The sequence below is a fragment of the Vibrio sp. 10N.222.54.E6 genome, assembly GCF_041473955.1.
In the GTDB taxonomy this organism is placed as follows: Bacteria; Pseudomonadota; Gammaproteobacteria; order Enterobacterales; family Vibrionaceae; genus Vibrio; species Vibrio tasmaniensis_A.
Map to the genome: position 1 here is coordinate 1 of NZ_JBFRTD010000042.1, position 57671 is coordinate 57671.

The 57671-nt window shown below is 43.0% G+C and carries 53 protein-coding genes and 1 pseudogene (1 of these 54 running past the window's edge); 21 read left to right on the top strand and 33 right to left on the bottom strand.

Annotated elements, in window-relative coordinates; translation table 11 throughout:
• Positions 1-62: 62 nt before the first annotated feature.
• A pseudogene (locus tag AB4513_RS21905) lies at positions 63-896 on the bottom strand (transposase).
• Positions 897-1044: 148 nt separating this feature from the next.
• On the opposite strand from AB4513_RS21905, the gene AB4513_RS21910 reads away from it, so the two are divergent.
• From AB4513_RS21910 to AB4513_RS21965, 12 genes are all read left to right on the top strand, one after another.
• Positions 1045-1824, top strand: a complete 780-nt coding sequence (locus tag AB4513_RS21910; protein ID WP_133151991.1) for a potassium channel family protein — start codon at positions 1045-1047, stop codon at positions 1822-1824.
• A gap of 125 nt (positions 1825-1949) precedes the next feature.
• On the top strand, positions 1950-2384 hold the full coding sequence (locus AB4513_RS21915; protein WP_102257377.1) for a GNAT family N-acetyltransferase: 435 nt from the start codon (positions 1950-1952) through the stop codon (positions 2382-2384).
• Positions 2385-2588: 204 nt separating this feature from the next.
• Positions 2589-2846, top strand: a complete 258-nt coding sequence (locus AB4513_RS21920) for a hypothetical protein (RefSeq protein WP_017093519.1) — start codon at positions 2589-2591, stop codon at positions 2844-2846.
• A 306-nt stretch (positions 2847-3152) separates the two neighbouring features.
• Positions 3153-3962 (top strand): class I SAM-dependent methyltransferase, encoded by an 810-nt coding sequence (locus tag AB4513_RS21925; protein WP_009846786.1) that lies wholly within the window; start codon positions 3153-3155, stop codon positions 3960-3962.
• 103 nt (positions 3963-4065) lie between these two features.
• A complete protein-coding gene (locus AB4513_RS21930; RefSeq protein WP_102257378.1) occupies positions 4066-4404 on the top strand; it encodes a hypothetical protein in 339 nt (112 codons plus the stop codon).
• Positions 4405-4552: 148 nt separating this feature from the next.
• Positions 4553-5227: an HAD family phosphatase gene (locus AB4513_RS21935; RefSeq protein WP_017103061.1), complete on the top strand. Its 675-nt coding sequence runs from the start codon at positions 4553-4555 to the stop codon at positions 5225-5227.
• A 214-nt stretch (positions 5228-5441) separates the two neighbouring features.
• Positions 5442-5939, top strand: coding sequence for a DUF2867 domain-containing protein (locus AB4513_RS21940; RefSeq protein ID WP_170962730.1), 498 nt, complete (start codon positions 5442-5444; stop codon positions 5937-5939).
• Between the two features lie 201 nt (positions 5940-6140).
• Positions 6141-6677 (top strand): GNAT family N-acetyltransferase, encoded by a 537-nt coding sequence (locus tag AB4513_RS21945; protein ID WP_102257380.1) that lies wholly within the window; start codon positions 6141-6143, stop codon positions 6675-6677.
• A 196-nt stretch (positions 6678-6873) separates the two neighbouring features.
• The gene (locus AB4513_RS21950) at positions 6874-7326 is read left to right on the top strand and encodes a hypothetical protein (RefSeq protein WP_102257381.1); all 453 of its coding nucleotides are present in this window, start codon (positions 6874-6876) and stop codon (positions 7324-7326) included.
• A 109-nt stretch (positions 7327-7435) separates the two neighbouring features.
• Positions 7436-7768, top strand: a complete 333-nt coding sequence (locus AB4513_RS21955; RefSeq protein ID WP_009846781.1) for a hypothetical protein — start codon at positions 7436-7438, stop codon at positions 7766-7768.
• A gap of 60 nt (positions 7769-7828) precedes the next feature.
• Positions 7829-8110 (top strand): hypothetical protein, encoded by a 282-nt coding sequence (locus AB4513_RS21960; RefSeq protein WP_102257382.1) that lies wholly within the window; start codon positions 7829-7831, stop codon positions 8108-8110.
• A 452-nt stretch (positions 8111-8562) separates the two neighbouring features.
• On the top strand, positions 8563-8859 hold the full coding sequence (locus AB4513_RS21965) for a hypothetical protein (protein WP_017093512.1): 297 nt from the start codon (positions 8563-8565) through the stop codon (positions 8857-8859).
• 149 nt (positions 8860-9008) lie between these two features.
• Here the strand turns inward: AB4513_RS21965 and AB4513_RS21970 are convergent, their stop codons facing one another.
• The 4 genes from AB4513_RS21970 to AB4513_RS21985 form a co-directional block, all read right to left on the bottom strand.
• Complete coding sequence (locus AB4513_RS21970; protein ID WP_102257383.1) at positions 9009-10517, bottom strand: efflux transporter outer membrane subunit; 1509 nt, start codon at positions 10515-10517, stop codon at positions 9009-9011.
• 2 nt (positions 10518-10519) lie between these two features.
• Entirely contained in the window at positions 10520-13639 is a 3120-nt protein-coding gene (locus AB4513_RS21975) for an efflux RND transporter permease subunit (RefSeq protein WP_170962731.1), read from the bottom strand.
• A gap of 10 nt (positions 13640-13649) precedes the next feature.
• Positions 13650-14783 (bottom strand): efflux RND transporter periplasmic adaptor subunit, encoded by a 1134-nt coding sequence (locus AB4513_RS21980; RefSeq protein ID WP_102257385.1) that lies wholly within the window; start codon positions 14781-14783, stop codon positions 13650-13652.
• Positions 14784-14883: 100 nt separating this feature from the next.
• The gene (locus AB4513_RS21985) at positions 14884-15762 is read right to left on the bottom strand and encodes a LysR family transcriptional regulator (RefSeq protein ID WP_017097827.1); all 879 of its coding nucleotides are present in this window, start codon (positions 15760-15762) and stop codon (positions 14884-14886) included.
• Positions 15763-15995: 233 nt separating this feature from the next.
• On the opposite strand from AB4513_RS21985, the gene AB4513_RS21990 reads away from it, so the two are divergent.
• Complete coding sequence (locus AB4513_RS21990) at positions 15996-17678, top strand: methyl-accepting chemotaxis protein (protein WP_009846773.1); 1683 nt, start codon at positions 15996-15998, stop codon at positions 17676-17678.
• Positions 17679-17825: 147 nt separating this feature from the next.
• Here AB4513_RS21990 and AB4513_RS21995 read toward each other — a convergent pair whose 3' ends face one another.
• From AB4513_RS21995 to AB4513_RS22075, 17 genes are all read right to left on the bottom strand, one after another.
• Entirely contained in the window at positions 17826-18485 is a 660-nt protein-coding gene (locus AB4513_RS21995) for a sugar transferase (protein WP_017097829.1), read from the bottom strand.
• Between the two features lie 9 nt (positions 18486-18494).
• The gene (locus AB4513_RS22000) at positions 18495-19682 is read right to left on the bottom strand and encodes a glycosyltransferase family 2 protein (protein WP_009846771.1); all 1188 of its coding nucleotides are present in this window, start codon (positions 19680-19682) and stop codon (positions 18495-18497) included.
• On the bottom strand, positions 19679-20779 hold the full coding sequence (locus AB4513_RS22005) for a glycosyltransferase (RefSeq protein WP_009846770.1): 1101 nt from the start codon (positions 20777-20779) through the stop codon (positions 19679-19681). Before AB4513_RS22005 ends, AB4513_RS22000 begins: the two co-directional genes overlap by 4 nt.
• A 363-nt stretch (positions 20780-21142) precedes the next feature.
• Entirely contained in the window at positions 21143-22567 is a 1425-nt protein-coding gene (locus AB4513_RS22010) for a Wzz/FepE/Etk N-terminal domain-containing protein (RefSeq protein WP_102257386.1), read from the bottom strand.
• Positions 22564-23682 carry a glycosyltransferase gene (locus tag AB4513_RS22015; protein WP_009846768.1) on the bottom strand — a complete coding sequence of 373 codons (1119 nt, stop codon included), beginning with the start codon at positions 23680-23682 and terminating at the stop codon, positions 22564-22566. The genes AB4513_RS22010 and AB4513_RS22015 overlap by 4 nt, the downstream gene beginning before the upstream one ends.
• Positions 23675-24460: a DapH/DapD/GlmU-related protein gene (locus AB4513_RS22020; protein ID WP_009846767.1), complete on the bottom strand. Its 786-nt coding sequence runs from the start codon at positions 24458-24460 to the stop codon at positions 23675-23677. Before AB4513_RS22020 ends, AB4513_RS22015 begins: the two co-directional genes overlap by 8 nt.
• 92 nt (positions 24461-24552) lie before the next feature.
• A complete protein-coding gene (locus AB4513_RS22025) occupies positions 24553-25929 on the bottom strand; it encodes an O-antigen ligase (RefSeq protein ID WP_009846766.1) in 1377 nt (458 codons plus the stop codon).
• A gap of 259 nt (positions 25930-26188) precedes the next feature.
• Entirely contained in the window at positions 26189-27295 is a 1107-nt protein-coding gene (locus tag AB4513_RS22030; protein ID WP_009846765.1) for a glycosyltransferase family 4 protein, read from the bottom strand.
• Positions 27276-28787: a sigma-54 dependent transcriptional regulator gene (locus AB4513_RS22035; protein ID WP_009846764.1), complete on the bottom strand. Its 1512-nt coding sequence runs from the start codon at positions 28785-28787 to the stop codon at positions 27276-27278. Before AB4513_RS22035 ends, AB4513_RS22030 begins: the two co-directional genes overlap by 20 nt.
• A 211-nt stretch (positions 28788-28998) precedes the next feature.
• Positions 28999-29403: an Hpt domain-containing protein gene (locus tag AB4513_RS22040; RefSeq protein WP_009846763.1), complete on the bottom strand. Its 405-nt coding sequence runs from the start codon at positions 29401-29403 to the stop codon at positions 28999-29001.
• 404 nt (positions 29404-29807) lie between these two features.
• A complete protein-coding gene (locus AB4513_RS22045; RefSeq protein ID WP_009846762.1) occupies positions 29808-31040 on the bottom strand; it encodes a glycine betaine/L-proline ABC transporter ATP-binding protein in 1233 nt (410 codons plus the stop codon).
• Positions 31033-31932, bottom strand: a complete 900-nt coding sequence (locus tag AB4513_RS22050) for a proline/glycine betaine ABC transporter permease (protein WP_009846761.1) — start codon at positions 31930-31932, stop codon at positions 31033-31035. Before AB4513_RS22050 ends, AB4513_RS22045 begins: the two co-directional genes overlap by 8 nt.
• 147 nt (positions 31933-32079) lie before the next feature.
• Entirely contained in the window at positions 32080-33072 is a 993-nt protein-coding gene (locus AB4513_RS22055; protein ID WP_009846760.1) for an ABC transporter substrate-binding protein, read from the bottom strand.
• 580 nt (positions 33073-33652) lie between these two features.
• Positions 33653-34342: a tyrosine-protein kinase family protein gene (locus AB4513_RS22060; protein ID WP_009846759.1), complete on the bottom strand. Its 690-nt coding sequence runs from the start codon at positions 34340-34342 to the stop codon at positions 33653-33655.
• Positions 34342-36441, bottom strand: a complete 2100-nt coding sequence (locus AB4513_RS22065) for an SLBB domain-containing protein (protein WP_009846758.1) — start codon at positions 36439-36441, stop codon at positions 34342-34344. The genes AB4513_RS22060 and AB4513_RS22065 overlap by 1 nt, the downstream gene beginning before the upstream one ends.
• Positions 36438-37274: an OmpA family protein gene (locus AB4513_RS22070; protein ID WP_009846757.1), complete on the bottom strand. Its 837-nt coding sequence runs from the start codon at positions 37272-37274 to the stop codon at positions 36438-36440. The genes AB4513_RS22065 and AB4513_RS22070 overlap by 4 nt, the downstream gene beginning before the upstream one ends.
• Before the next feature lie 62 nt (positions 37275-37336).
• Positions 37337-37666: an STAS domain-containing protein gene (locus AB4513_RS22075; protein WP_004733793.1), complete on the bottom strand. Its 330-nt coding sequence runs from the start codon at positions 37664-37666 to the stop codon at positions 37337-37339.
• A 311-nt stretch (positions 37667-37977) separates the two neighbouring features.
• Between AB4513_RS22075 and AB4513_RS22080 the strand changes: the two genes are divergently transcribed.
• Complete coding sequence (locus tag AB4513_RS22080) at positions 37978-38820, top strand: DNA ligase (RefSeq protein ID WP_009846756.1); 843 nt, start codon at positions 37978-37980, stop codon at positions 38818-38820.
• A gap of 118 nt (positions 38821-38938) precedes the next feature.
• Here the strand turns inward: AB4513_RS22080 and AB4513_RS22085 are convergent, their stop codons facing one another.
• On the bottom strand, positions 38939-40309 hold the full coding sequence (locus AB4513_RS22085; RefSeq protein ID WP_009846755.1) for an MATE family efflux transporter: 1371 nt from the start codon (positions 40307-40309) through the stop codon (positions 38939-38941).
• 161 nt (positions 40310-40470) lie between these two features.
• Between AB4513_RS22085 and AB4513_RS22090 the strand changes: the two genes are divergently transcribed.
• Positions 40471-41082 (top strand): riboflavin synthase, encoded by a 612-nt coding sequence (locus AB4513_RS22090; RefSeq protein WP_009846754.1) that lies wholly within the window; start codon positions 40471-40473, stop codon positions 41080-41082.
• A 175-nt stretch (positions 41083-41257) separates the two neighbouring features.
• Here the strand turns inward: AB4513_RS22090 and AB4513_RS22095 are convergent, their stop codons facing one another.
• Together AB4513_RS22095 and AB4513_RS22100 are read right to left on the bottom strand one after the other, a co-directional pair.
• Positions 41258-41461, bottom strand: coding sequence for a CPXCG motif-containing cysteine-rich protein (locus tag AB4513_RS22095; RefSeq protein ID WP_012603956.1), 204 nt, complete (start codon positions 41459-41461; stop codon positions 41258-41260).
• 56 nt (positions 41462-41517) lie between these two features.
• Complete coding sequence (locus AB4513_RS22100) at positions 41518-42384, bottom strand: fructosamine kinase family protein (RefSeq protein WP_009846753.1); 867 nt, start codon at positions 42382-42384, stop codon at positions 41518-41520.
• A gap of 454 nt (positions 42385-42838) precedes the next feature.
• Here AB4513_RS22100 and AB4513_RS22105 point away from each other — a divergent pair, with 454 nt between their 5' ends.
• Positions 42839-43183: a DUF3802 family protein gene (locus tag AB4513_RS22105; protein WP_009846752.1), complete on the top strand. Its 345-nt coding sequence runs from the start codon at positions 42839-42841 to the stop codon at positions 43181-43183.
• A gap of 91 nt (positions 43184-43274) precedes the next feature.
• On the opposite strand, the gene AB4513_RS22110 is transcribed toward AB4513_RS22105, so the two are convergent.
• Positions 43275-43760 carry a C40 family peptidase gene (locus AB4513_RS22110; protein WP_009846751.1) on the bottom strand — a complete coding sequence of 162 codons (486 nt, stop codon included), beginning with the start codon at positions 43758-43760 and terminating at the stop codon, positions 43275-43277.
• 104 nt (positions 43761-43864) lie between these two features.
• Between AB4513_RS22110 and AB4513_RS22115 the strand changes: the two genes are divergently transcribed.
• A complete protein-coding gene (locus AB4513_RS22115) occupies positions 43865-45910 on the top strand; it encodes a methyl-accepting chemotaxis protein (RefSeq protein WP_009846750.1) in 2046 nt (681 codons plus the stop codon).
• A 240-nt stretch (positions 45911-46150) separates the two neighbouring features.
• Here the strand turns inward: AB4513_RS22115 and AB4513_RS22120 are convergent, their stop codons facing one another.
• Positions 46151-46954, bottom strand: a complete 804-nt coding sequence (locus AB4513_RS22120) for a sterol desaturase family protein (protein WP_009846749.1) — start codon at positions 46952-46954, stop codon at positions 46151-46153.
• A 68-nt stretch (positions 46955-47022) separates the two neighbouring features.
• Here AB4513_RS22120 and AB4513_RS22125 point away from each other — a divergent pair, with 68 nt between their 5' ends.
• The gene (locus tag AB4513_RS22125) at positions 47023-47769 is read left to right on the top strand and encodes a tRNA-uridine aminocarboxypropyltransferase (RefSeq protein ID WP_083784059.1); all 747 of its coding nucleotides are present in this window, start codon (positions 47023-47025) and stop codon (positions 47767-47769) included.
• A 163-nt stretch (positions 47770-47932) separates the two neighbouring features.
• The gene (gene nagK / locus AB4513_RS22130; protein WP_009846747.1) at positions 47933-48841 is read left to right on the top strand and encodes an N-acetylglucosamine kinase; all 909 of its coding nucleotides are present in this window, start codon (positions 47933-47935) and stop codon (positions 48839-48841) included.
• 179 nt (positions 48842-49020) lie between these two features.
• On the opposite strand, the gene AB4513_RS22135 is transcribed toward nagK, so the two are convergent.
• On the bottom strand, positions 49021-49287 hold the full coding sequence (locus AB4513_RS22135; RefSeq protein WP_004733780.1) for a DUF2960 family protein: 267 nt from the start codon (positions 49285-49287) through the stop codon (positions 49021-49023).
• A gap of 171 nt (positions 49288-49458) precedes the next feature.
• Here AB4513_RS22135 and AB4513_RS22140 point away from each other — a divergent pair, with 171 nt between their 5' ends.
• Positions 49459-51606: a GGDEF domain-containing protein gene (locus AB4513_RS22140; RefSeq protein WP_009846746.1), complete on the top strand. Its 2148-nt coding sequence runs from the start codon at positions 49459-49461 to the stop codon at positions 51604-51606.
• Between the two features lie 122 nt (positions 51607-51728).
• Here AB4513_RS22140 and AB4513_RS22145 read toward each other — a convergent pair whose 3' ends face one another.
• From AB4513_RS22145 to AB4513_RS22165, 5 genes are all read right to left on the bottom strand, one after another.
• Complete coding sequence (locus AB4513_RS22145) at positions 51729-53546, bottom strand: bifunctional molybdopterin-guanine dinucleotide biosynthesis adaptor protein MobB/molybdopterin molybdotransferase MoeA (protein ID WP_009846745.1); 1818 nt, start codon at positions 53544-53546, stop codon at positions 51729-51731.
• Complete coding sequence (gene mobA / locus AB4513_RS22150; protein WP_009846744.1) at positions 53546-54130, bottom strand: molybdenum cofactor guanylyltransferase MobA; 585 nt, start codon at positions 54128-54130, stop codon at positions 53546-53548. The genes AB4513_RS22145 and mobA overlap by 1 nt, the downstream gene beginning before the upstream one ends.
• Positions 54108-54827: an energy-coupling factor ABC transporter ATP-binding protein gene (locus tag AB4513_RS22155; protein ID WP_009846743.1), complete on the bottom strand. Its 720-nt coding sequence runs from the start codon at positions 54825-54827 to the stop codon at positions 54108-54110. The genes mobA and AB4513_RS22155 overlap by 23 nt, the downstream gene beginning before the upstream one ends.
• A 10-nt stretch (positions 54828-54837) precedes the next feature.
• A complete protein-coding gene (locus tag AB4513_RS22160) occupies positions 54838-55536 on the bottom strand; it encodes an ABC transporter permease (protein ID WP_009846742.1) in 699 nt (232 codons plus the stop codon).
• Positions 55537-55813: 277 nt separating this feature from the next.
• Positions 55814-56620 (bottom strand): substrate-binding domain-containing protein, encoded by an 807-nt coding sequence (locus tag AB4513_RS22165; protein WP_009846741.1) that lies wholly within the window; start codon positions 56618-56620, stop codon positions 55814-55816.
• Between the two features lie 303 nt (positions 56621-56923).
• Here AB4513_RS22165 and AB4513_RS22170 point away from each other — a divergent pair, with 303 nt between their 5' ends.
• Positions 56924-57671, top strand: the 5' portion of a protein-coding gene (locus AB4513_RS22170; protein WP_009846740.1) for a sigma-54 dependent transcriptional regulator. The gene runs 716 nt beyond the window's last position; 748 of the gene's 1464 nt are visible here — the first part of the coding sequence; the start codon lies at positions 56924-56926; its stop codon lies off the right edge, out of view.

The window sequence follows — 57671 nt, forward strand, 5'->3', positions numbered from 1 at the left end:
TCGTCGTCACATCTCCTCTGATTTCGTCAATGCCATTCTCCTTATTATCCAATGCCTTTCGGCTAGGTGGGTCGGCTTACTCCAACACATGCCATTTCATGTGCACAGCAAGGGCATACTCGTATCGCTTTGCTCCTTACCGGTGCTGGCACTGGCGGCATCATATAGACCAAGTTCAACAGCAACAGCTGAATACGAACTCTTAAGGCGTGTGCTTGACCACGTAAAAATCCGTAGTCTCGAACTCGCTGCAACCCTTTGGGGAGTACGTGCTGCAAAATGAGCAAGGTGCGCGTTCGCCATCCATTGGTCTGGCTCTCTTTATAGCGGAACGTGACCGTATCATCGGTGATATGGATGATGTCTTCATCAGGCAACACGCCGCGATAGAGGTAGCGAGACAAATAGCTCAATGCAACCTGACCGTATCCCACTTGCCTGCAATCGACCACCCACTGTTTGGGAATGCCACTCGGCAGCCACAACGTTGGGTGTTGATTAATAGCTTCATCTTCTGCTTCCGGTACATAGATGGGTGTGAGCTCTTCGGCTTTTAACAGCTTGGCGAGCTTTGCAGCGTCTTGTTTGTCGGTTTTAACTCTATCACCTGGCTTTTTAGGTATAAGTTATGGAGCGACGACATAGCAGCAGTGTCCAACGCTCGTCATTAAGCGATAAGTCCAGTAACCACATGGCCCTGCTTCATAGACAAAGTGCAGAGTGGCTTTTGGATACTTGGATTGCAGCTGTTTGGCCAATTTAATCAACGCGGACTTATTCGATTTAATACGACCAAGGTGTTGTGGATTTGCCCCACGATGTTCTTGTCATACAGTGACTTGAATAAATGACTTATGCGTATCTAAGCCAATAAAAATTATGCTATCTTTATTCATGCTAGCCTCCAAATTTAGTTGTTTGACGCACTAATTATGGCTCTGGCTTTAAGCTAACCCACGATATTGGAGGCTAGCACCTTTCGTGGGGGTCATTATGTCTATGTACATTACCTAGTTTTTAGATTTATATTTATTGGAGTTTGGATTGAGAAAATTTATTTGTGCAATGACTGTGTTGTTGACTTTTGTCTTACTTATAATGTACTTCCTATCTTTTATATTTAATGGTTACCTATACGAGATGGTTAAGTTAAATAAAGAACTCACGGTTGTAAGCGCGATTAGAGTGATGGTTCCTGTAGCTATATTTATATTCTATATTTGGGCGCATTTTATTTATCATAAAGATACTTACTACGAAAATAAAATAATAGATGATAGCTATAAGAAGCCAAAGATTCTTGGTATGATGATTATTATACCACTCTCTTTGATTTTCGGAGGGTTCATTGGTGAGCTAAACTCGAAAGAAAATGATTCGAGTAGTTTTTTGATGTTTATAGAGATATTGAAAGGGATGGATGTTAGATATGTTTTATTATTTGTACCTTTATTAATATTCTCAATTGCCCTACCAAAGCGTTTGTCAAAAAGTTACAATTTACCAACACTAGACTTAATTATATACACTAGTGTTTCTCTTATCGTGCCATTTTTACTTATTGGTATGTTTTTTTCGGGGGTGTACGCATTTCTTCAAATCTCTGGATATGGGTTTAGTGGAATAATATATAGTTATGATTTTATATACTTTAGTTTTGTTACCCAGACAACTCTGGGATATGGTGAAATGACGCCGACTAGTGTTTTTTCAAAGTATGTAGTCATTGCTCAATCTATTATTGGAATATTTTATATGGGTGTAGCTGTTTCTGTTACGCTGGGAGTTATCTTAGAAAATGGAAACAATCGAAAAATGGGCTAACGGTAAAGTTGGCATTAGTGCTTGAATCTGTATACATAACTAATAAGGATTAAGGTGTTGCNNTGGGGGTCATTATGTCTATGCGGTTTGGGAAAAATTGTACTTAATCTCAGGGAGGAGTTTGAGTGAAAGGCTTTAGAATTAGCACCAATAATGATGAACTTGATCTTAATGTCATTCATCAATTTGTTTCAACAAGCTATTGGGCTCAAGGTATCCCTAAGAGCGCATTGGAAAAAGCTGTACTAAATTCATTCTGTTTTGGGGTGTTTGAAAGTTCAGGCTCTCAAGTCGGCTTTGCCCGCTTGATTACTGATAAGGCAACATTTGCGTACTTAGCCGATGTATTCATTCTTGAATCTCACCGAGGGATAGGGTTGAGTAAATGGCTAGTCAAAACAGTCGTTGAACATCCTGATCTGCAAGGCTTAAGACGAATGGTTCTAGCCACGAGAGATGCTCATGGCTTGTATTCACAGTACGGTTTTAAGCCTATTGAGAACCCAGAAATACTTATGCAAATCTGGCATCCGAACATTTATAACAAATCAACCGCATAACAAACTGTTTAAGGGGGATTCGCAACGCGTGGCATTTTTACTGTGTGTTGGTTTTAGTGATTAAGGTGTTTGCAGTAGCTTCGGTATTGCGTTGTTCACGCTTTAACTTTTCGTTATAAGCTATTGCATTTGTTAAGTATTTCAAAGTATGCGTAAAAGGTTCTAAGTATTATTCTTTCTTTAGTTATGTAAAGCGGGTTACTTATGGGCTCATCATCTCGCAGTAAATCGGTTGCACTTATATCGAGTGTGTTTTTTGTTATAGGTCTTTTATCAATGAACATTGATGGGTTCGGTTTAGCGCCCATATTTGTTGTGTTGATATCCTTCTTTATGCTTATTATTCATAGTTTTCTGCACTTTAGCGGTCGTAAAAATAGCGATGTATTTAATGCTTATGAAGAGTCAGCTAAAACTAAGGCAGCAGCACTAGAGTCTGGGCTGAATAATAAAAATAAGTAATACGGTCAAGCTAGTTCGCTTATAACAAGCGATGCAATTTTATAGACCAGTTAGCTATTTTTGCTACTCGCTTCAACGCCTATACGTATGAGTTGGATATTTGCTATTGTAGTCAGTAGTTTATAGCGAGTTACTAACTTCTGAAGTATAACTTTACCATCTGGGTCTACGGCATGAAGATTAAAGCGGTTTTTAGTTAGGGCGATACCTTTAAGTATCGTTCTAATAACAAATTTAAGTCGACTGTGTAGTGGTAGCGTTGTCAGCTACTTAATTGGGTGCTCACTGGCAAAGGGGATGTGAACAATGGAAGAATTGATAGCCCAATATACGGGTGCAAACGAAGATGAAAGGCTAACTCGGCAATATATTGCTCAGTTAGAGTTTGATACTACGATACATAAACTCACACCTTATTTACTTAAAGGAAAATCAGTATGTGAGTTAGGAGCAGCAACGGGGCGCTATTCCTTACATTTTGCAAAATTAGGTTGTGATGTTACAGCAGTAGAACTTGCGCCTGACCAAGTGAAGATTTTAAATACTAAAGTAAAATCTGAAGGTCTTGAGTTAAAAGTGTTTGAGGGTAATGCTTGTGATGTGTCATTTATCGAAAGTAGCTCTCAAGACGTTTGTGTAATTCTTGGGCCTTTGTACCACCTAAAAACTCTGCATGAAAGAGAGCTTGCGGTTAATGAAGCACTAAGGATTTTAAAGCCAAATGGTGTACTAGCCATAGCCTATATTTCACGTTTCTTTGTCGCTGGTATGTTTGCCCAACAATTTCCAGAGCTAGTCACTCCGGAGGTGCTTTTAGAGTTAAATAAACATGGCACGGTATCAAACGCTAAAGCCGATAGTTTTTTCAAGGTCGGGTATTTCGCAACGCCTAGTGAAATTGAAAATCTTGTAAACAAAAATGGGTTTAATGTAATTGGACACGCAGCAACAGATGGATTTGGACGTTACATATCTAACGGTGTTAATAACTTTACGCCATCCCAATATCAGACATGGTTAGATTATCATTTGGCAAATTGCGACGAAGCAAGCCTTTTGGGATCAAGTAATCATGGTTTAGTGATCGCTAGAAAAGCCAGTTCACAAAGCAGTTAAGTCGGATTCATAAACGTGTGCCGATTCCGTTTCGCTTCATTATGGCACTCGTACACTCACCGTTTATTGGGACGTTAGCTGTTCTATTGGTATCAGAGGGAATATGTTTAAATTCGTAAGGTTGATAGTGCTATCAAATTTATTAGCACTGCTAATTGTAGTTACTTTCGAGTATTTCACAGGCTATTTGAAACTAGCATTTTCTAGTGATTATGCGTTCTATTCAATGCTAATTCTTCTTGCTCTGGGTTCACTTTTGTCTTTTTCCGGTCTTAAGGTCGGATATAGTGACCCTAGTAACATGGCTGGCGTTTCTGCTAGTTCGTTAATTGAAAACGAGTCTGCTAAATCAACCATTGTGACAAAATTAGAGAGTACGTCTGTTGGGCACAGCTTATTGCTCGCTAGTTTGTTGCCACTACTTTATTGCCTACTATCGTAGCCATCACCTAATAGATTGTTTAACTGGATTCCAAAACGCTCGGCACTTTTGTAATGGTCGGCTTTTGTGGGTAAGGTAGTCATATTAGTTTGGTTGCATTGTTTTTTTCACTGGTTAACTAGGCTTATACGAGATTGAAAAATCTAACATGGAGAGTGAATTGAAAGATTACGAAGTTTATCTGTTCGATATGGACGGAACATTAGTAAATTCAGAGCCTTTAAAGGGCAAAGCGTTAGCATTAGCTTGTTTAGATTATGGCGCACACGTAGACCACAACATTTACAAAGATGTTATGGGGGAAAGTTGGCAGGTTGTAACGGGTCACTTTTTTGAAAATGCTAATATTGCTCCTGACTTAGAAGAGTTTAATTACCACTTTCGAGCTCATTACGAACAGATGCTCAATGATGGTCTTGAGCTAAATGTTGGGGCTAAGGCTTACATAGAACAGTTAAAACTAGCAGGGAAAAAGTGTGGAGTTGTTAGTTCAGCAGCAACATGGATGGTTGATAATATTTTAACCTCGTTGCAGCTAGAGAATGCTTTTGACCTTGTTATCACACAGGAGCATGTAACTAAGCATAAACCGGATCCTGAAGCCTATACTTTAGCTCTTGGTAGATTAGCGGCTTCACCTGGCCAAACAATTGTGTTTGAAGATTCCACAGCGGGTATTCGTGCTGGTAAATCTAGTGGCTGTGATGTCATTGCTGTTAAGCATAGCTTTAATGGTAAAAATGATCTAAGCGGTGCAGTTAAAGCAATCAGTACATATGAGGAATTGCCCCGTATAAAAAACGAGTATGAGATTAGTAATTAAGATCGAGTAACTGACTTTTAAGTATTGCCTTGCCATGTTGGTCTGCGGCATGAAGGCTAAAGTGTTTTTTAGTTAGAGTGATACCGCTGAAGTAAGAATCATCAGACATGTTACCTCCGGTGTAATCCCACTTAAGTGTGGCAGTTCCTCAGGAGGGGGAGTCCATATTAGTCGCTATGGCGCATTGTCGACTTTTCATCATCAAGGAGAGTTTATGTCTATACCCAAGAAGTCACTATTGAGCGAGTATTCCAAAAATTCATATTTCTGTGATAGCTTTTCAAAAAAAATAAAATACAACAACCAAACTGCTATTGAAGTATTTCTTGAAATAGCAACTCAAACACCGACTTGGATTGCATTTCTGATGTCTACGAGAAACTGGGTTGTATCGAAACTCGGTTTAAAAAATTTGGGTGGTCTACAAGATGTATCCCGAGATAAATTAGGTTCAGAATATGTAGTAGGCGAACGAGTCGGTATTTTTACACTGGTCAGTTCAACTGAGAATGAAGTTGTATTAGAAGACTGTGATAAACATCTTAATGTCCGAGTTTCTTTTCTTATTGAGCCTGAAGGAGAAACCGTGATTGTTCACGCAAATACCGTGGTTCATGTGAATAATGTGTTTGGTAAGATCTATATGTTCTTCGTTACGCCATTTCATAAAATAATAGTACCAAGCACCCTGAAAGGGTTAGAACAGGCATAACAAATAGGGATTGAGTATGAATACGATACTTTAATTGACTAGGTGAAAGCTATAAATCAAGAAATATAGCGAGTAATTTAAGCCGACAGTTAACACTTGGCAGTTTCAGTTCGGCTTTGCTTTAGTGATTTAGATGGTAGATTTGAGTGTATTTGGTTACGTTATTGGGCGTTAGCTTACAACGATGAAAAGGAACTTTCGATGTTTAAAATTGAGACAAAGCGGCTGATTATTAGGGATATGAATCCTGGCGATGAAAATGCTTTCGTGGCGATGTCTCAAGATGCCAAATATCAGCGTTTCTATGATGAAAGTGACTGTGATCCTATTAAATATAAAGAGTTAACCAACTTGTTTATAGCCCAGGCTTCTGAAGAACCAAGGAAATCATATCAACTCGCAGTTGAATATAAGAGCACAGGGCAGTTCATTGGTACTGTTTGTTTGCGTTTAGAAGACAATCAGCAAGCTTCAATGGGGTGTGCGTTTTCAAGACAATATCAAGGCCATAAGTTAAGCAATGAAGCGGCTCTCGCTTTGGCTGATTTTGGTTTTTCAACATTGGGTGTACACCGCATTTATGCGGAGACAATCAGTAAGAATTTACCTGCCATTAAGCTTTGTAAGTCTTTAGGTATGCGTCAAGAAGCGCACTTTAGAGAGCATCGTTTTTTCAAAGGGCGGTGGTGGGATACCGTAGTTTTGGCTGTCCTGCGATCCGAATGGGTCAAGGCATAGCCAAGTGGCTAATGTAGATTCGATGTGCTTTATAAACAAGGTTTAGATCCGGAACGAGGTTATTCTGGTTTGATACTTTGGTTCGGTAGTATCAAGGTGAAGCTACTTGGTTTTGGGGAATCTACTTTCATTACTTGCCACTATTATTTAGAAAGGCCGCAGTAAGATAGCTGTTGGCTAGGTAATTGGTTGTTCGTTGTCTATAGGAGATATAACTGTGTTTTATAGTAAGGAATACAACAAGGGGTTGTTGCTCATCCTTGTTTCGATAAGTGCTTTCATTGTCATTACGTCTGATAATAACTCCGGAACATTCATCGCTCACGCCATCAACGGGTTAATTGCTTTGCTCTTTTTCTCCATGACAATTGAGGTCAAAGGCAATGCATTGAGCTGGTATTTCGGTTTTGGTTTTTGGCGTAAGAATGTAGAAGTGTCAGACATAACGGAGACATCGTTTTATCAAAGCAAGTGGTATCAAGGTATTGGCATCCGCATGTTGAGCGATGGTTGGTTATATAATGTATCGATAGGTTCAGCGCTGAAGTTAAGCCTAAGCAATGGAAAGCATGTTTACATTGGTTGTAAGGATACAGACGGTTTAAATACGGCCTTGAAAGCTGCTAACGAACAGATAACTCAAAAGTGATTTACGAGGCTTGGCACTTTTCGTTTAAAGTTTGACTAATGTTTAAGGTCATATGGTTTTGGGCAGTAGCGTTGCTCGGACCGTAAACGTGATGTTGACAGGGAGAGTTATGAATCAACAAGAAGCCTTTATAGGTTTTGCGGTTTATGGGCTTATCAGTAGCTCAATTGGCTTTTTTACGTTTTTTATTATCAAAGGTGCGAAGTACAAACAAACATTGTGGACTTTGCAGTCTGTTGTTTTTGGTATCTTCTCGATTGGTTTTATCTATAGCTCAGGTGGTAATGGGTCAGAATTATTGGTCTGGGTTCCGCTGGTTATCTTGACGTCTATTTACAATATCCACTCATTGAAATTTTGTGTTTCTTGTGGAAAAACTAACGTAAGAAAAAGAGGATTATCATCCATAAAATCATGTAGTGGATGTGGTAATGCTTTATAGTAAAACTACGATATACCAGACGTTTGTTCATTTTTAGTTTCAGCCTTAAAAGGAAGTTGTATGAATTTAGATAAAGCTAAAAAACGCATCGCAAAGCAGGTTAAAAAAGGCGACAACGGATACCCAAAAATCACGCTAGCGTATTACGGAACGACAAAAGATCTCGCAACGGAAGTTTCGGTTCAATTTATGTTGGGTGAGAGCGATGGTGTTCAAGAGGAGCGTTTCTCTTGCGAAACAGAAATTCGAGATAATGAGTTAATCCAGACAACGTTACTCAAGATAATCGAGCGAGCGAATGTTAACTCAGTGATTGAAGGTGAAGGCGTGACGGTTCTTTAGTTTGCTTTGAGTCTAAGCGTTTGTTTATTAATGTCGGTTTGGAACCTAATTCAGTCAGCGAACTTAGGTTATAACGAAATTGTCTATATACGTGCTTAAAGGAATAGGGAAATGCAAGAAAATGACACTGTATTACGATGTGGAAACTGTAATAAGAAAACGTCACACATCAGGTTAAGCGCGTCCGAAGTGAAGTTAAAACAGCAGGAGAAAAACACCCTCAAGTCACGAATTCTAAATATTGCATTCGGCGTGTTATTGGGTTCACATAAATCAAAATCAAAAATTAGCTACTTCAAGTGCTCGGTTTGTCATGCTGAGTACGATGATAGCGAAAGCGCTCCCCATGGTTGGGGCTAATTGGCCTTGTTGCTATGAACTCACTTCTCAACGTTTATCGTGAAGGTTTGCCGATTATTGGTATGATGCCTCTATAGTCTTCAAGAGGTTTTATGATGTTGAAAATGAAAAGTAGTGTACTTGCGGTGTGTTTATTCGGTTTTAGCATGGGTGCTACCGCTTCAACACTAGAAGAGTGTGCCAAACTCCTTCCTGATGGTCACACGTATAAAGTAGAGATCATTTTAGACGTAGATAAGACTGATAAGGAGCCAACGGTTACTGGTAGTTTTGGGGTGACGGGTGGAGCCGATGCGCCAGAGACTTTCGATATCGGTGATTTTGTCGAGTGTGCTGGCCCTTTGATCAAAACCGTAGATACAGGCAGCAACGAAGCGTCTAATTCCTAGTCAGTGGTTATCTTGTTGGTCAGCTCATTAGCCAGTTAACGAATTCATAAAAATACCGCCTTAATCAACGGCGGTATTTTTTATTACGCTTATTACATCATTCAGCACAGAACCAGAGAACATTCAGCAGAGAACATAGAGCAGAAATACTAGTTAACGTGAGCTAATTCGACACTCTGCGTTTCGTTCGCCACCTTCCAATCTCCTCCTAAGGCTTTATATACTGCAATCGTAGTATTGGCGGTTTGAAGCTTGGCGGCTACTTGGCGATCTTGCATCGCTTTTTGTTGTCTTTGTGCGTCTAACACCGACAAGTAATCGACTAGCCCCGCTTTGTATAGCGACTTTGCCTTGCTCACCGCGTTATCAACGGCAAGGGTAGCTTCATTGATGCGCTTTTGGTTCTCTTGGCTACGGCCATAGGCAAACAAGCTTGAATCGACTTCTGCAAAGGCGCTGTCGACAGAGTGTTGGTAGTTAAGCGCTGCAGAACGGAACCTTGCTTCGTTCATTTCTACCATGGCTTCGCCTCGGCCACCATCGAATACATTCCAACTGATACCGGCAGAAGCAGCCCAACCGAATGAGTCGCTACTGAACAGATCATCAAAGCTTCCTGCCGTCACACCTGGCGTACCCGTTAGGAAGAACTTTGGATAGCGATTAGCAATGCTTGCACCAAGTTCTTCGTTAATGGCTGCCATTTCGCGTTCTGCGATTCGGATATCTGGGCGTCGTTCTAATAAGTCAGAAGGTAAGCCTGTCGGAATTACATCGTTCATTCGCGGAAGGGTGAATTCACCGACTAAACGTTGGTTTACGCTCGTGAGTGATTCGCCTAACAACACCGCCATACGTTGTTTGTGAACTTGCTCTGCTATTTCAAGTTGAGGAACAATAGATTCAGTCGCCGCAAGCATGGCTTTGGCTTGAGCAAGATCTAACTCAGACCCGTAGCCGCTGCGAACCACTTTGGTGACCAATTCTAAAGTCTGCTTTTGGTCGGCTATGTTCTCTAGTGCGATCATTTTTCGCTCTTGCGCGCCACGATATTGCAGGTAGTTGTGAATGACATCGGCAGTGATCAAGGTGTTCAAGCCTGATTGGAATATCTCGGCTTGTTCAACTCGAATCGTCGCTGCGTTGGATTGTTTGTCGATACGTCCAAACAAGTCCATTTCCCACGCGATGCTCGCACCTAAGAACCCACCATCGTGTTGGGCTTCAAGTAACGACATGCCCGTTGCTGACTCAACCGCATCAGAGGCACCAAATACCGGGCCGAGTAGGGAGTCGTTCTCACTCAGTTGGTAGTTGTAATAACCGCCGCCGACATTGATGGTTGGGACTTTGAATGATTCAACAACGCTTTTGTATGAGTTCGCCATGTTGATTCGCTCGGCGGCCAGTTTAAGTGGGATGTTCTGGTTTTGAACATCGGCCACTAACTGATTGAGCGTTGGATCATTGAACTGTGTCCACCAATGATTGTGATGTTCGTTTTGGCTCACGCCGTCTTGGTTCACATCACCTTGGCTATATAAGAATGTCTCTGCCATGGTCGTTTGCGGTTCTTCGTAATTTGGGCCAACCGCGCAACCTGTCAGCAACAAGGCGAGCGCTATAGGAGCGACTTTAAACTTAGTTAATGGATGCATGTTTATTGCTCCTTGTTGAATGAAGTTGTATTGCCGCTGTTTGAAGGCTGAGGTGTTGCATCAAGCACAATCACGGCGTCTTTGATTGCTTCTGCTACTGTCTTTTTTTCTTCAGTTCGATAGAAAAGCTTGTACAGCGCAGGCATCACAAACAGAGACAACACGGTTGCTGCAGCTAAGCCACCGATAATGGTTGCCGCCATCTGGTCAAACAGTAGGTCGCTTAACAACGGGATCATGCCAAGTGCTGTAGTCAGTGCCCCCATTGAAATCGCCATTGTGCGGTTCACGGTTGCTTCTTTGATGGCGTCAGATAGTGATCGCCCGTTTTTACGTTCAAGTTCTATTTGGTCCATCAATACAATGCCGTTTTTGATGATCATACCTGTTAAGGTTACGGCGCCAATCAATGCCATAAATCCGAATGGTTTATCCAATAGCAATAAGCTGAATGTGGCACCCGTCGCTGCTAGCGGTAGGGTAGTGAAGATAATCACGGGTTGTTTGAATCCGTTAAACATCGCCACCAAGATGATGATCATTAACAAGATTGCTTTAGGTAGCTGTTTAAGAATATCGCTGACGGCTTTGTGCTCGTCGTAATATTCGCCCCCCCATTCAAGGCTATAACCATCAGGCAAATGAATCGCTTCAATTTGCTCTTTGACGGAGTTCCTCACCGCTGCTGGTGTGGTGTAACGACCGACACCTGCTTGTGCTGTGATGGTTTTTACACGGTCACGGCGCCAAATCATGGTTTCTTCACTGCTTAATTCAAATCCATCGACAACTTGGCCAAGTGGAACACTGTGGATGCCCAACAGAGATCGAACGGGTAACGTTTCCAATGACTGAATCGAACTCTCTGTGCCTCGCAGTTGAATTGTGACCAGTTCATCGTTTAAGTTCATACGACCCAAGGGCATGCCTTCTGAAGCTCGCTTCATCGCGAACGCAATATCCGCGCGGTTTATACCTGCGGTGCGCATCTTTTCTTGGTTGATGACAGGCTCAAATACTTTACTTTTCTGTCGCCAGTCGTCACGAACGTACTTGGTGTCTGGGTGTACTGCGAAGATTGCTTTTGCTTGCTCTGATAAGCCATGTAAGACCTCGGCATCAGGGCCTGAGAAACGAGCTTCAACGCTGAATTTATCCGCCGTCGCCAATTTTAAGCTTCTAAAGCGAGGGTCTGCGTTCGGAAACTCTTCCATTAACCATTTATCACCGCGTGCAATCAATGGGCTTAGTGACGGAAAATCAGTCGCATTAATCAAAATCTGACCGTAAGCCGGATCGAACGGTTCTGGCTCTATAGTCACGGAGAAGCGAGGAGCACCTGCGCCAACATAGGTTGAAATACTTTCGACTTCCGGCTGTTCCAACAACCATTGTTCGATTCGCTTCATGTCTTCTGAGGTTTGTTCAACCTTGGCACCGTTCGGTAGCCAGTAATCTAGGAACAGGATCGGTCGGTCGGCTTGTGGAATAAAGTTAACGGCAATGTTCGGGATAGCTAATGCAGTCACTAATATCAACGGAACCAAAGCGCTCAATGCTTTAAGCGGATTATCGACAGTCCAGTTGACACTCTTACGGTATAAGCTGACTTTGGTGTTATCAGCTTGCTTGGTTGGCTTGATGAAGAACCAACACATCAAGGCCGTGAAGGTCATCGCAACTAGCCAAGACAGTAACAATGACGACGCGATGATAAGGAATACCGAGCTTGCGAACTCAGCAGCATCGGTTTTTGAAAAAATTACAGGGCTCGCACCCATGATAGCGATAACTGTCGCACCAAAGAGTGGTGTTGCTGTCTCTTTAACAGAGTCAATCGCGGCTTTAGTGCGGTCGATGCCTTTGTTGATTTTCACAATCATCATGTCGGTGATGACAATGGCGTTATCTACCAACATGCCGAGGGCAAGAATGAAGGTACCTAGAGAAACTCGGTGTAAGTCAATCGAAGTCATGTTCATGTAGATAAGCGTCAACAAGATAGTCAGCAGGAGGCTCGAACCGACGATGGTTGCACTTTTTAATCCCATGAATACCGACAAGACGATAAATACAATCGCGACACTTTCTAATAAGTTACTTACGAAGTTGTCGATCGATTTCTGAACTTCTTCAGGTTGATTAGCAACTGTCGCAATATCAACACCTAGTGGTAAGGTTGTTTGAAAATCGTTGACGATCTGATTGATTTCATCGCCAAGTGATACCACGTTAACACCGGTGACTGGGCTCATCGCTAATGTGACTGCAGGTACGCCGTTGTAGCGGTTTTCTGTCATCATTGGCTCTTGGTAACCCATTGTGATGTCAGCGATATCGCCTAAGCGAATTAAACTGGTTCCCAATTCACTTACGCCGCCTTTGATCATCAGGTTTTTGATGTCGTCTAACGAACTGAACTCACTCGACTGTTGAACTCGGATTCGCTCAGTACCTACTGAAAACTTACCCGCATCAAACGTCATGTTTTGCGTATTCAACTGCGACCAAACTTGTGTGATAGATAGGCCGTATTGCGCCAACCTTTCATCTGGGATATCGATATGAACAACGCGTGGTTGAACACCATGCAGTTCAATCTTCTTAATACCATCGACGGTTTTAATTCTGCGTTGGAGTTCTTCTGCGTAACGTCTTAGTTCAGCTGGCGATGCATCTTTACTGTGGATAGAGAAAAGCATGCCGTAGACTTCAGAGAATTCGTCTTGTACGACACTGATCTGTGCAGTTGAAGGTAGCAATAACTTCATATCAGACACTTTACGGCGTAATAAGTCCCACTCTTGAGGAAGTGCTTTTGAATTAAGAGACTCTTTTAGGTCGACAAATACCATCGACATGCCGGGGCGCGATAAAGATCGAAGCCGATTAAGTGTCGCCATTTCTTGGAGTTTGGTTTCGACGGTGTCGGTGACTTGTTGTTCCACTTCTTCCGCAGAAGCGCCAGGGTAGAGCGTTACAACGACGGCCGTCTTTATGGTGAAGCTTGGGTCTTCAAGTTTTCCAAGCTCAAAATAAGAAAACAGGCCTGCGATGACACTCAGTGCAGTGAAAAACAGGATGAAGGTGCGTTGTTTGATTGCAAAATCAGCTAGATTCATCATGGTTCACCTACAGGCTTTTAACTTGAATATTGGAGAAGTACTGTCCTTCCACCACGTATTGCGCGCCACTCACGACCACGAAGTCGCCATCATTGAGCGTCGATTCAACACACACGGTGTTTTTGGACATAGAAATCACATCCACGGTCACGCCATGAGCTTGTTCATTTTTAACAGTGAATACTTGCTCGATACCCGTTTGGTTGACTAACGCAGAATAGGGCAAACAGAAATTACTGCTCGCTTCTCCAAGTTGAGTCGTCAATGTGACCGCTTTTCCAGGTAATACCGATTTGTCAGTGGAGTCGACATGGTAAGTAACCGCATAGGTCTGCTTGATTGGGTGAGGTGACGTCGAAATTTCAGCGGCATAACCAACTAGTTTAGTCTCTGAACCATACCAATCTATGACAGAAGTTTGATTTGGTTTGAACTCATGAATCAAATTTTCAGGTACTTGAATTTTAACTTCAAGTTTATCTGGATTGTGGATTGTGAACACCGAGATGCCCGGCATTACTTGTTCGTACTGGTCAAAATTTGATGCCGCAACCACACCATCGAAAGGGGCGAGCAATTGGGTATAACGAATCGAATCTTTCGCACGGCGTATATTCTGTTCTACGACTTTAACCGCCGCTTCACTTCGCTCGTACCCGCTGATTGCACGGTCTAGGTTAACATCGGCAATCGCATTATCAGCGATGGCTTGTTTTACTCGTACAAGTTCGGATGTCGCCAATTTGTGTGCAGATTTAGCTTCAAGGGCTCGTGCTTGTAACTCTTCTAACGCGACTTGATAGTCATGAGGGTCTAGTTGCGCAAGGGGTTGGCCTTTCTTTACTGAATCACCAACAGAGACCATCATATTTTGAATAGTGCCAGGCACACGAAACGCAACGCCAGCCGTTTCCGATGATTGTATCTTGCCAGTAAAAGACTTTTCAGCCGTATGTGAAAGAGGTTCAAGTTGAATCACTTGAATTGGTCGAGCTTGTTTTTGAGGCGCAGTCGCCTCTGAGTCATTACAGCCAAACAGGGCGGTTAAGCTTAGTGCAATGACTGTATATTTGAATATAGGTGTCTGTTGAAAAGTAGACGAACGTTGAAAAATAGATGAATGTTGAAAGATAGGCTTCATGGATTGCTCCTCTTGAATTTATGAAGCGATTCTATCTTTCTATTTCGTTAGGATAATCTAGCCTGCTCGTGAAACACTGTCACAATATTCATTACAATAGTTAGAGTTTCGGAAGTTCTTGTAATAGAAAATCAATCAAAAGCTGTGCTGAATGGCTTAACGCTTTACGCTGAGGGTAGAGCAACCATGCTTCTTCTTTTTGAAGATTGTCGTCGGGGAATAGGTTAATCAAGCTACCGTCTTTGAGCTGATGTCGCACCAAAAGTTCTGGTAACAACGCGATACCTCTATGTCGAATAACACCGCCTTTAACAAAGCCAATGCTGTCACTGACGACCGAAGGTTCTACTTTGATGGTGTGATCTTTGATGTCCCATTCTTTATCGATGTCCCCACTTGGCCACCTGAAGCAAACAAATGGGTAATTAGTGAGCTCTCTTAGGCTTGAAGGCTTGCCTTGTTTCTCAATAAATTCAGGGCTTGCGACAAAAATACGTTGAAGAACCATCACTTTACGGGCAACCACGTTTGCATCGCTCAACGTACCACCATGCATAGCGAGGTCTAACCCTTGACGGTACATGTCGACAAAGCCGTTACTAATGTTGCGAATATCAAGCTCAACTTTAGGATACATATCTTGGAATTTAAACAGAGTCGACTGCATGATATCGCTGGTTTCAGGCAATAGACCAATCTTAATTTGTCCGTGTGCAACCTCTGACAGGTTGGAAGCGACATGGTTTGCTTTGTCGAGCGCACTCAATGCATTGAGTAATTCTTTGTAATAGAGCTCGCCAGATTTGGTTAAGGAGAGGCTTCGTGTGGTTCTAAAGAACAGTTGAATGCCGAGAGATTTCTCAAGGTCGTTAATTCTACGGCTAACGTTAGCTCGCGGAAGGTCAAGAGCATTAGCGGCGGCAGTAAAACTACCCAGTTCGACAACGGTGGTGAACAACTTAAGATCTTCGATTTTCATAGGGTTGGTTTCGAATTTGGGTATTGGATGACAACAGTTATCGTATATCAAATAGTACATAAAATCGAAAAAACAACGAATAATTAATAACCTATTGGTGTGTATGAGACACATGTACTCAGGTGACTTAATGAAAAACGAAATCACCTCATCGATACAATCAATAAGTACGGCGTTTATTTAAAAGTATGCATGATGTAATATCTTCGCGAATATAATGTTTGAGACTACTTATGTATAATTTATCTATGAAAATGAAGATGCTTTTGTCTGCAATTGTACCAGCGATGTTGGTTGCGATTGTGACTCTAGTCATTGTTATTAACTCCCAACTATCGGCTCTTGAATATGAAATTCAAGACTACCAAACGGTCTTAACCGATGAACGTAAGAACAATATTGAAGATGCAGCTACTATCGCTCAATCTGTAGTTGAAGATGTAGTTCGACGTTTTGGTACAGGTCAAGAAGCACAAGAAGCGGTTAGATTCGCGTTAAAAGAAGCGCGTTTTTCTAATGGCAGCGGATACTTCTTTGTGTTCGACGAAAACGATCACTACATTGTTCACAGTCTAAAGCCCCAACTTGAAGGTAAAGATGGCGGCGGTTTAAAAGATCCGAATGGCATCAAAATCACGGTTCGCCTACATGAACAGGCGACAAGAGGTGGTGGTTTCATTGAATACATTTACGACAAGCCTGGATCGTCTGTCCCTCAACCAAAAATTGCGTACGCTGCTCCTATTTCTGGAACAGGTTGGTTCTTAGGAACGGGTCTGTATATTGATGACATTGCTAAGGCTACAGAGGTTTACCGTCAAGAAGCCAGTGAGCGTATGGAAACGCAAATTTCAACAATTGTCATTACTGCGCTTGCATTAGTAGCCCTAACTTGTCTGATCATGTCTTATGTCGCTTCGCGCATGATTGCCCCAATCAAAGACATGCTTAACACCTTTATCGACATTGCAAATGGTGAAGGTGATCTTACCCATCGAATTAATGTGTCGGGTACAGATGAAATTGGACAATTAGGTAAAGCATTTAACCAGTTTATCGGCAAGCTCCACAATATTATTACTGATGTTTCGAAAGCTACAAATAATGTTACGACGGCCACTGACCAAATAAGTAGCCAAACGGTTCACCTAAGTAATCAACTTCAAGAGCACAACCACGAGACAGAGCAGGTGGTGACAGCTGTTACTGAGATGAGTAGTACAGCAAACGAAGTGGCACAAAGTGCTCATCAAGTGGCTAGTGCAACGAATGAAGCTAACAATGACGCTCATAATGCTCAAAACCTTGTGCAAAAGTCGACGCAATCTATTGGCTCTTTAGAACAGAATGTGGTGACCACAAGTCAACACATGAATTCACTCCACGACCAGTCTAAAAAGATAGATGGTGTGTTACAGGTTATTGGCGAGATTGCAGAACAAACTAACTTACTAGCACTAAACGCAGCGATCGAAGCCGCGCGAGCAGGTGAGCAAGGTCGAGGCTTTGCTGTAGTAGCAGACGAAGTACGTAACCTTGCAAGTAGAACTCAAGGTAGTACGTTAGAGATTAAGACCATGCTTGATGAACTTCATAAGTTGGTTGAACAAGCGGTCTCTTCGATGGGTGAAAGTAGCAATACTTGTCAGGATGTTGTGACTTCATCAAATGATATATCAGCGGGTTTAAATGATGTTAGCACCGCTGTAGCCTCAATCAATGCAATGACCGACCATATAGCAACTGCGGCAACAGAGCAAAGCTCAGTAACGGAAGAGATAAACCGTAACTTGGTGACTATACGTGACATTGTAAGTTCACTGCTGATATCGAGTGAAACATCAAGTACCGCTGTGGATGAACTTAAACAGGCTGGTGGGCAATTAAGCCAACTTGTTGGTCAATTTAAGCTTTAGATACTAAATAAGCATAAACACTCCAATATAAATTAAAAGTGGCGACCAATTGTTAAGCAATTTGGTCGCCACTTTCTATCAAGCGTCAAGAGTTACATATCCTTAAGTAGACTATAAAAAACATCCATCACCGCGAACACATCTCACCTATTGTCCACGTCCATCGACCATTACTATGATTGTTTTAGAAATGATGCTGAGATCAGCCACAATCCAAGATTTCATAGAGCACAGACTCAGTGCATAACTGTGGTCAAAGCCCACTTTACGACGTACATCATCAATACAGGTATCATAACCTTGATTTACTTGTGCTAGCCCAGTAATACCGGGCATTACGCCGTATGTACGGTCAGCAAAGTAGGGGATTTCGTTCTCTAGTTTGGTGTAAAAAGTAGGGCGTTCAGGACGTGGGCCAATTAGAGACATCTCACCTTTCAATACATTGATCAGTTGTGGCAACTCATCAAGACGCGTCTTTCTTAAAAATCGGCCAACGGGTGTGATTCGTGGGTCATTCGCCGTAGCCCAAACGGCACCAGAACGCGTTTCTGCATCTTCGTACATACTACGGAATTTCATGATCTCAAAGATTTCCATTTTCTCCGGTGTCGATTTACCAACACGCAGTTGACGGTAGAAAATCGGGCCACGAGAAGTGAGTACAATAGCCATCGCAATCAATGGAAATACGGGCGCTAGCAAAATCAAAGCAATCAGTGAACTCACGAAATCGAAAGTACGTTTAGCACGTGAGATTTTGTATTGGTATAAGTTTTGAGTAGATAGCTGTTCAATGTTCATCATAATAAGTCCTTAATGATTCGCTCGTGTCCAAGGTGAGTTTTCTAGCCCGACTAGGTAACGAATGCCACCAATGAAGTTGGCATAGTGTCCAACTATCAAATAAGAGATTAATGAAATAGGTTTATTTACGAGACGCTTTGGCAAGATGCAGCCAAGTACGCCAATGGTATACACGGCAACTTGAGCCCATAACAACACTTCAAATATCAAGTAGTTGTTAAGTAAGATTGAGCACACCAAGCACACAATCATTAAATATGGAGTGAGTAGACGAAGTCCTTTTCCAGAGAAGAACGCAAACGCGATGCCTTTGAACTTCGGGCTGAACAAGCCAAACAATCGAATCGCTTGTTGCATGTTACCCGCTGAAATACGAAGTCTTCTTTTGAAATCTGTTTCTAAATTTGATTCTTCTAGTTCCAGTGCGACCATTTGTGTTTCGTATTCTGCGATGTAACCTTGTTTAACGATTCGCATCGGTAGGATGAAATCATCATTAATAGTGTTGAGTGGAAGCAGTTCGAACAGGTGTGTTCTAAACAAGTAGAAAGCGCCATGAGAACCTAAGCTCGAACCTAATGAAGCTTCTGACTCTTTAACGGCGGTTTGAAACTGCCAATAGGTATTTTCACCTTCGTTACCTGTTGGGCAAAGCTGATACGTTGCGTTTACCACGCCAACCTTGTCACTTACAAAGTGAGCGGCGGCAATAAGCAGCGCATCCAATGAAATAAGGGCTGACACATCACTCAGAGCCGTGATGTCGCTGTTTATGCTTGTCACTTCTTCATTGATAACCGCAACTTTCCCTCGGTTGGTTTTGTGGTCATGTATCTCGAAATAGATATCGCTGCACATCGCTTCTTGAATCGTCATTTGAGCGATTTTTACCGTGTCATCAGTACAACCATCACAAGCAATAATCACTTGTAACTTCTTTTTTGGGTAATCGAGTGAAGCAAGATTACGGATCTTGTCTGCGATCCATTGCTCTTCGTTAAATGCCGGTACAAGAATGGTGATGGTGGGTAGTGTGCAATCTTGTTGTTCGTCTTTATAACAACGGTGGCTCTCTTCAATCTGACGCGCCGGGTGACTTTTCGCATACCAACGTAGTAACAGTGGATAGGCGGCGTGATGGTAGACAATCAGCGCACCAGAGAATAAGCAAAGTCCTGCAAGCAACCAGTCGATCATGCGCAAACTCCTTCTGAGATGTCGTTGTAAGACGAAACCATTTTGATGATATCGAAGTTGTCGAGAACGTAACGACGAGGTGACAAAAAGCGTTCATTTTGTTTTTCTAATAGCGCACTGGCTAATCCGGCAATGCTGCCACTTTTGACGAGGGAACTGCTGATGGGACATAAGGTTTCATCAACCGCACCGACGTTCATCGCGACGGTTGGAATGTTACATGCTTGGGCTTCGAGTGTAGAAAGAGGAAGCCCTTCGTGGCGTGAAGGTAGGCAGAAGGTATCCAGCGCTCCGTAAAAGGTGGTCATGTCATCCACTAAGCCAAGAAAGATCACACGTTCGCTGAGATTCAAGCGGTCAGTGAGTTGTTTCAGTTGATTGCGTTTTGAACCATTACCAGCCAGTGCGACAACGGTATTTGATGGCAGTAGAGCAAGTGCCTTAATCAGCTGGTCTTGACCTTTCACGTGCTCTAAACGCCCCGCACAACCAATGATGTATTTGTCGGTTGGTAGGTTGTGCTTTGCTCTCGCGTCTGCTTTTGACATCGGTTTAAACTTCTCACAATCTACGCCGTTTTTAATCGTGATGATGTTTTTGTATGAAAACGCACAACGTAACTGATTGTAAACGCGTGTTGCATCGGCCACTAACGTTGGTTGAGCCGCTTTCAATGCAAGGGCTTGTAAGCGACGACGTTTGTTATTTTTCAAATGCCAAGCATCATGCTCGGTATGAATTCGAGTAGGAACCCCAGTTACACGGGCAGCGTAACCCGCGTAGAGCAGTGGGCCTATGTGATGCGTGTGAACAACATCAGGTCGAATACCGTTAAATGCTTTCATCAATTTGATGATGATACTGAATTGTACGCCTGGTGCTTTATCCAAAAAGACGATTTGATTTTGATACTGCTTTAATTTAGGCCAGTTGTTGATCGAGTCTTCTTTTGTTCCTTCTAAACTGACAATCAACACTTGGTCTGTTGGTTTAGCAAGGCGCAGCAAATCTAACGTTAGGGTTTCTAATCCGCCGGGAGCGAGGTGCTGAACAACGTGTATGATCTTTTTACCATGCTTCGTTAAGTGCGTATTCATAATTTGGACCCTGCCTTTATAATTCTTGTTTCGCCTTTCTGACATTTTTCTTGAAGTAACTTCTTTAAAACGTTTAGCTACACAATGAGACTGCAGGAGTTGTGCCAATTAAATAACCTTTATATTTCAATCGCTTAATGCATGATTCTATAGGGCGTTTTTTGTTTCTCAAAATGGGAATCAAAACAAAACACCAATGAATAGCTATTTGGAGCATAGGGCTTGGGTTAATCGAAAGTAGCGTTAGAACTTGAGGCTTTAGACAAAAAAAACGCCAAGCGAATGTTGGCGTTTAGTGTTAGGAAGCTAAAAAGATAAGAAGAAGCTACGAAGCTAGCAAATTAAAAATGCCTTTAAGGCTAACTAACTCATTTTAGGGATAACGGTAATGACAGGAACACCTAAGATGTCTTCGATTTCGTCTTTACGCTTGATTGAAGAGTCAAACAGCTCAAACAATATCGCCAACCCAATGCCAAGGCCGATACCTGCAACGAAACCAGCCAAAACAAACACAAAAGAAGGTATGTTAGATTTGATACTAGGCGTGAAGGGTAAATCGATAATCTTCACACGTTTGTTTTGCTCGAATACGCCAAGCGAACCTGTTAGCTGAGCCATTTCATAACGCTCTGTCAGTTCATCGTATAGCTGACGCTTGATTTCAACTTGGCGTTTAAGGCGATACATCTCTTTTGCATTTTCACCGAAGTTATTCGCCTTGTGTTCTAATTCGAAAATCATAGTACGAAGGCTTTTCGTTTCTTCAGTTAAAGACTCAAAGCGAGCGCGAACCAGTTGTAAACTGTGTAGTTGGGTGACTAAAAGAGGTTGGGTATCCGAAAGTTTGTTCAGTGTAGTACTACTTGCAATGTCCCAAAGCTGGTCGCTGTTCATCGCAGGTTGAGTTACATCGAGTAAACTCTTTCTCTCATTTTCAAGTCTGTCTAGTTCACGAACTTTAGCTTGTACGGCACTGTGTTTGTTTGTGTATTTGGCTTGAAGCAGAGCCAGTTCACTACGAATATCGATGATCTGATCTTCTATTCGACCTATCACAGGGTTGGTTTTTGAAAGCTGTTGATCGATTGACCCTAAGCTTTTTTCAACACCGGATAACTCGGCCTCTTTTTCTGCGAGTGTTTGTTTGAGTGACGCTAAGCGATTCAAACTTTGGCTCTGTACCTCAGGCGTCGAATGAACATTCTCATTCATGTATAAGGCAAGAGCTTCTTCTGCTACTTCAAGTTCAGCACTGCGTTTATCTATATGAATTTTCAAGAAGTTACTCGAGTCTTCAATCGACGAACGTTCCGGAGCGAGCAATTGTTCAATGAAATGTTCACTTACCGAACGAAGCGTCGCTTCCATTCCATCTGGCGTGTTTGAGCTTAAGCTGATTTTTAGAAAATCTTTTCCAAGCTGAGTCACCGTTAGACGTTGAGATAGGTCAGTAATGATCTCTTGTTTCTCAATTTCAGGCATATCGGGCGTGGTTAATTGCAGTTCATCAGCGACCGAGTAAAGCACATGTCGACTATGAAGTAGTGTTCTCAACGCGTTAAGGCGGTCTTTGAGCATGGTAGAAACGGCAATGTCTTCCAAGAATGGATTCATTTTGGCCGTTTCTTGAATCAACATACTGGTATGCGCGTCATATTTAGTCGGGGCCAACTTGCTCACACCGAAGCCAACAAAGGGCAAAATAAAGATTGGGAGAACAATAACGTAGCGTTGGCGCCACATGGCATTTAGGATGACTAGTAAGCGCAACTTAAGATTATTCATAAAAGCTCCAACATCCAATGTACGAAGTTACCACGGTTCTGCCAGCTCTCTTGTTCGACGACAGAGATTGGTGAATTGCTCAGCTGGCGTGCATGATCAAGCGCCCAAATCATTTGGTTTACACTACCAACTGTGGTGACATGTTCTTGATATGGCTTTAATGCTGGGAATTGAGTTGTGATAATTGGCGTGCCGGCCGCAAGGTACTCCATTAGTTTGAGTGGGCTACAAGCTCGGATCTGCTCGTTATCAACAAACGGCAACAAGCTCACATCCCAGTGTTGAGAATAGCTTGGCAGCGTATAGTGCGGACGTGGGCCAAGGTAATGTACGTTACTCAACTCAGGCAGCATGATCGTATCAAGCTCATTTGGGCCAATAAATACAAAGTCCCATTCCGGCATTGCTGTCGCGACATGATCAATCATTTCATAATCAAGCCACTTAGAAAGGCTGCCATAAAAACCAGCAATAGGGCGGTGGTTGCTTGGTAAATCTTTTGCTCTTGGTGCAGGTGTAGAAAATAGCCCGACATCGACACCATGTGGTAAGAGCTGAGCTTTCTCGCTAGGGAATTTGTCCATCAACTTTTCACTAGCAGCGAAGATCAAATCTGATTTTTCAATGAGTTCTAATTCATGCTTTGCGACCGTCTTGTGGTCTACGCCCGCAAGTGCACTAAAATCATCCCCACAGTAATAAACAACCGCTGACTCGCCTAAGTGTCCGCACAGATCAACAGCAGTCGGAAGAGAACTCCATAGGATAGGCGCGTTAAGGTTAAGCTCGGCAATCACTGGTTTTAGTTGGTGCAACATCATTTGCTGAGCCAACTTTCTACAAAATTTAGAAGCAGGCGCAGGGATTGTCTTTAAGTTAACGATAGTAATGTTGTCGTGTCCCTCAGAGTCGAGCATGTTTTGAGTAACGGCTTTGGTTTTGCCAAACAATTTGTGGAACGCTCGGGTGGCATCTTTAGCTGACAGCTTCGGTTGTCTTAGGCCAATAGAGTTGACCCATAAGACTTTGTGTTGCTTAGCAAGGTGACGCACTAAATGTTGAGTTGATGACGGTAGGCCGCCAAAGTCTTCACCAAATACGATTAAATCACGCATGGTCACCTCCATGAGTCTCTAATGAATCGAATACATCGGATTCAGTCACTTCAACGGATTTAATCTGTCCGACTACTCGAGCTGGGTTACCACCTGCGATTGCGAAGGCCGGGATATTCTTTGTTACTACGCTGCCTGCGGCTATAACGGCACCTTCGCCGATAGTTACGCCGCCTTTTACAGTTACATTGGTTCCCAACCAAACGTCAGGTTCAAGAATGATGTCGCCGATTTGCTGAGGGTCATCACCTTCACCTTGCGCTCGACGTTTTGCATCTAGCGGGTGACCAGAGTATCCAAATAGAAACGCGCCGCCAGCGATTCGTACGTTGTCAGAGATAACGACTTTACCGCCAACAGCGATAGTCGACTGCCAACCGATGTCGACGTTGTTGCCAATCGATAATAGTGGGTGTTCCAAGCCTTCAAGTGGCTGAGTACAACCAGAGAATGTCGTGTGGCCAGAGATACGGCAGTTATCGCCAATCGAAATTTGCACCGGACCGCTGACGAAAGGCAGACCACCATACAAATACAGGCGCTTGCCACATTGAGCCACACGACCTTTGAAAGCCGGTGTCCAGTAGAAGAATCGCGTCAAGCCAGAAACCAAACTTACCACTAGCTTGTGCGCTTGATAGAGGCAACGATTAAGTATTTGAGGGGTAGGTAGCTCTGCGCTTCTGATGTCTTTCAAAATGAAAAACACATTTCTAATTCGAGAATTAGGATGAAACTTAAGCCAATGTTTGAATTGATGTATAGATACTGACGTCATAATGAAAATCCTCTATTTTGTTATATAGAAGTACTTTCATATACTGTGCCATTTAATAAATATAATATTTTCAACGAGTTAAAATGTGGGTTTTAGGTTTTCTCATTTTGACAGGCAGTTTGAGATACGTTTGAGACGCAAACTGTGAGCGCTGCGAGGATATAAATCGGCCAGTTGAAGCCTTGAGTCAAAAACGTACCCGACACGATTGTTCCAATCAGACCTGCATAGATCGCATAGGCGACCGCATTTAGTTCAGGTGCGATTTCTGTGGTTGAGTTTTTTAATCTGGTGAGTGTGGATCGGGAGGTTTTGATCAAAGAAACGATAAGGCAGACAAAAATGATAAGACCAATGAAGCCAGTCTCTGCTAACACACCAAACCACGTACTGTGAACGGCGTGATTCAGTCCGTCCCAGTGCGAACTGTAAAAGAAGTAATTCGAGAAGAAGTTGTTCAACCCTACGCCAGTCAGTGGATTCTCAACCGCCATTTTTACTGCCGCTTCCCAGGCATATATTCGACCCATTGCAGATTCATCGATACCTTGTTCAGCGGCACCACCAGAAGCTCTGTCTGAGATCCCAGCAACTAAATAGAGCGCCACGGCCGCGATGGTTCCTACGGAGATTAACAGGACTTTAGAACGAACTAGTTTCCACGCAAAAATACCAATCACCGCAATACAACCCAGTAATCCGCCACGGCTTTGAGTCGCAATAATGGCGGCGAGCAGTAACAAACAGACTAACCCGCTGATTAAACGTTTGGACCGTGAGATGCCAGATGTGGTGGCTTGGCTTATCGTAAAGGCAAGGGGGAACATCAGTACCAGTGCTAAGTCGTTAGGGTCACCTAACATAGAGCCAAAATCGCGCCCAATAGTTACGCGCGAGCCTTCAACAAGCCCAATACCATTTACTGAGTTGTACACGGCAATAAAACTGACTAAAGCGCCTGCGTAGATAATCGTCATCGCGGTTTTTGCAAGATTTTCCGTGGTGTTTACTAACCAAGTAATCGCCAGCGTCATGACGATTATTTTCCAATAAACACCTTTGAATTCTGCAAATGCTATGGGCCTGTTAGACGCGAAGATAATACCAATGAAAACCAATACCCAAAATATGGCGAGCCAATTTAAACAAGGGTGCCAAAAGATTTTTAGCTCTTTACTGATTAGTGCATGCCAGATCAGAGCGGACAGGGCACCTAATGAAAGCATCAGCGGTATTTTTAACGAATAGAGTTGAGGTATGGCTTCGTGAATTCGGAAAAATGAAAAGACAACGAACAGTAGAACTAGCCAGAATGTCTTGTTTAACACGAATAACCCAGCTAATGGCACAAGAGCGAGCGCTACAATGACAGCAGGGTGAGGCACAAAGTACCAAACAATACCAAGCCCAACACACAAGGTGCTGATAGTGATGATGACTGGCAATCTATTGGCTTCAGGGGTGAGCATTGTAATCTCTATTGCTGAGTAAACTATTCATGGCAGCTCTCTATCGTTATACATTTGAAAGTCGTATCTAATGCGTGATGTTAAAGGTTGCAAAGCGAGTGCCAGTTATGCATTTCATTTAACCAACTGATTTAATGATGGATTATGGAGTAAGACTATAATCTTAAGTTGAGATTTGTCATTTTGAGAATCAGTATAAAACTGACTAAAACGGCCAAATTATCAAGCTAAAATAACCAGTTATCTACTAAGACTAGGATTAACGATCGAGTTGGTAGATTTCCAACAACTTCGGGACAACAGCTTGTGGCGAATATTGGTGTTTGACCGTTTCTATCGCGTTACTTCTGAGAGAGTCACGTTGTTCAATCGACAATGATATCCACAAAGATAAAAACTGTTCTAGTTCAGCTTCTGAATTGGCGAGGTAGCCGTTAACTTGGTGCTCGATGAGTTTAGGCAAGTTACCAACTGAGGTGGCGAGGACAGGAATGCCGCGAATCATGGCTTCTAATGCCGCCATAGGTAAGCCTTCAAAGCGGGAAGGGATGATTAACAAATCGATTTGGCTCCAAACGTCGTCCATATTGGTTTGATGCCCATGAAAGGTAACATTATCAGGCTGCGATTTAACTAACGCTTCCATTTCTGGCCCGTCACCAAAAAGCTCAAACCGAACATCAGGAAACGGTTTGGCTAATGCGACAAATCGATCAGGCGCTTTTTCGTGGCTTAATCGTCCCACAAAGCCAACATGGAATGGGCTTGATGAAGGGGACTTTGTTAATCCGGTTGGGACCTTAACAAAGTTATTCAATTGATGGGTTTTACTCGGCACTTTCGCTTTAATCTTCTCACTGACCACGAGCGACTGATCAGAAAGAAAGCTGCTGTAACGGTCGAGCCAGTCATAAAGCCATACTTTGCCTGTTGGGGTTTCACCTGCATGATAAGTGGTGATTTGTTTGGTGTTGTTTAAACGAGGTGGGAGCTTTATTAGTTTGCTGACCAAACTGGCTTTGTAACCATGAGCATGGATAAGTCTTGGCTCATAATAATGAGCTGCACGTTTAAGCTGTGTCGCGCTATTGCCGCTTGAATCTGCAGAGTATGAGGCTAAATCGGAGAGGTAACTATAAGGGATGCTCAGCGCATTCAACTTTTCAACGATGATCGCTTCAGGATTAAACTTAGTCAAAAGAACGATTCGAATAGCCTCTGAATACTGAGCGCTTTCAGATATCAGGCCTTGTGCTAACTCTAAAACATGCGTTTCTATGCCTCCAAAAGTTTGGCTGTCGATCAACAGCCAAATCTCGTGAAGGTTTACGTTGAGTACACCTTGGCTAGGCTTGATTGTACTCATCTTCCGATTCCCAAGCCTGTTTCTTACGATAAACAGTAGAAGGGCTAAGTTCTAACAGCACGGCAGCGTTTAACACATTCCCATCGCAATGATTGATGGCATGTTGAATAGCTTCGCGCTCTATTTGCCACATTGGACGAATAGCACCTTCGCTTGTTGTAAATGCGGGCGTCATCGGATCGTTGTTAGCGGGGACAACTGAGGATTGCTCCAACTCTTCCGGTGTAATAGGTGGCAACTTAGCTTCTGGTGCTTCCACAACAGCAGCTTGGGGCGCAGCTACTCGAATAGGTGTCACTGATTTCGTGGCTTGAGCTGCGTCTACTTTATTAATCGGAGGCGGTAACATGTCTTTGGTCACGCTCGTTTCATTGTTCAACACCACGATGTTACGGATGATGTTTTGCAACTGACGTACGTTGCCCGGCCACGCATAACGTTTAAGTAGATTCTGCGTTTCTTTGTCTATTGATTTGAACTTCTTCTTGTCTTGCTTCGCGTACAGCTTCAAGAAGTGATTAGACAGGGTGACAATGTCACTTCCTCGTTCACGAAGCGGTGGCATCTCGATAGGCACAACGTGAACACGATAGTAAAGGTCTTCTCTAAAGCGTCCTTCTTCTACCTCAACCAGTGGATCGCGGTTGGTCGCACAGATAATTCTGACATCCACTTTAATCTCGCGGTTGCCACCGAGTGGGGTAAACGTACCGGTTTGCAAAAATCGTAGGAGCTTCTTCTGCATCTCCAGTTCCATTTCACAAAGCTCATCGAGAAATAGGGTGCCGCCATGCGCTTGCATTGCGGCACCTTTACGGTCGGTTGTCGCACCGGTAAATGCACCTTTAACGTGACCGAAGATTTCACTTTCCATTAGGTCTCGAGGGATAGCACCACAGTTAATAGCAACGAAGGGCTTACTGTTGCGCTGGCTCTCTTGGTGAATCGCTTCCGCACACACTTCTTTACCCGTACCACTTTCACCGTTAATAAACACGCTGGCGGTAGTTGGTGCTACCGAATCGATAATTTTGTAAACCGCTTGCATAGGTAGGCAAGAGCCGATGAAATTATGAAAGCGGTCACGATCGAACTTGCTTTGCATGTCATCGACAAGGTTCTCTAGCTTAGCTCTTTTTAGATGTAAGCGAACAGAGGTCTTTAGTCGGTCGGCTTGAATGGGCTTCTCTAAGAAGTCTTCCGCACCGCGCTGGATAAGGTCTACAGCAATGTTTACTGAGCCATGTGCCGTCGCGATAATGACGGCGGTTGGTATTTCGTTCGTACTAATCCAATCTAAGACTTCTTCCCCTGGCATGTCGGGCAACTTAAGGTCGAGAATAACAAGCTGTGGAGAGTGCCTTTCAATGAAGGTCTTAGCTTCCACGCCGGTTTCGACGTGGAAGATATCGTAGGGCTCGTCCTTTACGTACTGCTTGTAGAGTACGGCGAGTGAGGTGGAGTCTTCAACTAACAATACCTTAGGGCGCATTGTGTATTCCTTTTGAAACTTTATCCTAACCAATCAATAACATAGTGATATGGAACCATCAATACGAGTCTTGTGTATTTGTTATCTACCGCATGCAATCTTTTAAGGCGCGGTGTGTAGAATTTCCCGCATTGCTACTCATACTGGTTCGCATCTTTATGGGGACTATATTAATAACGACTATGTTGAGTTTTTATCTGAACATCCAAAGTTAACTGAAGCCTGCCTGTTTCCTGTCAAGCAAGGCTTTGATTGAACGCTCTGCGAGTTCTAGTAATTCGTCAACTTGCAGAAATGCCGCATCGTGACTCTGTTCTAGACACTGCTTCTCTAAAGCGCGAGCTAACTCACCCAAAGGGCGATTACCTAATGAGAGTGCGGTGCTGCCAAGAGTATGAACCTCGAACTCAAGTGTTTGAGCGTCGTGCTGAGCGACAGCCTCTTTTATGGCGACCAAGCGTGTTTGTGATTCTTCGACATAATGGTCGATCAAGATCGGGATAATATCCGCACTTGTATCTCGAATCATTTGCTCTAGAACGCTTTCATCAACAAGCTCGCTAACTTCTTGTGAGTTTAGATGTGCAGCTGTGTCTGACGCTAAAGTGGAATTCATCAAACTAAGTCCTTTTGTTGAGCGTAATATCCGTGAGTACTATTAAGTTTTAGTCATTTTCTAGAATAATTTCAACTGCTTGCCTTATAAACAAAGCAATTAATTGCCTTCTCGCCCGAATTGCCACTATGTTTGTGACAAACCTAACGAACTGATTTAAATTTGTTTTCTCTTATGAAATATAAACTTAGGCACCTATTAGCCTGGGTACTAGTAAGCTTAAAGGGGAGAGTGCAGGACAAAGCGAGGCCGATACACATAAAAAAGACCACTGCAGTTACTAACAACAGTGGTCTTAGAGCAGGTTAACTCGCTTGGGCTAAGCTAAGTAGCTATAACCCACATCCCTATAACCCAAATAGCGATAATTTAAACAGCCGTGCTTTAAATATCGAAAAGTAGAACTACGAAGCTTTATCAATCTTTGGCTTTGGGTCGGTTTCTACTTCTTCCTCGCTACTTTCAGAGAAGATATCAGCAACAGCGCTTCTCTCTAGTTCACCTTTTAGGTTACCGTCCTCATCAACAACCGGAAGAGAATAGTCACAAGACATAGTGTCTGGTAGCACTTCTTCAATCACCGCATCAGGCAAAATGGCTGGAACTTCTTCGTATATCTCTTCACTGAAGTCATGCACCGATGAATCTTCAACTGCATCCTGTAGGCTCTCTTGTGTGACTAGACCTTGATAGCCTTCATCCGTTACGTGATAAGCGTAGTCATTTTTCAGCATCTTCATTTGTGCCAAAGCACCTTCAATCGTTTCAGATGTGATTCGATAGAGAGGGGGCTGCATAACGGTTTCAACGGTCAATGCACGAGCACGGTTTACGTCTTTAACGAATGCCTCTACATAGTCATCGGCTGGATTCAGCAGAATCTCATGTGGTGTACCTTGTTGTACCAACTCGCCATCTTTCAAAATTGCGATTCGGTCGCCGAGACGAAGTGCTTCATCCAAATCGTGGGTGATGAAAACAATCGTCTTATGAAGCTTCTCTTGCAGTTCAATGAGTTGATCTTGCATTTCACTTCGAATCAAAGGATCGAGCGCTGAAAACGCTTCATCCATTAATAAGATTTCAGCATTAGTACACAGAGCTCGAGAAAGACCAACACGTTGTTGTTGACCGCCAGAAAGCTGGGCAGGGTACTGCTTGCCGTAACCTTTCAACCCCACCGTTTCTAACCACTCATTGGCTTTCGCTAAACGGTCTTCTTTTTTGATACCTTGTACTTCCAAACCGTACGCAACGTTTTCTACCACGGTGCGATGAGGCATTAAGCCAAAGCGTTGGAATACCATCGACATTTTATGACGACGGAACTCTTCTAATTGCTTGGTATTGAGGCTCATCACATCGATGCCTTCAACCATGATTTTACCTTGAGTCGGATCTATCAAACGGTTGAAGTGGCGAATCAAAGTCGACTTCCCTGAACCAGAAAGCCCCATGATAACGAAGATTTCGCCACGGTTAATCTCAAGGTTAATCTCTTTCAAACCAACGGTATGACCCGTGTCAGCAAGAATCTGGTCTTTGTGTTCGCCGTTCTGAACTCGGTTCATAACAGACATCGGTTTCGGTCCAAACACTTTGTATAGGCCACTAATCTCAATCAATGGTTTAGTCATGCTTGAGTCCTCCTAAATGCGCATTGGTTCTTCTTGCGTATGCCTGTGAAGCGCGGTCAAAAAGAATTGCGAGGGCAACAATGGCAAAACCGTTCATCAAGCCCAATGTGAAATATTGGTTGGTGATGGATTTAAGAACTGGTTGTCCTAGGCCTTTAACACCAATCATTGATGCGATAACAACCATAGACAGTGCCATCATGATGGTTTGGTTGATACCCGCCATGATCGTTGGCATTGCTAACGGTAGTTGAACACCCCATAAGCGTTGCTTTTTGCTCGCACCAAAAGCGGTAGCCGCTTCCAATACTTCTTTGTCGACTAAGCGTATGCCTAGGTTGGTTAAACGAATCACAGGTGGAATCGCGTAGATAACCACGGCGATTAGCCCTGGAATCTTACCGATGCCGAGTAGCATTACCACTGGGATCAAGTAAACGAATGCCGGCATGGTTTGCATGATATCAAGCATCGGCGTAACGATAGATTGCGCTCGATTCGAACGAGCCATCGCAATGCCAATCGGAATGCCTAAGAATATCGAAACCAAGGTACACACAGTGATGATACTAAGCGTCCGCATGGTGTCTTCCCACATACCAAAGTAACCAATAAGGAGCAGGGAAGCGACACAACCTAAAGCCAGTTTCCAAGAGCGACTCGCGGCGTAGACAAGGCTTGTACAAACAGCGAGGACTATAATCCAAGGGGTTGAGATAAGAAGTTTTTCAAACCAAACCAGGAATGAAAGAAGAGGGTCAAATAGAGATTCAATCATTTCACCGTATTCACGAGAGAATTCACGGTATGCGCCATCTAGCGTCTTTTTTATGGTTCGTAAATCAGCGCGTTCCATCTCTGGAAAGGTTGATAACCAATTGGTGTCAGCCATTTTATATCCTTATAGTTCGGAGCCACTTGTTCATGCGATGAGGTAATCGCCTATGAAAAGGGCTCCGAATCATGAATAACATCAAGTATAGCGACGTTATTTCTGTTCTATTGTTGAAGCGTAATTACTTGTTGTTAAACCAAGCTTTTACAGTTCGGCTTCAACTTTCTTAGCCACTTCTTCAGAAACCCATGGGTGCCATACTTCTGGGAATTCACTCAAGAAATGCAGACTTGCTTCTTCACCATCGGCTTGGTTGTCTTCCATCCAAGCAAGCAGCGAGTTCATTTTGTCGTTTGTGAAACCACGTTTAGTGAAGTAGTCATAAGCTTCAGGTGCACGTGACGCAAAACTCTCAGTGGTGATAGTGTGAACGGGTGAAGGCGGGTACATGGTCGCTTTAGGTGAATCACAGTCTTCTTTGGTGGTACAAGTTAAGAACTCTTGTTCATTAACACCACTACCAAAGTCAACTTTAACCATGTCGTATTTGCCTAGAACGGCAGTTGGCGCCCAGTAGTAACCAAACCAAGCTTCTTCGCGCTCATAAGCTTTTGCGATAGAGCCAGATAAGCCGGCACTCGAGCCTGGATCAACAATCGTGAAACCACTGTCTTCCAGCTCAAGAGCGTTAAACAAGTTTCCGGCACTGATCTGACAGTTCCAGCCTGCTGGGCAACTGTAAAATGCTGATGTATCTGGGTCTTCAGGGTGCTTAAATAAGCTAGCGTTTTTACGTACACCTTCGATGGTTGCCATCTCTGGGTATTGTTTAACTAAGTAAGCTGGAACCCAAAAGCCTTCTTCACCGCCATTCACAAGTGCTTTACCTGCATAGCGAAGACGTTTTTCTTGGACACCCTTGTCCAATGCGTCTTTTAAGCTGTTGCTCCAAAGTTCAGGTGCAACATCAGGCTGGCCTTTTTCAATCATGGATGTGCCTGTTGGCATAGTGTCGCCAGGGATAAGTTCGGCATCACACCCATAACCATGTTCTAGGATGAATTGGTCGATATTGGCGATCAGTGTTGCAGAGTTCCAGTTCATATCTGCGATTGTTACGCTGCCACATTCTCCAGCGTTAGCATTACCGCTGGCTGCTGCTACTAACAAAAATACGGAGCTTAACTTGTATTTCATATTGAGTTTCCTTTCTCTTTAATAATACAACTAAGGTAACCAAGGTAAATTGATTATCTAAATTGCTCGATGGTGATCCTTTCCGTGTATTTGAACCATTTGAGCAGAAGGAGGGATGGGTGAAGTGTGAATAGATAAACGTGCAAAGTCAGTGAAGTGTGATTTGCCAATTCATCCACTGTGTTTCAACAGCCATCGGATAACTTTGTCAAACTATTACAAATTCGTCAAAAACCACCTCTATTTATAATCTTAGGGAATAATCGTACGAATTCCATCTTTGATGCGATTTACATGGCACTTTAACCGTCTGTGTCACATTACCGATAAAGTTAGGCATGGGCGGTTGATTTTTGAAGGGTTTTAAAGGTGGTAAGACCATGTCTGAAGTGCGTGAAATGCGCTGAATGGTTTTTAAAATCGTAGTTTTAACAATAATTTCGTCAAAAATATCCAACTTGGTTTTAGAGTGTTTTGGCGTGAGTCCAATAGGCACTGTGGCTGTCAGGAATTAATGACAGCCATGCAGTTGCACAAGAAAGCTATAGTTGTACAAAAAAGCTATCGTGGCACAGAAAAGTTACATCGGTAGGTTTAAAAACTCATTTTGGTAAAGCTTATTGGCCAAGCTATCGCGAAGTTTAGTTGGAAGGAATTTCATGCGATTGATTTGTCTTACCAACTCTTGTGCAAAGCTAGGTGTTTGTTTCATGTTCATCACACAACCCATAAGATTGATACTCTGCGCATCAAGCAGCTTTTTCGCTTGCTCTAGGTGGTGACTAGAGGTTTCACCATAGGCGACAACCATCAATGTACTATCACAAGCACTCGCGACAGATTGCGCCGGAATGTTGCCTTTGTTTATGTTGAGAAGTGGTGAGGTATCAATGATGACTCTATCGTATTTGTCTAACCATTTGTTCACCACTTTTTGTAACGTTGTCGGATCTTTATAAGCCAATTGCGTTGATGCAATTTGTGGAGCAGGGACACCGATAAACGTACGATGAGACTCGACATGTTCAATTAACTGTCCCTGTTGATTGTCTTCCAACATGTTCAAATCTTTAAAAGCAGGATTGTATAAGTTGAGGTCAACATAAAGCGTAGAATGACCAGCAAGGAGAAAACGCTCGGCTAATGCAGTTGCAATAGAGGTTACCCCGTCACCTGAATGACAGGCAGTCACGCAAATCGATTTCTGTCCGTTAAGTTCAGAAGCTAGATACAGTTGTTCTACTTCTGCTTGGATTGCTGAAATAGTCATTATAAAGCTCCTATTAAGACGATCATTGTTGTTAGACGTAATATGTCTTCTAGACCTACACGAGCTTTTTCCATAAAGCTCTCACGGCGATCTGGGATGTAGATAGTGTCACCAGCGCGCAGTACTGGTAGGTTGTAAATATTGGCTGTTTTGCTGAATTCAACAAGGTCGAAGGTACGAGCTTGGCCTTGGCAACAAGACATATTCACAATGGTAATTTTCTCTACGTAAGCATTGTCGGTAGGGCCTGCCGCTTCTGCCAATATATCTAAAATGGTCATGTTGTCGTTAAACACATAGCGACCTGGGTTGTTAATCGCACCAAGCACACGAACGGTTTCTTCTTTCGGTGTATCTAACCAGTTTTTACCTTTCTCTGGGATATAAATAGTGTCACCTGTGGTTACATTTGGCAGTAACGATTCGTCACCGGTTTCGAAGTACAACGATAAATTGAGTTTGCTTACTTTAGAGTAGGTTTTATCACGGTGAGTCACACGCACGTTGTGTATATCGGCATCCTTAGTAGGCCCGTCAGCTGCAGACAAAATGTCAAGAAAGTGCATGTCTTTGGTGAAGCGGTAACGACCCGGTGCATTCACTTGTCCAAAAATGTAGATCGAAGCATCAGAGCTTTGACGTACCCATTGAGATTTATTGTCTGACGGATCTTGTGGCAAGTCGTGGACACGGACGATAGAGCCTGCACGAATTTGTGGCATCAGATCTCGTGGCGCACCATTTCTGATGAAATCATCAAGATTAAACACAACCAACTTTCTACCCGTCACGACTTCAATTTTCGATGTGTCAGCGCGTAGCGTGGGGCCGCCGACGTGTGCCAATAATCCCATGAAGTTCATTTCATCTGACCATTCTATACGACCAGGTCGATTCACCTCACCAATCACGTTAACTGCTCTGTCTGGTGCAATCTTTAACCAAGATTTCTCGTTCATGTCGGTTTTCTCAGGAACAAAGATCGCGTCACCGGCTTTAATATTCGGTGGGTTAGAGTTAGGCAAGCCTTCAGTGTAAGCCGCTAAATCGAATTTAAGTACTCGACCATCCGCTTTGATTACGCGTATTTGACGCGACTCTGCAAATCGAGTTGGGCCGCCAGCATTGGCAAGGATATCCATGAAGGTAGCGTCTCTCTTTCCTTCAAAAGCGCCAGGGGCAGCGACTTCACCCATAACGTAAACCATGTTTGCGCCGGATTTGATCTCTTCCTCTTGCTTCGGCACAAAAATCGTTGCACCTGGGCGTAAGATTGGAAGTAGGCTTTCGTCACCAGAATCCAAATAACGCTTAAGGTTGAACAGCGTAGGCGTGTTGTTTGAAATTACTCGGATTTGCTCAACACTGGCATAACGAGTAACACCGCCCGAGCGCATTAGTACGTCGACAAGATCGGTGCTCTCTTTATAAGTGAACGACCCCGGTGCATTTACTTCGCCAAATACTTTAATTGAATTGCGAGAGTCAGCACTGTCACCAGAGTTAGCAAGCTTTGCTGCATCGAACTCTTGTTCAATATTGCCTACTAATGGCGATGCTGGAACAAAAAGCGAATCCAGTGATTGCAGATTAGGTAGCGATGATTCGTCACCTGAATCAAGGAAACGTTTGTAGTTAAACTCTTTCTTGTCCGCGCCTCGCTTAAGAATCAATTTGTCCAGTTGTGCTCCTGGACGTAATCCACCGGCTGCGTAAAGCGCCATTTGGATGCTAGAACCCAATGCCAGTGTGTATTCGCCAGGCTGTTCGACATAACCCTGAACGTAAATAATGATTTGTTGTTCTTTGACGTACACCGAAGCGTTCGAAAGATCTTTATAAGCGGTAGCCAGTGATTCTAGAACGACTTTGTTAAGTTGCTCACTGTCATAACCGGCAACAAATACGGCGCCAACTTCAGGAAGGGTAATGCGGCCACGTTTATCCACTTGGAACCCTGTGTTCAACGTACTTTCACCGGGTACGTTAACTTGGATAAGGTCACCGACTTGAACCGCGTCTGAAAACTCTTCGCTCGCATTCACGACACTCGTAAAGCTTAACGATAGGGTGATGATAAAAGCGATCAATAATTTCATAATCCACCTCCCATTTTCTCGGCATTTTTAGGGGAGATAATTTCGATACTCACTCGGCGGTTAGTTAAACGCGTACCGTCTGATTCGCCTTCAAAAAGAGGGACAGTTTCACCAACAGACACGGCTTTAATTCGCTGAGCACCTAAGCCAAAAATAGTTAGGTAACGTTCGACTTGTTTAGCACGTCCAAGTGCTAAGTCATCGTTAAATTTTTCGGTACCCGTAGCATCGGCATGACCCGTAACAACAAGGTCTAGAGATTTATGTTTATTCAGTAGTGTGGTCGCCTCGGCAAGTCTTCCCATGTACTTGGGATTGACTTCGGTAGAGTTTTCCGCGAATTGGTTGTCAACATTAAGCAGGTCATACAACTGTTCGATAACCGACAATTGCATTCTAAATTGGTTTTCATTTTTTGGTGGTTCACAGCGGGCTTGTGAGGTCACATAGTCCAGTTGGACTTCAAGTTCGTTTAAGCGTTTTCTTTGAATGACTAGGTCGTTGGCCGCATCTAGAAGCAGGCCTCCTTGTAGTTCACGAGCGATACGATTTTGCTTCTCTATCGCTTGCACAACAGCAGCGGGGAAGCACCAACGGGCGCCTTCTTGAATCAAGGCATCAAGATGTAATTTGGCCAGTTGCCAATCAAAACGTAATCCGTGTTCAGGACCAAGAGGTTCGTCTGGCATGACAGGAGAAAAGTCGGAATTTTGGTAATTAATAGAGTCATAACTTTCAGCCAAACCGCCGGTGCCTTGTTCAGGGTAGCTAGTACAGCCACCTAGAACCAAAGCAGACAGAGAAAGGGCTATGTAGTTTTTCAGTATTTTCATGCCAACGTCCTATGTTTTTACTTTTTATTATTATGTTTTGTTACTTCTAGCTTAGTGGATCTTCATGAATTTGTAGGATTTTTTGAATTTACTGGGATAGCGTGGCCAATACGTAGCAAGTTCATAATTTCAAGAGGCTGGCCAGTCACATTTTCAAGTCGCATGTTGCGCTCTCGCTCAGTTAGGCGTTTGAACATGTAAACAATTGCGCCAACACCAGATGAATCTAAAAACTCAACTTGGCTAAAATCAACTTCGATTTCAGGGTGGCCATCATTTGAGATTACATCGTCAATATCGGTCTGAGCATCACGGCTACCTGCTGCATCTAAATCACCGAAGATAGAAAGAGTCAGTGTCGTTGTATTTAAATCAATCTTACGTAGTTCCATAGCGATATCTCCTTTTGAGTATGTATGGACAGCTGCACTGAATGTGCCAACTTTTATGTTTATATTTTTCAATAGCTTAACTCGATCGCTAATCTCTATCTCATATTGAGAAAGTCGGTTTCTCAATATGAGAACTAAAAATGGGTGAACATTTGAGACTCATAAGCCATTAATTGCATGAATGAAATTGAAAGTTAAATAAGGTTGGCGTGTGGATCGCATCTTCTAGCAAAGGTTGTCTACCTACGTGTCAGAACGCTTAGGATTAAAGGCGTTTGTTGAGCACTACAGATATCAATACGGAGCAGATGATGAGATTAACTAAATTGGCGATAGCAACTCTATGGGCGTGTTCGCTTTCTTCTCATTCATCCTATTTACCTCCCGACCATTTGGTACTGGCCAATACATACCAACAAGGCATTGATGTTTCTGAATACTGGAAGAGTGAAAAGCTTGATGGGATTCGTGCTCTTTGGGACGGACAACACCTTTATACTCGAAATGGGAATCGCATTTACTCACCGAAGTGGTTTACAAAAAACTTACCGAAGGTACACCTTGAAGGGGAGCTCTGGGCAGGAAGAGGAAAGTTCCACTTAGTCCAATCTACCGTCCTCGATCACACACCTAGTGATGTTGCGTGGCGCCAAATAGACTTGATGCTGTTTGATATGCCAGGGGCGACTGGCGATTATCAAAAGCGCTATTACAACATATTGCATTGGGTAAGTATGATTGGAGAACCTCATGTCAGCTACATCGAACATGTACCTATTCAAAATGAAGAAGCTCTGTTTTATCAATTAGACAATGTCGATGAACGTAATGGCGAAGGTTTGATGCTCAGAAAGATCACCAGTCGTTATCAAGCAGGTCGAAGCAATGACCTGTTAAAACTAAAAAGGCATCACGATGCCGAAGCCACAGTTATTGGCTACAAAGGCGGGACAGGGAAGTATAAAGGGATGATGGGTTCGATTTTGGTTCACACGGAAGAAGGGGTTGAGTTTTATATCGGAAGCGGGTTCAGTGATCAAATGAGACTTGCGCCGCCTGAGATCGGCAGCCGTATTACCTTTCGCTACAATGGCTTTACTCAAAATGGAAAACCCAAGTTTGCGCGCTTCGTTAGAGAAAAGAGTGAGTATTAATACCAATCAGATTGTTCAGTACAATATAGTCATACACACAGTAAACGAAAAAGAGCTCTGAATATCAGAGCTCTTTTTCGTATTCAATATCAGGGATACCGGTTGAGTGAGTTAGAACTCAGCGAGAGCTAAATTCTAACTGCACATCGTCGTCTTGTTTGTGCATCCAGTGCAGACGCATACCTAGCATAATAGCTGCAGACGTTAGACCAACAATGAACCCAACCCAGAAACCGTGCGCGCCCATAGGCTCAACAATCCAATCTTTCATTCCTAAAATGTAGCCAATAGGAAGACCAAGCAACCAGTAAGCAACGAAAGTAATGTTGAAGATCGAACGCATGTCTTTGTATCCACGCAAAGCCCCTGCAGCGATAACTTGGATTGCGTCAGTACATTGATAAACTGCAGCGAACAATAGTAATTGCATTGCAACAGTAATTACCGCCGTATTCTCTGTGTACAGTAACGAAACTTGCTCTCTGAATAGTACCGTCAATGTAGCTGTCATTAGGGCTGTGACTAAACCAACAATGATTCCCACGTGTGTCGCGATTTTCGCTCCTTCAGTGTTGTTTTCACCCAACTTATGACCAACACGAATACTCACGGCGGCACCGATACTCATTGGTATCATAAATATCAGTGACGAGAAGTTAATTGCAACCTGGTGTGCGGCGACAACCAAAGACCCAAGAGGGGCAACCAACAGAGAAACAACAGCGAATAGCGTCACCTCAAAGAAGATAGCAGCGGCAACTGGAAAGCCTAGTTTAAACAAACGAATTTGTGCTTTGAGCTGAGGTTTGTGGAACGTACCGAAGATATTGATTTTAGCCAAACGCTTTGATGTTAAAACGTAAGCGAACAGCAGAGCAAACATCACCCAATATACGATAGCCGTTGCAACTCCACAGCCAACACCACCCAGAGCGGGAGCGCCAAGCTTTCCGTATACGAACATCCAGTTAAGCGGGATGTTTAATAGCAAGCCAATAAAACCAATCACCATTGCAGGCTTAGTTAAAGACATACCATCTGTAAAGCTTCTCAATGTTTGGAACAACAAAAATGCAGGGACAGCAAACATCACCGCATTCATATAACCGATGGTTTTTTCTGCCATGAGTTGTTCTATGTCCATCCACTCCAATATCAGTTGTGTCTGAAAAAGTACGCCAATGATTGGAAGGGAGATGGCAAGCGCTAAAAACGCACCTTGTTGAATCTCAAATGGAATTTTTACTTGTCTACCAGAACCATGTAGTTGTGCAACGACAGGAACCAACGCCATCAACAGACCCACACCAAATAAGATTGATGGTAGCCAGATACTTGCTGCAATCGAAACCGCCGCCATATCGATAGCACTTACACCACCGGCCATTACGGTATCGACAAAACCCATTCCAGTTTGTGCAACAGATGCGATTAATACTGGGGTCGCAAGTTTGATTAGATTCGAGGATTCTTCTTTGTAACGATGCACAAACAACTCCAAATAAGAGGGAAAATTAGAATAATAGTGTAGGAAAGGACATTCTGAAGGAATCAGAGACAATGATCTTAAGCTTCCACTGGACGAATCATAAAGAAATGTCACAATAACTGCTATGAAAAACTGTTATTAGAATGCTAAATAGGAATCTTATGTTTACAGGTATCGTTCAAGGAATGGCAACACTGGTTGCTATAAACAAAAAAGAGTTGTTTCAGACTCATACCATTGAGCTAAGCAACGAAATGGTTGAGGGATTAGCGATTGGTGCCTCAGTAGCTCATAACGGTTGTTGCTTAACGGTAACGGAAATTTCAGGAAACCACATTGCTTTTGATTTGATGCAAGCCACATTGCGATTGACGAACTTAGGCCAACTGACTGTTGGTGATAAAGTGAATGTTGAGCGAGCCGCAAAATTTGGTGATGAAATTGGCGGGCATAGTATGTCTGGCCACATTACGTTGATGGCGAACTTAGTGGATGTGATCAAGACTGAAAACAACCGCACGCTTTGGTTTGAGTTGCCACAAGAATCAATGAAGTATGTATTGAGCAAGGGTTATATTGGCGTTGATGGTTGTTCATTGACGATAGGTGAAGTGGAAGAGAACCGTTTCTCTGTACACTTGATTCCTGAAACGCTAAATCGCACTTTGTTTGGCAGCCGCGAAGTAGGCGACCAAGTAAATATTGAGTTTGATCCTCAAACACAAGCGATTGTTGATACTGTTGAGCGCGTGCTAGCAAACCAGAAGTCGTAGTAGCGGTTCATCAATAACACTTGCCCTAAAAGCGTTGACTAAGTAAAAATCGAAGATGTTAAAAAAGAGCACATTAAGTGCTCTTTTTCTATTTTTGTGTTTTTCTGGGCTAGCTTCAAAATCGAGGTGTAGCTTTAAATCGAGGTGTAGAGCCAACTCGACAAGAGAGTAGGTGTTAGAAAACTTGTTCGTCGTCTGCATCAATCGAGAGATGGATTCTGTCTCTCAATTCATCAACCTGCATGTCCAGATGAATTGCATTGCAACATGCAGGGCAATCGTCGTAAAAATCTTGGCTCCCATTAGAAGCATCCAGCGTTATGCTAATTGCATGACCACAATGGGGGCAAGAAACATGTTTCTCTGTGTATTTATGCATGGCGAATTATCCTCACTGTAACTTGTACTAATCTCAGTAGCTAACTGTGATTGGTGTTAAACGGCCTGTATCTTCTGAATACACGCCTCAGTTTGTGCTAAATACTCGCCGCCAAATTGATTGCAGTGGTTGAGAAGATGGTACAAATTATAAATGTCTTTCCGTTCAGTATAGCCAACGTCGAGTGGATTGACGCTCTGGTAACCTTCATAAAACTCTTTTGAAAACCCTTCAAACAGTTCAGTTAGCGCTAAATCACATTCATGATCGCCCCAATAACAAGCGGGATCGTAACAGATTGGCCCAAAGGCTGAGTTAGCAACATTACCGTTCCAAAGGTCGCCATGAAGCAAAGAAGGGCGAGGGTTGTGGCCTGCAAGACGCATATTCACTACATCAACAATATCATCGATATCGCCGAATTCGATGCCTTTTTCTTTTAACAATTGCAGTTGGAAGCCAATGCGTTGCTCAGAGAAAAAACGCCCCCATTTCTTATGCCAAGGGTTGGGTTGAAGGGTGCTACCAATATAATTGTCTTGGTCACAACCAAACTCTTTCTGTTCACCCCATTGATGCAATTGGGCAAGTTGAACGCCAAAGTCATAGCTATTATTGCTTGTTTCAAGCGGCTTGGTCGGCAAGTAATTAAGGATAATGAACGAGCATTCTTTGGTTTTACCAATCAGTACCAACTCAGGAACATAAACGGTAGAAGTTTCTCTTAACAAGCGTAAGTTCTCAGCTTCAATTTCAAACTTAGGTAAAAATTCTCGCAGGTTCACTTTTACAAAGTAACGTTCGTTACCATCGCTAATCATATAGCAATCGTTAATGTCGCCACCAGAAACCTTGGTACGTTCAGTTATCTGGAAGTTAAATAGAAGAGTATCTGAAAGTTGTTGAGAAATGGCCTGCCACATAGGAAATCCTCAAAGACTGAAGGTTAGAAATACTGTTTGTTTACTAGCAATAGTTTAGGATAAATCTGAGCAATTTATAGACGCACTCGTCAATGTTCTTGGCTCTTATTCAACTAATGTAGAATCAATTGGCTGATTTGTGAACTCGAACTGATTCAAGCCCTTTGAAATCAAAACAGAAATTGAGAATGATATAAGGAAATAGTTTGGAACTAATCTCACGGCATGATGATTTTCATACAATAGAATCGCAGAAATAGGTTGAGATTATTTTTCACTATATTTTAGGTGTGTTTGGTGAAGTTAGGGTGTTTTGATTGAAATTTAAGCTTAAATGCTAGCTCGGATCACTTTAATACAGTTTTTAGTAATAAAGAGATGACAAACAGACTCATATACATAGTATTAGGTAGGTACATATTAATCTGCTCTTGAGCTTAAACGGAGATTTATTGTGGTTGTAGAAACCGATGGCTATTTGGCTTTGATCGAACACTTATCATTTAACCTAGATGTCTTTACTAATAGTAATGGCGATACAGGTAATGAAAGTGTCGAAGACATCATCACTGACATGATATCAACAAACATCATGGCTATTTTCGAGCAAAACCCTGAGTTACATTCAAGCGTTCGTTTTCAACTATTGAAAGAAGCGGATTCAGTGGTGGCTGATTTAGGTGAAGTGTTAGCTGGTGTATGGTCAAAAAAAGCGACTAACGAACAAATTGTATTCTTAGATGAATACATCGCATTAGTGAAGAATCTGTTTGATACTGCGGTCGCTCAATACGACTAATTAGCTTCTAGTACATTTACTAGGCTAAACAGCGATAGGCGTTTAAATAGTACCTTCAAAGCAACTGTGTTATCAGTTAATCTTTTAATCACTATAAACGCCTAAAATGCCAAAACTTAGAGGCCCAATAAGGGTTATCCAATCTCGATATAATGACACCTTTCGATGTCGAAGCATGTAGGAATTGATTGTTTCCTAAATATACACCGACGTGTCGTACCGTCATCGATGTTTTGAAAAACACCAAGTCACCACTTATTGCCTGTCCATACGCTATTTCCTTTCCCTTTTTAACTTGATCTTTTGTGGTTCTCGGTAAGGCTTGCTGGGTCGCAGTTTGCACTGCGATTTGAACGAAAGCAGAGCAATCTACGCCTCTAAATGAAGTCCCACCGAAATGATATGGCACACCTTTCCACTGTTCATACACACTCATATACGCATTGGTCGTTGATTGCTCTAACTTTGACAGAGGCTTGTGTGCGGTTTCACTAAGCTGAGAAGGGGATGGCGTCGAGCTACAAGCAGCCAATATTGCTAAAGTTATTGTAACTACAGCCATTTTTCTGAATTTCATATGTAACTCTTCTGACAAAAAACTGAAATATAAACGTCATCAAGGACTTCTAGTATACGAACTAACTTAAGGATATCTTTTTTCGTAGTCAAACTGGATTTCACATGCCCGACACAAATTTATCAATAAAACCTTCACGTTATACATTCTCGCTCATTCAAACCGTCACCGCTGTATTTATTTCTATTCTTTTGCTCGTCATCTTTTTATCTTTGGTCAGTCTCCGAGGCGTCGATCGGGTCGGGGGCCATTTTGAAGCACTTTCGGAGCAAGCATTACCTCTTGCATTAAACAACGCCGAATTAACACAAAGCGTGTTAGAGCAGGTAAAACTTCTTACTTATAGCACCCAATCAACCGACCTAAATACGCTTAACACAACAGGCAACTCGATCGACGTGTTAGTTGCCGAAAGTAACCAAACGCTAGAAGAACTCCTCTTCATATCCCAATCTTTTCCTGACGCGATTTCCGTTGAACAAAAACAAAACTTAACCGAGAACATGGCGACCTTACAATTGATGACTAGCCAAGTGTTGTCGTCTCAAATTGAAATTCAGAATAAGCAAAACCTCATCGATGGCCAAGTCACTGAGTTTCGCTATGGTGTGAGTTCCATCGGACCTGAAATGAACCGTATCAGTTCTTTCCTTGTACAGAACAACCCAGAGGCTTCCGATGCGGCTAACCGATTCACAGCGAGTGCTTCTGCAATGGCGAACACCTTCCTAATGTTGATGATGCAATCAGACTTAGAAAAAGCGCAAGACGAATACAGAGAGCTTCGAAATCGAATTGCAGGCATTAACCTCGCGTATGATGACTTTTCTGAATGGCATCCAGACATCGTAGAGTTCGCAAGCTTAACAGCGCCTTATGAGATGGTTAAATCTGGCTTTGCAGATCACGGTGTATTAAGACAAATCCTGCAAAAGCTAGAACTTGTTGAGCAACAAGAAGCCGACTTAGCAAAAGTCATCTATCTGGCTAACACCGTGATAGGGACCTTAAATCAACTATCGAACACCGCTTCCATTTTAATTGATGAAAGCGAGTTTGTGGTCAATCAGACAATTGCGACGATAGACAAAGTACTATTTATTAGCGGATTAGTGATAACGGCCATCATTTCTATTTCATGGTTCGTATTGCGTCACTGGGTGAACAAAGGACTCAGGAACATTACTCAACAAATGAGCTTACTCGCGGAACACGATTTTTCAAAACAGAGTCAATTAGTTGGCCCATTGGAATTGCAAGTTATCGCATCAAAACTTAATTCTGTTGTCGATTCAACCGCTGATTCGGTGCGCTTGGTAACACGAAACTGTGAAACGCTTTATCAAACAGCGGAAGTCAGTCACGATGCCGCAGAGCAAACTAACTCAAGCTTACACGAGCAAAATGAATCACTTCAGAACATGATTACCACCATTACAGAGCTTGAAGCATCTATTGGTGAAATTGCACGTATTTCTAACGCCTCAAATGATGACGCCCAGCTTGCTGAAAATGAGTCAGTGACAGGGAGTCAAGTTGTTGGACTTAACCAGCAGCGACTGCATGCACTAGAACACTCTTTAAGCATGAATGAAGAATCGATGGCCGACTTAGACGGACGTGTTAAACAGATTCGCGAAATGGTCGACATGATCAGCGGCATTGCTGACAACACTAACTTACTCGCATTGAATGCAGCAATAGAAGCAGCTCGAGCAGGAGATCAAGGCCGAGGCTTTGCAGTGGTCGCCGATGAAGTAAGAAAACTAGCCAGCGATACTTCCCAGCAAACCACTAATATTCGAAATATGATGAATGAATTGGTGGCAGCCGCTGATCGCTCACGGGCGTCTGTAACAGAGTCGAGAAGCGAAATGGCGAATGCACTGGAAACCAGTGGCGATGTAAAGCAGGCCTTCGAGAAAATCGAATTCGCGGTTAGCCAGATTAAAGGACGTGTTGAACAAATCATGGTGGCGACTGAGCAACAGGCACGCGCAACGGTGGATGTGACACATTCGATCACTCGTGTTTCTGAACAAGGCGAGAATACTAAGTTACAGCTTGAATCCATGATCGAGAGTTCAGAGCAAGTCGGAGAGATAGCAGGACACCAACAAGCTATGCTTCATAAGTACGTACTGAAATAAACAAGCGTCCTCAAATAAACGAGCTTGCTGAGTTAAGCCTGGCAGCATAATAGTTGAAGCACTAGCTACGCTTAAATTCCGATTGATACAGAAACGCCCTTAAGTTTTCATAAGAATCTAAGGGCGTTTTGCTTTGGTATTAAGCTTGGTTTGTTATGGAGACGGGTTTGTTATAGAGACAGGTTTGTTATTAAGATAGGTTTGATCTCAATATAAACTGAGACTCAACTGAATTCGAACCTAGTCTTTCGTTGTCGGGAATCGTGCAAATGGCTGACGTAGCATTAAGTCTAACCGTTGCTCTTTACCATCTTGAATCTCTGGAACGCCAATCTGAACGTTATCATGGCCAAGCTTAGGTTGAGCGCGATAGGTTTTGAACCAAATGTCCCACACCGATAAGAAAAAACCAAAGTTTGAGTGCGTTTCCTTAACAATGACCGAGTGATGAACTCGGTGCATGTCTGGTGTCACAATCACTTTTCTCAATCGCTTATCAATCCACAGTGGCAGATGCGCATTGCTGTGGTTAAACATCGCGCTGGCGTTAAGAACAATTTCAAAGATGACAACAGCGATGACAGGTACACCAAGCGCGATCACTAAACTCACTTTAATCAGCATTGAAAGAATCATCTCAATTGGATGAAAACGAGTTCCGGTTGTGACATCAATATCTAGATCTGCATGATGAACTCGGTGCAACTTCCATAGCCATGAAACACGGTGAAACACCAAGTGCTGCAGGTAAATAGCGCAATCTAACAGTAAAACACAGATGAGGATGCTGAGTTCTTTAGGAAGTGACAGGGTATTGAACAGACCCCATTGGCTTTCTTGTGCGATAACCGCCGCTTGAAATGCTGCGATTGGAATTAGAGTGGCTAATAGAAAACTGTTTAAAGCAACCAACGCAAAGTTGTTTCCCCAACGAAACCATTTACTCTGAGTCAGCGTTTTACGTGGAAAGCGGTACTCCCAAAGCGCACATGATCCAAAAACGACAATAAAACAAACAAGGCGAAGCAGGGATGGGTCTTGCATGGGAATTCCTTCTATCATTCTAGGGTCACTGTAAGTACAATCGTGCCACTTTTCTAGATCTATCGTTATTGTCCATGAGAATCCACGCTTTTCACCGTTTATATCAACACCGTTTATCCATTGCTACTAAGCCGTTTAATGCGCGCGGGTGTAAAGTAGTGCGATGTGAGTTCTGTAAAATCAAACAAGACAGCTGTATCTGTGAACATCAACCAGACGTAAATACGAACGTCGCGACCATGTTGATCTTGTCAGATAACGAAATATTGAAACCAAGTAATACAGGTCGATTGATTCTCGATACAGTAAAAGACAGTTACGCTTACCTATGGCATCGCACAGAGCCCAATCAGGAAATGTTGGATGTCTTAAAAGATGACAACTATCAACCTGTCGTAGTGTTCCCCGAAGACTATACAGATGACAAATCGCGCGTGGTTCAAAACCTGCCACAAATGCGTGACCCAAACAAAACACTATTGCTGATCTTTATTGATGGCAGTTGGCGTGAAGCGCGACGTATCTTCCGTCGTTCAGAGTATCTGCAAGACTTACCTGTGTTGTCGATTGAACCAGAATCGGTTTCCCAATATATGATGCGTAAGTCAGACAACGAACAACATCTCTCGACTGCAGAAGTGGCGAGCTTGGTTTTGAAACAGGCTGGTGAAGAGCAGGGTGCCAAGACTTTACAGCTATGGTTTGAGACATTTCGGGAAAGTTACATGTTAAGTAAGACACGTTATAAGTCCGATCCGACCAAACCAAGTCTGAACGCTTTCATAGAGCACACCAAAAGTGAGACGTCACTCTAACCTTTAACCGCTTTGTGCTGACTTGTTGTTCAAACAGACTCGATCACGAGATAAGTTTGTTATCTATCACGGTTTGTAGGGGGAGTGTTATGGATAATGCTCCTTAGTTGTTTAATTTAAAAATTTTATTTGCCCTAATTTAGGGAAAAATTGGAGAGATTTCATGTATTACGGCTTCGATGTTGGCGGCACAAAAATAGAGTTTGGTGCATTCAATGAGAAACTTGAGCGAGTAGCAACAGAACGTGTTCCAACACCAACAGACGATTATCAATTACTGCTTGATACGATTGCTGGTTTAGTTAAAAAATACGACAACGAATTCTCTTGTGAAGGCAAAATTGGCCTTGGTCTTCCTGGCATGGAAAACGCAGACGACGGCACTATGCTGGTTGTTAACGTACCGGCTTCAACAGGTAAGCCACTACGTAAAGACTTAGAAGCGCTTATTGGTCGTAGTGTAAAAATCGAGAATGATGCGAACTGTTTTGCGCTTTCAGAAGCATGGGATGATGAACTTAAAGATGAACCATCAGTTGCTGGCCTAATTCTAGGTACTGGCTTCGGTGGCGGTTTAGTTTACGAAGGCAAAGTGTTCTCTGGTCGTAACCACGTTGCTGGTGAACTGGGCCATATGCGTCTCCCTATTGATGCTTGGTTCCACCTCGGCGACAACGCACCGTTATTAGGTTGTGGTTGTGGTAAAAAAGGTTGTTTAGACAGCTACTTATCAGGTCGTGGCTTCGAATTGATTTATGAGCACTACTTCGGTGAGAAGAAGAAAGCGATTGAAATCATCCAAGCATACAACGAAGGTGAAGCAAAAGCGGCTGAGCACGTAGATCGCTTCATGGAGCTATTGGCTATCTGTTTTGCGAACTTGTTTACGGGTCTTGACCCACATGTTGTTGCACTGGGTGGTGGTCTTTCAAACTTCGAACTTATCTACGAAGAAATGCCAAAGCGCATCCCTAAATACCTACTGTCTGTAGCGAAGTGTCCTAAGATCATCAAAGCGAAACACGGTGATTCAGGCGGTGTTCGTGGCGCTGCATTCCTTAATATTAAGTAATCGCAACTTAACGTTAAGCTAGCTAAGGTTAGATAGTTAAAAAGAACAAATAAAAATGCCGCAATCTCGAAAGAGGTTGCGGCATTTTTTATTGTTCAGTGTTTTCGTTTCTTCAGCTCTTAGCTCTAATTACAAACGAAAAGCTAGAAGCTACATATCAAGAAAAAGAGCCAGAGGGCTTACTTCTTCTTTTTACCAACACCAAGGTTGTCTTTTTGCTTCAATGTAAGCTTAGTAAAACCAAGCTTACGGAAATAGTTGTCTTGGTAGTTACGAACCGCTTTAGTATCAGAAATGAACTCAAGCTGCTGCTCAGTTTTTAGATACTCAGTGATGTCGATACCTTCAGCTGCTGCAACAGCTTCTTGGATCGTGCGGTGTTCTTGTTTCGAAAACAATAACTCTTTGTCTTCATCTTTATAAGTGTACAGAATGGTACGAGCCATGGTGCTCTCCAATATAATTATTACTTTGCGCGCACTCTACATAAAAACAGTACGCCACTCAAGATAATGATAGGAAATTACCACTTATTAGCCTCATGAATGGAATGTGTAATAAGCATTTTGTGGTATACTATTCGTTATTTTTTAATCTGGCTGACTTAAACGGAACTTATGAGCAATACGCTTTACCCAAAGATCATGGGAATTATAACGCGAATCCAGAACTACCCTGGAATCAAAGGATTAAAAGAAGTCGAAGACAGAATAACGAGTCTATGCGAAGCTAATAATCAACCGATCCCGGATTCAATCGCGCGTTTCCTTAAAGGTTTCACAAGCTATCGCCACGATAACCTTTCTGACGCTGCTGAGCATTATAAAGCCTGCCTAAACGTCATTGCTCCTGAAGAAATTCAACTATATGTATTTGTCATCGGGTTACTTGCGTCTACCCATAACATTCGTGGTGATTATCAATCAGCGTATGCTTGTTACTCAGAGACACTAGAAAACTTACACCTAGTTGATGACAATTTTAAGTCACTTATATTCTGTAATCTAAGTGACTTGCACTTAAGCTTAGAAAAATACGAACAAGCGAAGCAATATGCTCGTAAAGCCATTATTTCATCTCAAAATGCGAATCGCCTGTTAGATTGTGCTGTCAGCCATTTAAACCTAGCCTATAGCTGTGCACATACAAATGAGTTTGAGCAAGCGGTTAGCGCCATTATGGAAGCGAAAAGAATAGGCACCTCGCTTTCTAGTCACAGGACGATAGCTCTTTGTCATAGTTACCTAGGGCAAACCATGCTCTTGTGGGGAGGCTTCGATGATAGTGATGTATTAGATGCATTTTATCAGGCAGAAGAGCACTTCAAAAAATCGAGAGATGAGCATAATCGAAAAGAAAATTTGGTTTACTGGTTTCAATTCTTAGAAGGCATTGGAGAGCGAGAACAAGCAAAAGTAGGGTGCGCTTTTCTCGAACAGAATTTTGATCTAAAGAGTAGTTACCGTTCTTATGCTATCTATGCCCAAACTAAGGCGAAGCTCTTTCGAGATGAAGAGGATTGGTCTGGTTTAGCGGCACTTCAAACTCAGCATGTGGATCTTTTAGAAAAACACATGAGAAGTTATGAGCGCGAACAGAGCGAACGTATTCTAGAAGGGGTAGGTACCATTCAGAGTAAGAAGAAAAATGACGTTCTGACTCAAATGCAAAAATATATGGGTGCGCTCACTGATATTGGTCAATTCATAGCAACCGCTGCAGATTTAGAAAGCGTACTGCCTGAGATACTCCATAAGATAAATATGATTCTACCAACATCTGAGTTTGGGATTGCTATGTATGACGATAAATCAGACATACTCGACTACCGCTATTTTGTTGATACTCAAGGATTAATACCGAACCTAAAAGTAGTTTGCCAAGAGAACCAAACCATTGGTACGTATGTGATTCGCAAGCGAGCTACCGTTCATTTTAATAGCGCGACAGATGCGGCTCTAGAACCCTATATCGGTAAAACCACACAAGACGATAATTTCGTTACGTTTCGTGGCGAGCTTGATACTAACTCAATGATTCTAACGCCAATCATTCTTAATGAAAAATTAATCGGCTTTCTGTCAGTTCAGCATCATCTACCAAACCAATATCAGGAACACCACTGTCAGCTTATAGAACATTTAGCTAGCTTTATTGCCGTGTCGCTAGAAAATCAAAAGCAACGACAGCGTTTAGAAAGTGCGAATCAAACACTCGAAATCTTGAGTACTACTGACCCACTAACAGGTCTAGCTAATAGATATCAATTAGATAACATCACGCCAGTCTTAATACATAACGCTTACTACCAAAAACAATCTCTAGCGGTCCTTATGATCGATGTTGACGAGTATAAAGCTTATAACGATTTTCATGGGCATTTAGAGGGCGACGAAGCGCTTCGTATTATCAGTCGCTTACTTAAAAAAACATTCACAACCAAGAATGACTACCTTTTCAGATATGGCGGTGATGAGTTCATGGCGATTTGCTTCGGACAGAGTAGTAGTGATATTGAAAATAAGGTTGTCACTCTGCGAAAGATGTTAAATGAAGTCAAATTAGCAAACCCTAAAGCTCTCTATGCGGAACAATTAACACTCTCTATTGGTGGGGTTAACGTCGACTTAGCCAGTGACAATGTGGATCGAAACTTTAAAATGATTTGTGATATTGCAGACAAACAGCTCTATCAAATCAAAGAAAATGGCCGTAACAACTATAATTTGGTCGATTGCAGATTACTTAAAGTCGAGCTTGTTTAGTTCAACTCTGTATACAACCCCCCATAAAAAGAAAGCCCCTGATATCCAATATCAGGGGCTTCATCTATTTAGAGTATGTATTACTCTGAATTCGCTAGCTTAAAGCTAACAATCTTGTTTATTTACACACGACCTTGCAAAGGAATGATCGTCACCGTTTCACCGGCTTTTACAGTGTCTACCGCTGGTGAAATCTCGATTAGACAGTTTGCTTCGCTCATTGAACGTAGAATACCTGAACCTTGCTTACCGGTTGTTTTTACTTCAAGCACGCCTGATTCGTTCATTGAGAACACGCCACGGCTGAACTCAGTACGACCTTGACGAGAACGTAATTGCTCAGTCGCTATCGCGTTCGCTTTCACTGGTGTCCAGTTAGTTTGACCTTGTAGCTTGCGGATTGCAGGTTCTACAAAGTTAATGAACGACACCATCACGGCTACTGGGTTGCCAGGTAAACCGAAGAAAGGTTTGTCTTCAATTTTGCCGTAAGCAAGAGGGCGACCTGGACGCATGTTGATACGCCAGAAGTTAATCTCACCCAACTTATCTAACGCGAGTTTGATGTAGTCAGCATCACCAACAGACACGCCACCAGAAGTCAGAACCATATCGGTCTCTAACGACGCAGCATGAAGTACATCCATCATCTTTTGTTCGTCATCTTCGATAATGCCGTAATCAACGATGTCGCAACCTAGCTTTTGAAGCATGCCGATGATAGTGAAACGGTTCGAGTCGTAGATAGAGTTTGGCTTTTGCTCAACGCCCGGTGCCTGAACTTCATCACCCGTTGAGAACACACCCACCTTCACTTTACGCAGAACAGGGCAGGTACCGAAACCTAACGACGCCATCATACCCATTTCTGGTGCTTCGATGCGTGTGCCACGTGTAAAGACAGGTTGGCCAATTTCTAAATCTTCACCGGCCATACGGACATTTTGTCCAACGGAGATTTTCGCATCTGGGAAGCTAACTTTATCGCCATCTTGCACGGCTTGCTCACGCATCACAACAACATCAACGCCATCTGGCATTGGTGCACCCGTCATGATCTTAACAGCTTCACCTTGTTGAACGGTTTTGTCGTAGCTGTGACCAGCCATAACTTCAGCAACAATGTTGTAGCTATCCAATTCAAGATCTTCACTACGAATCGCGTAGCCATCCATTGCAGAATTAGTATTCTGTGGGACGTTGATTGGCGAGATCACATCTTCAGCCAACACACGACCGTAGCCTTGCAGTAATTCAACACTCTCTGTGAGATCAAGCGCGTCAATGCTATCAACAATCTTTTGTTGGCCCTGAGTTACGGTTAAACCTGCTGGAGAGAACGAATCACAACACACCGCGGGCGCTGCGTCTTTTGAAGATGAGCATGACGCTGCTTTGCCTTTTGTAGAGGAAAGGTCAAAGGACTGCGCGTAATCGATGATGAAATCACGAATCGCTTCTAAGTCGTTGATCGACATTTGAGGTAAGTCAGATTCAACGTGGCTATCAGCAGCAATAGCAATGATGTTGTCATCGTTTTGGTACAACCAAGGTTTACCCACTTCATCACGGTGAAGCTCGATTTTAGGGAAAGCAATGTTCTTACAGCCTTCAACCAAAATCAGATCAAGTGTGTTGGTATCAAAACGAGTCAACAGGTAATCAAAATCGGCTTCTGCTTCTGGAGTCTCAGTCATCATCACATGACGGTTACGCGAAGCTATCAGCATTTGATTTGCGCCCGCTTTGCGTAAACGGTAGCTGTCTTTGCCCGGCTTATCGACATCAAAATCGTGGTGAGCATGTTTTAGCACACCAACTTTTAAACCCGACTCTGTCAATAAAGGAAGCAGAGCTTCTAATACGGTTGTTTTGCCTGTGCCACTGTAAGCAGCAAACCCCAATAGAGGAAGGTTAGGGCGTTGTTTAGAATCTTTCATTATTGAAGCGTTCCGAATTGGGTGAGTTCTTCTGGCGTGTTTAGATTCACAAAGCAGTTAGGAGAATCGCTAAAATCGACATATTCCGTGACACACTCTTTGTACAGCAAGATAATTTTACGATCACCACGTTCCAAAAACGCTTCCAGCTTTGGCAGAACACGTTTGTGGAATAGGGTGAATACTGGTTGCTTAAATTCGCCATCATGCGCGACAAGAATGTCGCTGTCTTCTTTTACTGCTGCACAAAAACGTTCAACAAGGTCATCACTAATCTGTGGGCTGTCGCAAGGGACAAAGCCGACCCAATCTGTGCTCGCGTTTTTAAGGCCAGCATGAATGCCGCCCAATGGGCCTGGATAGTCAGGGAAAGAATCGGAAACAACCGGTGCAAATGCTTGGTAACTGTCTAAGTTACGGTTGGCATTGATGGTAATGCTGACATCTTGTTGTGACAGCTTGTTAATAACGTATTGAATAAGCGGAGAACCGTTGAGCTCAACGAGTCCTTTATCTTTTCCGCCCATACGGCTGGCTTGTCCGCCAGCCAAAATAACCCAACTAGTTTGCGTTGGAAGCAGCATAAATATTCTCTTGTGCTTTGTTCTTTTTAATAACTTGCAGAAGCGGCGATTCGGTCAAAGTATTGTCTTTAATCCACCATTGCTTCTTACATAAGTCGGTTAACGCGTTAGTTTGGTGGCTAGTGATGACTAAACTCGCGCCTCTCTGAAGAAGATCTTCGGCCATAATCACCAATCTTTCAATAGATTCTTTGTCTAAAGAAGCACTTGGTTCATCCATAAGCAAGATTGAAGGCTTAAGAATCCAAGCACGGGCCATTGCCACGCGTTGGCGCTCACCACCAGACAACACAGAAATGTGCTCATCTGCCAAGGTTTCTAAACCTACCATTCTTAATGCATTAATTATTTGAGCTCGCTTATCTTTTTGACTCTCTTTATTAAAGCGAATGCCATAAGCGACATTTTGGTACACCGAGCCATCAAAAAGGTAAGGAGTTTGGTGGAGATAGATGATGTCTTTAAATTTTAACCGAGGAAACAGGCTATGTTGCCAGCTTTGTGTCGGAGACTGAATACGGCCAGAGCTCGGCTTGATCAATCCTGATAAGATTTTAAGTAGGGTCGTTTTGCCAACGCCATTGTCCCCTTTGAGATAAATGGCATCGTTGGGGCCGATCGACAATTCGGGGATGTGGAACAAAACACGCTCTTTGTAGCGCATTGAAATTTGCTGCGTTGTTATTTTTATACTCATGACAGCGTTCCTAAGTTCTTAAATAGCCTTTTCCTCTCACACTGGAAAGGAAAAAGTTAAGGGCTAATGCCAATGCTAATAACACCATACCGAGGGCGACGCCTTGAGCGAATGCGCCTTTGTGGCTTTCCATGGCGATAGCTGTTGGGATGTTTCTTGTCATCCCCATAATGTTGCCACCGACCATCATTGAACAACCAACCTCAGTGACGATACGAGAGAAGGCAGCGATAGTTGCAGCTAAAAGAGGGAAGCGCGTTTCCCAAATTAACGTACACGCCACACGAGTCGTTGATACGCCAAGCGTGCGCGCCGTTTCAACCGCTCGGCGGTCACTGGCCTGCAGAGCGCCATGCATCATCGCAACTAGGATAGGGAAACAGATCAGCATCTGACCTAGAATCATCGCCTTTTGCGTGAACAGTAATTGCCAGTCACCTAAAGGACCAGAACGAGAGAGCATCATGTACATCAACAAGCCAATTACCACGGTCGGTATCGCTTGTAAGGTGTTGATCACCGAAAGCAGCGCCCATTTACCGGGGAATTCGGTGTAAGCCAGTAAGAAAGCCATAAGGATTGCAGGAACAATCACTAATGAGATGGCGGACAAAGATACGCTGAAGGATACCGCGACGATTTGCCACAATTCGTGGTCAAAACTCACCAGTAGATTCATTGCATCAATCGTTGTTTGCCATAGGGTCATGAAGTATCTCGTTTGAATCGATAATAGGCTTTTATCGGTAGTGTCTGATGTTAATCATAGCTGACACAAACTATTTGAGCCTGTATTGGTCAGCGATTGTTTCTAAGCTTGAATGCCTTTAAAGCAAGGCGGTTTTTAAACGTGATTATTTAGGTGGTCTCGTTGACTGTTTAGTTAAGCGTAGCGCTAGTTGGTTAGGGTTAAACCTTCAACGCTACGCTTTACTCACAACCCACGACTCATTTCTTACAACAAGCTATTCTGCGCTTGCAACCAACTATTCTGCGTTTGCAACAAACAGTTGTTTGCCGTGCAGTTTAAAGTCGTTGATCAGTTTCTGGCCTTTAGGGTTAACCAACCAATCACTGAATACTTTCGCTGCTTGGTAATTGATGCTTGGGTAGCGTTCTGGGTTAACAAGAATCACTTGGTAAGGGTTAAATAGGTTCTTGTCGCCTTGGAACAACACTTTAAGGTCAAGTTTGTTTTGGTAAGCCAACCAAGTACCACGGTCTGTCATGGTGTAGCCTTGCATTTCAGACGCCATGTTCAGAGTAGGACCCATTCCTTGACCAACGCTGCGATAGCCGCCAAAGTTTGGCTCCATCTTAGTTTGTGCCCAAATACCCATCTCTTTCTTATGAGTACCAGAGTCGTCCCCACGAGAAACAAACGTCACGTTGTTGTTCGCGATTGCTTTGAACACATCAGCTACTGCTTTTTGAGATTCAATCTTCGCAGGGTCGCTTTGTGGGCCAACGATAACAAAATCGTTGTACATCAGCTTACGAGGTAAAACGCCGTAACCTTTTTCAACGAAGTTCGCTTCAGCTTTTGGTGCGTGAGTCATTACCAAATCAACATCACCGTTTTCACCCATGCGAAGTGATTTACCCGTACCCGCAGCGAGAACATCAACCTTAATACCAGAATCCTTTTCGAACTCAGGCAATAAGTAGTCCAGTAAGCCTGAGTGGTAGGTACTTGTGGTTGTCGCCAATTTGATATGAGTGGTGTCTTCCGCGCTGCTAGCCGTGTAACTGACGATAGATAGAGCTGCAATAGTTAGGGGAATTGCTTTCATTATTATTATGTCCATTCTGTTATAAATGAATGACATGCCTCTATTTTTAAAGGGCTCAAAGAAGGGCATGTGCATAAGACGCTAATTGTTGTAATTAGGAATCTACACCTAATAAGCAAGCTTAATGCCAATAAATAGTGCATCAAATTTCATTAAATTGCTGTTATATCGAACAAAACTGCGTCATTTAGGCTAACAAAATGCATTAAAATATGAGCTAGGACAAAATGTCGCACATTGTCCCTGTCGCACAAAAGGTTAATTGGTACACTCTGTCCCAACTTTCCCCATCGGCTAATCATTATGTCTTTACCTAGTTCACCTGCATCGAACCTCAACCCAAACACATTGACTCAATATCAAGCGTTTTCCGTCTTGGTCGTGGACGATGAAGTCGGGATGCAGGCTATTCTAAAGAAGGCCCTGGGTAAGTTCTTTGGCAAGGTATCGAGTGCAGGGTCTGTTGAAGAAGCTGAAATACTGCGTTCGAGCGAACATTTTGATCTCATTGTTCTTGATATCAACCTGCCAGGACGCTCTGGCATTGAGTGGGAAGAGGCTTTTAACGACAACGACAAACGTGCCGATGTTATTTTCATGACTGGCTATGCTGATCTAGAGATGACCATATCCGCGCTTAAGCTTGGCGCTTCAGACTTCATTCTTAAACCTTTCAACTTAGAACAAATGATACAAGCTGTACTACGTTGTATGGATAAGCGCCTTGACCAAAGAATGCAATACGCATTGAAGCGTGATGTTAGCCGTCATATCAAGACCGAGTTAATCGGTAACTCAGATAAAACCAAACAGCTTAAATTGCTGATCAGTCAATTTGCACCCTCTCGAGCATCCGTTCTTATAGAAGGCGAGTCAGGTACAGGTAAAGAGCTAGTTGCACGTGGTGTACATGAAGCCAGTAAACGTACAGGGCCATTTGTGCCAATCAACTGTGGCGCAATCGCCCCAGAACTTCTTGAAAGTGAACTATTCGGGCATACCTCTGGCGCATTTACCGGCGCGAAGAAAAACCGTGAAGGTCTATTCAGAG

Bases quoted from the DNA above. Each gene is read 5' to 3' on its own strand.
- AB4513_RS21920 (WP_017093519.1), top strand. From the start codon at position 2,589: ATGGGCTCATCATCTCGCAGTAAATCGGTTGCACTTATATCGAGTGTG.
- AB4513_RS21925 (WP_009846786.1), top strand. From the start codon at position 3,153: ATGGAAGAATTGATAGCCCAATATACGGGTGCAAACGAAGATGAAAGG.
- AB4513_RS21930 (WP_102257378.1), top strand. From the start codon at position 4,066: ATGTTTAAATTCGTAAGGTTGATAGTGCTATCAAATTTATTAGCACTG.
- AB4513_RS21935 (WP_017103061.1), top strand. From the start codon at position 4,553: ATGGAGAGTGAATTGAAAGATTACGAAGTTTATCTGTTCGATATGGAC.
- AB4513_RS21940 (WP_170962730.1), top strand. From the start codon at position 5,442: ATGTCTATACCCAAGAAGTCACTATTGAGCGAGTATTCCAAAAATTCA.
- AB4513_RS21945 (WP_102257380.1), top strand. From the start codon at position 6,141: ATGTTTAAAATTGAGACAAAGCGGCTGATTATTAGGGATATGAATCCT.
- AB4513_RS21955 (WP_009846781.1), top strand. From the start codon at position 7,436: ATGAATCAACAAGAAGCCTTTATAGGTTTTGCGGTTTATGGGCTTATC.
- AB4513_RS21960 (WP_102257382.1), top strand. From the start codon at position 7,829: ATGAATTTAGATAAAGCTAAAAAACGCATCGCAAAGCAGGTTAAAAAA.
- AB4513_RS21965 (WP_017093512.1), top strand. From the start codon at position 8,563: ATGATGTTGAAAATGAAAAGTAGTGTACTTGCGGTGTGTTTATTCGGT.
- AB4513_RS21970 (WP_102257383.1), bottom strand. From the start codon at position 10,517: ATGCATCCATTAACTAAGTTTAAAGTCGCTCCTATAGCGCTCGCCTTG.
- AB4513_RS21975 (WP_170962731.1), bottom strand. From the start codon at position 13,639: ATGAATCTAGCTGATTTTGCAATCAAACAACGCACCTTCATCCTGTTT.
- AB4513_RS21980 (WP_102257385.1), bottom strand. From the start codon at position 14,783: ATGAAGCCTATCTTTCAACATTCATCTATTTTTCAACGTTCGTCTACT.
- AB4513_RS21985 (WP_017097827.1), bottom strand. From the start codon at position 15,762: ATGAAAATCGAAGATCTTAAGTTGTTCACCACCGTTGTCGAACTGGGT.
- AB4513_RS21990 (WP_009846773.1), top strand. From the start codon at position 15,996: ATGTATAATTTATCTATGAAAATGAAGATGCTTTTGTCTGCAATTGTA.
- AB4513_RS21995 (WP_017097829.1), bottom strand. From the start codon at position 18,485: ATGATGAACATTGAACAGCTATCTACTCAAAACTTATACCAATACAAA.
- AB4513_RS22000 (WP_009846771.1), bottom strand. From the start codon at position 19,682: ATGATCGACTGGTTGCTTGCAGGACTTTGCTTATTCTCTGGTGCGCTG.
- AB4513_RS22005 (WP_009846770.1), bottom strand. From the start codon at position 20,779: ATGAATACGCACTTAACGAAGCATGGTAAAAAGATCATACACGTTGTT.
- AB4513_RS22010 (WP_102257386.1), bottom strand. From the start codon at position 22,567: ATGAATAATCTTAAGTTGCGCTTACTAGTCATCCTAAATGCCATGTGG.
- AB4513_RS22015 (WP_009846768.1), bottom strand. From the start codon at position 23,682: ATGCGTGATTTAATCGTATTTGGTGAAGACTTTGGCGGCCTACCGTCA.
- AB4513_RS22020 (WP_009846767.1), bottom strand. From the start codon at position 24,460: ATGACGTCAGTATCTATACATCAATTCAAACATTGGCTTAAGTTTCAT.
- AB4513_RS22025 (WP_009846766.1), bottom strand. From the start codon at position 25,929: ATGCTCACCCCTGAAGCCAATAGATTGCCAGTCATCATCACTATCAGC.
- AB4513_RS22030 (WP_009846765.1), bottom strand. From the start codon at position 27,295: ATGAGTACAATCAAGCCTAGCCAAGGTGTACTCAACGTAAACCTTCAC.
- AB4513_RS22035 (WP_009846764.1), bottom strand. From the start codon at position 28,787: ATGCGCCCTAAGGTATTGTTAGTTGAAGACTCCACCTCACTCGCCGTA.
- AB4513_RS22040 (WP_009846763.1), bottom strand. From the start codon at position 29,403: ATGAATTCCACTTTAGCGTCAGACACAGCTGCACATCTAAACTCACAA.
- AB4513_RS22045 (WP_009846762.1), bottom strand. From the start codon at position 31,040: ATGACTAAACCATTGATTGAGATTAGTGGCCTATACAAAGTGTTTGGA.
- AB4513_RS22050 (WP_009846761.1), bottom strand. From the start codon at position 31,932: ATGGCTGACACCAATTGGTTATCAACCTTTCCAGAGATGGAACGCGCT.
- AB4513_RS22055 (WP_009846760.1), bottom strand. From the start codon at position 33,072: ATGAAATACAAGTTAAGCTCCGTATTTTTGTTAGTAGCAGCAGCCAGC.
- AB4513_RS22060 (WP_009846759.1), bottom strand. From the start codon at position 34,342: ATGACTATTTCAGCAATCCAAGCAGAAGTAGAACAACTGTATCTAGCT.
- AB4513_RS22065 (WP_009846758.1), bottom strand. From the start codon at position 36,441: ATGAAATTATTGATCGCTTTTATCATCACCCTATCGTTAAGCTTTACG.
- AB4513_RS22070 (WP_009846757.1), bottom strand. From the start codon at position 37,274: ATGAAAATACTGAAAAACTACATAGCCCTTTCTCTGTCTGCTTTGGTT.
- AB4513_RS22075 (WP_004733793.1), bottom strand. From the start codon at position 37,666: ATGGAACTACGTAAGATTGATTTAAATACAACGACACTGACTCTTTCT.
- AB4513_RS22080 (WP_009846756.1), top strand. From the start codon at position 37,978: ATGAGATTAACTAAATTGGCGATAGCAACTCTATGGGCGTGTTCGCTT.
- AB4513_RS22090 (WP_009846754.1), top strand. From the start codon at position 40,471: ATGTTTACAGGTATCGTTCAAGGAATGGCAACACTGGTTGCTATAAAC.
- AB4513_RS22095 (WP_012603956.1), bottom strand. From the start codon at position 41,461: ATGCATAAATACACAGAGAAACATGTTTCTTGCCCCCATTGTGGTCAT.
- AB4513_RS22100 (WP_009846753.1), bottom strand. From the start codon at position 42,384: ATGTGGCAGGCCATTTCTCAACAACTTTCAGATACTCTTCTATTTAAC.
- AB4513_RS22110 (WP_009846751.1), bottom strand. From the start codon at position 43,760: ATGAAATTCAGAAAAATGGCTGTAGTTACAATAACTTTAGCAATATTG.
- AB4513_RS22115 (WP_009846750.1), top strand. From the start codon at position 43,865: ATGCCCGACACAAATTTATCAATAAAACCTTCACGTTATACATTCTCG.
- AB4513_RS22120 (WP_009846749.1), bottom strand. From the start codon at position 46,954: ATGCAAGACCCATCCCTGCTTCGCCTTGTTTGTTTTATTGTCGTTTTT.
- nagK (WP_009846747.1), top strand. From the start codon at position 47,933: ATGTATTACGGCTTCGATGTTGGCGGCACAAAAATAGAGTTTGGTGCA.
- AB4513_RS22135 (WP_004733780.1), bottom strand. From the start codon at position 49,287: ATGGCTCGTACCATTCTGTACACTTATAAAGATGAAGACAAAGAGTTA.
- AB4513_RS22140 (WP_009846746.1), top strand. From the start codon at position 49,459: ATGAGCAATACGCTTTACCCAAAGATCATGGGAATTATAACGCGAATC.
- AB4513_RS22145 (WP_009846745.1), bottom strand. From the start codon at position 53,546: ATGAAAGATTCTAAACAACGCCCTAACCTTCCTCTATTGGGGTTTGCT.
- mobA (WP_009846744.1), bottom strand. From the start codon at position 54,130: ATGCTGCTTCCAACGCAAACTAGTTGGGTTATTTTGGCTGGCGGACAA.
- AB4513_RS22155 (WP_009846743.1), bottom strand. From the start codon at position 54,827: ATGAGTATAAAAATAACAACGCAGCAAATTTCAATGCGCTACAAAGAG.
- AB4513_RS22160 (WP_009846742.1), bottom strand. From the start codon at position 55,536: ATGACCCTATGGCAAACAACGATTGATGCAATGAATCTACTGGTGAGT.
- AB4513_RS22165 (WP_009846741.1), bottom strand. From the start codon at position 56,620: ATGAAAGCAATTCCCCTAACTATTGCAGCTCTATCTATCGTCAGTTAC.